We start from the raw sequence: 57,005 nt of genomic DNA, 5'->3' as shown, positions 1-57,005 counted from the left end.
CAGGCTCTCGCCGCCGCTGCCGACGGAGCGCAGGTTCAGGCCCGGATAGGGCGTCGTGCGGGTCTGGCGCATCAGCTTCATGGCGGTGGGCGGCAGGAAGACGTTCCTCACCCCCTGCTCGGCCATCAGCCGGAACGCCGCTTCCGGATCGAACTTCTTCGCCCGATGCGAGACCACCGGCACGCCGTGATGCAGGGCCGGCAGCAGCACGTCGAGGAGGCCGCCGATCCAGGCCCAGTCGGCGGGGGTCCAGTAGCGGTCGCCGGGCTGCGGCAGGAAGCGCTGGGGCATCTCGACCCCCGGCAGGTGGCCGAGCAGCACCCGATGGGCGTGGAGCGCCCCCTTCGGATCGCCGGTGGTGCCGGAGGTGTAGATGATCACCGCCGGGTCGTCGGCGGCGGTGTCGACCGGGGTGAAGGCGTCGGAGGCGCAGGCACAGAGGGCTTGGAAATCCTCCGCGCCCTCCCCCGCCCCGTCGATGCAGTAGACCCGCTCCAGGCCGGGGAGCGCGTCGCGGATGCCGGCGATGAGCGCGGCGCCGGCCCGATCGGTGACCACGGCCTTGGCGCCGCTGTTGCCGAGGCGATAGCGGAGCGCATCGGGCCCGAACAGCACGAAGAGCGGGATGCTGATCAGCCCGGCCCGGAAGCCGGTGACGTGCGCCACCGCCGTCTCGGGCGCCTGCGGCAGCAGCACGCCGATCCGGTCGCCGCGCACCAAGCCATGCGCCGTCAGCACGTTGGCGAACCGGTTCGACCAGCGACGCAGGTCGTCGAAGCCGTAGCGCCGCACGGCGCCGTCGTGGTCGAGATGGATCAGCGCGAGCGGGTTGCCCGGGGCGTGCCGGTCGCAGACGTCGGTGCCGATGTTGTAGCGGGCCGGAATCCGCCAGCGGAAGTTTTGGAGGAGGTCGGCGTAGGTGTCCGCGCGCTGCAGCATCGGCGTGTTCCACCCGTGATTCTCACGCGGACCGTTCGGCGATCCTTGGATTGAAACGATCGTTCATTCGTTTTTGGGTGTCAACATCGGTGGGAGCATGGCCGGGACTGGCTCGTGCGACGGTACGCAAGTATGCCAGCGCCGAAGCGTTCCCGGCGCGGTTGCCTCACGGTGCCGGGCCGAGCCTGTTTGATCCGCACGTCGCATACTTGGCGGGACGGATCGACGAGGGCTGCGAGAACGCCATGGCCCTGTGGCGCGAGATCCGGGAACGGGGCCACCCGGGGACGAGCCGGCAAGTGCATCGCTTCGTCGCCGAGCGCCGGATGAGACCCTCCCGATCACCGCCCCGCCCGCAACACCAGCCGCCCCCGTCACGGGGATCGTCACGCCCCCCGTCCCCGCCCCGGCCATTACCCCGACACTCGCGCCCGTCGCAGCCCCGATGGCCCCGCCGGCCGCTCCCCCCGCCACCGCGCCGGGAAGACCCTACACCACCCCGCTCGCACCGCCTGCGATCACGCCGCCGACCGAACCGCCGATCCCCTTGAACAACCCGCTCATCGATGCGGCCCACGCGCATCGCGAGCCTCGCCCATCGCCGCGATCGTCAGATCGAACAGGCGTCTCAGGTGCCCGTCGGGCGAATCGCCGTCCTGCGCCAGATACGCCCGGGTCGGCTCATGGCCGGCGATCCGGCCTTGGCTCAGCAGCATCAGCAGCGCCCAGCGGCACTGCGCCGCCTCACCCGCCAGACCGAGGTGGCGCCCGACCCGATCGCTGATCACGACGTGTTCGTGCAACGCCGTGTCCGAGGCGGTGCCGACGTCGCTGGCCGCCGCCTCGCGCAAGTAGGCCGCGATGCGCCGGTGCGACGCCGTCAGCCGTCGCGCCGCCAACGCCTCGATTTGCTCGGACCCGATCGTCAGCACGCCACCCGGATCCGGCGGAAAGGCCGGATCGGCCACCACCCGCCGCACGCCGCTTTATTCCTCGGCCAGGAAGGCGATCTCGGCCGCCGGTCCCAGGATGCGGGCGAACTGCCCAGGGTTCAGGACCGGCATCGTCGCCCCCAGAACCCGGGGGTCCCAGTGCCGGACCATCACCGCCGCCGTCGACCAGATCATCCCGGCCCGGCGCGTCCGCCGGCACCGGCAGCAGCATCGCCTGGCCCATCGGGATCGGTCTCGGCCGCGCGGGCGAGGCGTTCGCTTCCCGGCCTGGATCCGGTCAGGGTGAGCGAGGCGCAAGGCCCTTGAACGCGCGGGCACGCAGTTCGGCCGGGATCACGATCTCCGTCCAGCGCTCGCCATCGTAGCGGTGGATGCCCCGCTTGTAGTCGAAGTAGTAGAGCACGTCGTCGACCGACTGGACCTTCAGCGGCGTCGGTCGCGCGCGACCGCGCAGCCGCGGCTTGAAGGGCGTGAGGTGGTGGCCGTCGAAGAGGTGCAGGGCGTAGTCGGAGGCGACGACGTACTGGTCCTTGAAGCGCGTGATCGACATAAGGGTCTCGGTGTCGCCCGCGAAGCCGACGCTCCGGAAGCCGTCGCGTCCGTTGCCGACCAGGATGGTGCCGTGGCTGCCGACCATCCAGACCTTGTCCGGCGTTTCGACGTAGATGTCCTTGATGGTGTGCGGGCTTGAGCCGGGAATCGGGATTTCCGTCCAGCTCGTGCCGTTCCAGTGGTAGGCGCGGCCCTCGGTAACCAATCCTTTGCTCGGAGAGTTTTCTTCGGCGAGCTCGTATGCACGATTCCAATCATCCCAACTCTTGTTGCCTTCCAGGCTTTTCAAGGTTTTTTCGTCCAGCTCTATGAGCTTTGGAGACAGTGATCCTTTGATATAAAAATCATTCTTACTTGGGCCAGCAATGTCTCCAAATCTGATGACGTTGAAGCCGGGCTCAGGCTCGCTGTGAAACGGCATTTTCACCCACTGATGATCAGCAGTCCTGTGATAGATCTGAGCCCCATGCCCGACAGCCCAGAGCTGTCCCTCGATCAAGCCGAGATTGGCGAGGGCTCCTGCGCCTGTCGCATCGGGGCTCTGGATCCCGGCACCCTGGATTGTCTCGTGTACTGTCTGATCCCCGATCCAATACACATCACCCTCATTGCTCAGGGCTGCAAACCTCGCGCCTGGTTGGTCGGCGAGGGGAGCGGGCTTGATGGCATAGATTTCGCGCAACACGTCGGTCCGAGACCAGGTTTGCGGGAAAGCGTCGTCATATTCGATGATCGCCGTGAAGGGATCGTCGTACTCCAACTCACATAGAGCAATGCAGAAGCGGCCGCGGCCAGTGGCATACGCGGCATTGATCGTCGGGTTCCAATTGCCATCCTCAATGCGCATATCTGATGTCCGTAATGAAAATCCTTATCAAGGCATTTATCATAATGCACAATCCGTTGCAAATTGACGTTAGCGGATCAATAATTATAATTTTTTATTCAATTTGCTTATATCCTCCTGGATATAGTTTTGAGTTGAAATGAAATATTTGGAAAGCCTGCGATTGTGCCAAAAATGCCAAATGTACTCTTGCGTCCGTTAAAATTAAGCTGCTTTCGGAAGGCGCCTCGCCAAAAGGAAGACTAGGCGCGAAAGAAAATATTTTCCCCTCGCTCAACGGGCCAAAATTTGCATTTGCACAATCATAAAGATTATATTCGTCGTATTTTTCTTTGCTGAAAGGGAATGGAGTCATAAAAACACTCGGCAAAATCACTTTTTTAAATTATCAGGATTATTGAAAGATATGATGCGGCCGCGCTGGAACTCGAATCGAATTACACCAAGCATCTCATTCCATGCAAATACGCTTCCAAAAGCGGAAATTGCGTAGGGAACGCACTCCGATACTTTCAATAATTTTTTTCTTCAAGCGAATCTTCAATTGCTCCCCAAACCATGGCTGGATCGCATGTCCAGAAGGTTCCGCCCTCCCAGGATGAAATGCCGACTTTGGACCACATATATTTAAGATGTTCCGGAATGTCATTTTCTCCTTCATATGAAAAATTGCGGACAATAGATGGATTCCTGTCAGCTACCAATTCATCAAAATCGCTTTTGTATTTCTCTGTGGCCATAACTCTACCTCATGAGATGGATCTTACCCACCTGCGTCTCGGCGTTCCCCCACGGACAGTGACCACGGCTTGCCGACCTGCGTGGCGAAGGCCATACCCACATGCGTGACCTTGGCCGCGCCGACTTGCTCGACCAGTGCCGCCCCGACCGAGCCTTCGTCTCGGCCATCTCCACCTATCCGGCTTCTCTGTCCGCGGATCGGCGCGCATAGCCCGCATTGAACAACATGACGGGTGCCCCCCAAAAAAAAATCACGTCAACTTTCGAAACGATGAATCCATTTCAGCGTCTCGTCGAGGCTATCCTTCTCAGGTGGAACCTCGATGATTCCATATTCGTATTTTTGAAATAAAATAGGCCTTATAATACGAGCGATATCTTTATAAGCTTGAGGAACTCCACCCACACCGTTGGTATCGACAACGGGCCGCTCACCAGCACGGATCAAGTATCCGCCTTCGTAGCGTACCAAGCTTATCTCAGGCGTGATCTGCGAACGCACTGCGTCCTCGCCGCCCAATCGCTCTATATTGGAAACTCCCAAGAATGTTAGCCAATTGGATGACTTTGGCAATTCGTATCCGCCATGGCGGACTTCTGACCAATAATCTCCCATAGCATCATAATCAAGCGAAGGGTATTTGATCATGAGTGGATAATAAAAAGGGTACCACCCAGTTTCTAGTCCGGGCTGTGTAAGAACGCCAAGTCCTCCTGATCCGTGAATGCAACGAACCTTGCTAGCCCATTTTTGCATGAGATCCACAAAATTATCCGGATTTTTTAAAAAGAAGCTCGCAGGAGTATGGATCTTTAGACCCGATAATTTTCGATCTGTATCGTTTTTTTGAGAATCCGGAAGCCATGAATTGCCACAAGCCAGGATCGTCCTCATTTTTTAGATCAGCATGATGCAACGCGCAATAAAGTTCTTCCTCTTCACCTTTGTGTATCTCTTTATCAAGATAATTCAGAAATTTTTTGCGATCAAATTTTTGAAGTTGCCTTGAATTTTTTCTATGACAATGCGTAATTTCTTTTTCAAAAAAATCTATATAATCTTCAACTAAGTCCCTTATGGCCAATCGGACTTGTTTCTGCCATCCATTTAAAAAATAAATACTTGCGATTCCGCCAACGCGAGACACGACGTCCCCCCTTGATGGATCCCTGTAAATTAACTGATTATCTATCTGATCATCGCTTCTGTGATTTTGCCATAAGTTGTAATCATTTTTGGACATTCCAACGCTCCATTTAACTGCCGGCATCACAGTTGCATTCACGCTTAACATCTATACTTTTGACTTTAACACGATCCTTCGAATCCCGCCCGATACTTTGATCTCAAGCAATGTCGCGATATCGTCCACCACGTTGCGCCTCGGTTTTTCTATCAATGCTTCCTCCTGCTCGAGGAACCTTCATTTCCCAAAGTTCTGAAAGCGCCCCACCGCTCCACCAAGACACGTCCGGTCGTGGCGCATCCGGTACGACCGGAGCCGTCGAGGGCATACCGGGGGAGGTTCGGCTTTCCACTGGGGTGTATCTGTCATCCGGCCCCTTTTTGTAGCTCACCTCCGGCCGCGGTCCATCCGCGGTCGAGCTCATCGGCCGCCGTGCCCCCCGGCTGGGTGCCGACCACTTTGAGGATCGTAGTAGCGATCTCACAATTTTTCGGCGACGCACGCCTGATAGGTTGTATGTCTTCCTCGATCTTTAAGACATTCGCATGCGATCTCGCATAATTCCTTCTTATTTGCCTTCCCTGAAATTCGAACAATTTCGGAATTCGTCGACGATTTTGTCTTTTTGTTATTTTCGTCTTCCGCTTTAGATGCAGCATGAGGAGCCCCTCGCCACGAAACCACTTCAGGATCTCGTCACGGTCGACCCCCTGCGCCTCCAGCTCGCGCGCCTTGGCAAACAGCGCGCGCTCGAAGTCGTCCCGCGGCACCTCGTCAACCCACGGCATCGCCGTCGGAGACGCGTCGAAGATCGCCGACGCCGCACGCCCCACCGGGCCGCCGCCCTTGAGTAACCAACGCCCCCACCGCCCCAGCCGTGTCAGGCTCGGCGAGGACGGCACCGCCGGCGGCGGTCTGCTCCAAGTCGGTTCGGCCGTTCCGGACATCGCCCCGCTCCCTCAGGACGACCGGCGCAGGCTGCCCGGCAGCGGGTCGTCGTCCGCCGGGGCCGCACGCGCCCGCTGGTCCTTCACGTAGACCGCCTCCCCCACCGTGTTGCGCCGGTTCATCCAGAACCGGTCCACGTGCCGGGTCATCGCGAGCAGCGGCTCCATCAGGACGGCGGCTCCCGGCCCGGTGCCGCCAACCGTCAGGTTCAGCGATTCGCCGATCTCCTGAGTCTGGTCGCTGTGGAGTGCGGCGGCGTGGCCCGCCCGCGCATGGAGGGTCCGTGTCGCCGTGTCGATCGTGTCATTAGACGTCGCTTCAGATCGACTCCTCGACCCAGTTGAATTCGCCCGATCCCGCGAAATCAGTTCAATGTGCGCAGGCCGGCAGATCCCTACTCTATTCTCTCGAAGCCCCCCGGATAGCGCTCGCTGTCGAAGTGGAGAATGTCGAACTCCTGCGATTGCGCCAGGAGCGCTAGATGAGCTCTGACATCTGTCACGATGAGGTTGCTATGCTCGGGTTGACCGCCCAGAGCGAAAATCGGTGCAAACGAGAAGATCTGATTCTCGCTTAAGGGCCCAAATTTTTTCACAGCAGCATCATATAGCCCATACTCATCATAGGTGTCTTTCTCAGCAATAAACGGTGCCAAGAACGATCCTTCATTATTGACGTGATTTTCAACATTTGGATCTTCGAAGCATGTAATACGCCCCCTCTGAAAGTCAAATTTAATTGCTCCAAGGACAGCATTCCACGCATAGACAACACCAAATGCTGAAATTAAGTAAGGCACACAATCACTAGGCCGCAAAAGATTTTTTCCTTCAAGGGCGTCATCCAATGATGGCCAAATCAATTCTGGATCGCATGTTCTGAAAATTCCGTCTAACCAGCTAGACACGCCAATTTTTGATAACATATATATTACCATCTCAGGTAATTTTTTTCGGAGCGACTATGATCAAAACGACGCAATATCTCAGGATTATACATACCAATCACTTCATCAAAATCTTTTTTAAATTTTTCTTTTAACATCACAACTGCTCCTTTTTGCTATATTTATTTGATTCGCCGCAAGCGTCTTGGCCTTTGACTGTAGCACAGAGTTCTATGCTCATTTTCTCGTCCGGCTTCAGACTTTTTGCATGCCGTTCAAATTCGGCTATTCGGCTCGGCCACCCCCCTCCGATGATACTATTGACCAAGCGGTCGCCCATTCGAGTGATAGTGGACAAATTTCCTCCAATAACCTGATCTGGAACGTGAAGCGGTGCGAGATTTTCTATTTCGTTATTCGCCCGAATCCTTGCCTCTGCAGGCGACATATTATTTTTTGGATATAATTTTTGATCAATCTTTGCCTTTCATTATTTATATAATCTATTTCAGAACCGTCCCTTTTTTATTTTTAAAGTGCTGACGTGCATTTTCCCATTCTTCCCGCGTCATTTTATTGACCGCGGCCTCTTGTTCTCGCAATTGGCGACAGAACTCCTTGATAAACACCTCATCCTTCTTCTTGTCGCCCGTCAGATGCTTATCAAGTTTATAGCACCGGATCCGTGTCTGCGTAACCCGAACCGTACCCGATCGCCGACTCGCCTGCGTTTTGGCCTGGGCGTCCGAATCCGACTTCGCCTTTGTTTTGGCATGTGCCACCCCCTCGCCACGAAACCACTTCAGGATCTCGTCACGGTCGACCCCCTGCGCCTCCAGCTCGCGCGCCTTGGCAAACAGCGCGCGCTCGAAGTCGTCCCGCGGCACCTCGTCGACCCACGGCATCGCCGTCGGCGACGCATCGAAGATCGCCGACGCCGCACGCCCCACCGGGCCGCCGCCCTTGAGCAACCAACGCCCCCACCGCCCCAGCCGCGTCAGGCTCGGCGAGGACGGCACCGCCGGCGGCGGGCGTGACCAGGTCGGCTCGGCCGTTCCGGACATCGCCCCGCTCCCTCAGGACGACCGGCGCAGGCTGCCCGGCAGCGGGTCGTCGTCCGCCGGTGCCGCACGCGCCCGCTGGTCCTTCACGTAGACCGCCTCCCCCACCGTGTTGCGCCGGTTCATCCAGAACCGGTCCAGGTGCCGGATCACCGAAGACCCCTCCGCCCGCACCTGCGGCGCGTGGCCGATCGGCTCCGTCACGTCGCCATGCGTCCCCGACTTCACGCCCCCGCCCGTCCCCGCCTCGTCCCCGTGCACGTGCGTCGTGCGCGAGCGCAGAACCATCGCCTTCTGACCCGTGAACCGCACCGTGTGCGCGTAGGCCTCGAAGTGGTCGGCGTAGTCGACGATCGGGTAGGGCACCGGCACCAGCGCCGAGCCCCGCGGCGTCAGGCACACATCCGGCGACAGGCTCACCACCCGCGCCTCGTGCGTCTCCCGCAGGCCCTCCAGCGGGCGTTGCGTCGTCCACGGATCGGGGCGCGGCGGCTCCCCGGCATAGTCGTCCCCGGCCTCGCTCGCCTCGTCCGATCCGCTCATGCGACGCTCTCCGTGTCGGGAAGGGACCGGCGCAGCCGGGCGCGCTCGGCCAGGACGATCTCCGCCGTCTCCGCCTCGGGCAGCGGGAACCGGCAGCGCCAGGTCAGCAGCACCCGCTCGATCCCGGGCCGCAGGTCGAACTGCACGCCGTCGAGGGCCAGCGGGTGCTTGCGCGTCCCGCCCTCGTCCGTGACCGTCGCGCCGAGCATGATGCCGGGCAGGAGGCCGGTCAGCCGCGGGTGGTCCGGGTGCAGGTTGTCGAGGGTGAAGGCCTCGGTACCGGCGAGCCAGGGCGTCGCGACGAGGCCGGGCGGGGCGCAATGCCAGAAACGCTCGTCGAAGTCGCGCGGCAGCAACGGGTGGCGCTCCGCGAGCCACGCCTCGTCGTAGGTGCCAGCATGCTGCTGGCGTGGGCGCCACCAGGGCGGGACAGGACCGAACCCGGCGGGTGGCGGCAGCACGTCGAAGCGCGCGACCGGCGCGTCGGCGGCCTCGATCGTCGGCGCCGGGTAAGTGCGGCGGTGATCGCAATGGTTGCGGTCGACGAGGCCGGTCCCGAGGGGATTATCGGGATGCACCTCGCCCGCTCCACCGGGCAGCGGGCCGCCGAGCGCCGCCTGCCAAGTGAGCGGGACCCGCGCCACCGGCTCCGGCTCGCCGAGGTCCCATCCCTCCAGGATCGGCTGCGGGTCGCGCTGCAGCAGCCCGCGCCAGGTTCGCCGCGTGCGGGCGATCCAGTACCGGGTGCCCATGACGCGCAGGCTGGCATCGATCCGCTCTCCGATCCGGATGCGGCAGAGGAAAGGGCTGCCGTCGGCGTTCGGGTTCACCGCATCTCCCAACACCGTGACGTCGGTGCCGGGCTTGAATGGAACGAGATCGCTCTGCCGCAGGAGCGGGCGTTGCTGTGGATCGCCGTCGTAGACGTCCTCCCACTGGAAGGCCTCCTGATCGTCGGCCGTCGCGAGGGCCAGGCCGGGCTCGACGCGGAACGTGCCCCGCACCGACACAACGCCGTCGAGTGCGCCCTCCCGATCGAACTGACGAAAAGCGAACGCGGGGAACATCGTCCGATTGACGAGTTGCATGATGACGCCCATCCGTTCAATTGAGATCGATAGGGGCGCCCCGTATCTGTACGTGATCGTCGGCGATGAAGTTGAATTTCTTGCCAAGTATGAGAACCGTGCCGTCTTTTTTCATTACTAACTTCGATGCGCTGACCTCGATGACGAACTCATCCCCGACTGCGACCTTGTAGTAGGTGCCGACCTGGGTCAGGAAGGTTGCGCCGACATGCGTGACCTTGCTCGAGCCGACCTGCTCGATCCTGGCCATTCCGATCGAATCGATCTTCATCGACCCGACCAGCGTGTTCATCATCCCCGGCAGCGAGAACAGTCCGCCCGCGGCCTGACCCAAGCCTCCTCCGGCCTTGCTGAGCGCCGTACCGGCATCGGCTCGCGGGTTCGGCCCGCTCACGACGCCCGAACGCGCCTCCAGGCCGGCATTGCCGAGCATTCCCAGCGCCGAGCCGGCGAGACCGGATGCCATCAGGCCGAGAGCGTCGCCTGCCGGCCCGCCGAGGCCCGCCACCTGCGCGGCTTGGGCCATCAAACCGGCCGTGTGTCCCACCATGCCGGCGAGCGGCGCCATCAGAGCGGCCGCTCCCGGCCCCGTTCCGCCGACCGTCAGGTTCATCGAGCCGCCAATCTCGTGCGTCTGGTTCTGCGCCACCTCGACGGAGCGGTTCGCTCCTACGCTCGCCACCTGGTTGGCGTCCGTGCGGCTGGTCTGGTTGTTGAGGATCCGTGTGGCGTGATCCTTCTGCGCATGAACAAAGAGGTTCTCCGCACCCGTCGCATCCTCGAAGGTCATCTCGTTGAAGCCCTTCGACTTGTACGAATTCGAGCGCATCACCATCCGGGTCTTGTGGGCCGGTATTTGTATCCATCCGATTTTATAGGGGGACAGTTCCCGGTTGAGATCGTAAAGATAAAAAAATTTATTCAAACTATATAAAATTATATTGATTTTATTTGCACAATCATTCCGACATTCTCGAATTGACCGATTTCATGATTAATTTCTCCCACCGCGTATTATATTTAAAGCCTTTTCTTTGTATAAATCAGTATCGGAATTTGTGAGTTTTTCATACCGAAGCTTAGGAGAAAGCTCGCGATAATTGCTTGTGAGCGCGGAGATAAGCGCGTCATGTGCAGCGTCCTGAAGCGATTTACGATCATGCTCAAGAAACTTGAGAATTAACTCTAGTATATGTAGATTTTTACTGCTTCGATATGCATCACCGGAGACACTAAGGGCGGCAAGTTGCAGCGTATATAGTGCATATTGATCATCTTCAAGATTCAATAATTTTATCACATGGTCTTGATATTTATTGCCCAAATCTAGATCTCGCACCAAAAACGCAACACTTCTGATTGCAAGATAGGATTATTGATAGATAATTCACGACTCACGATTTGTTCCCGCGCCGGCGATGCCTCTTTTCTTATTATTATAATGCATTTTGTCTTAATATCTTCGTCGCATGTATTTGTAAAAATCTCACACACTTCGTCGTATTCTTTTTTAGAGAGTCCGACTTGACGTTCTTTTTCGATAAGATAGCTAAGTCTGTTCATAAAAATTACCTTAGGAAAGAAATCAGCGGGTCTTATCGAGAATTTCTCTAGCTTCTAGCAATATATATTTTGTATTATCCACTTCGCTAAGCACCCGCTCCGGATATTAAGGTCGGTTTTTATGAGATTTTGTGATATGAAGCAGCCCATTTTAATTATAAATTATTTCCTCTTGATGATTCTAAGTTTCAGTATACGAATAATTTTAAATTTGTGCTATTTAATTATAGTGATTCGGGGCATAGCGCGGACGACTTCTAATTAATGATAATATTAACATGTCGTTAAGTATGAATTTTTATCGCCCTAATGTAAAATATTTTTCGATCGACTCGGATATATATTTTTTGTCCATCGCTGTAAAATAAGGCTCCCTGGAAAATGAAGTCGCCACTTGTCGCAGTTTATTTATGTTTATTGCTCTATTTTTTTTTAAAAACGTTTTACGCGCAAAAACTATATAAAATTTATGCTCTGATGGTAGCCACATTACGGCATTTTCATATTGAAATATTATATTTACGAAGACTTCTTCATAGCTATGATCAAAAAATCCTTGAAATAAGTCATCCCTGTTATCGATTTGACTGTATGAAAGATCGCCATCAAACTGGCAGTGCGCTAATTCAAAGCCCATTGGCTTTTCACAAAAACTATTGACAATTTCATCGAATTCTTCCTTTCCAGGTGATTCGATCAATAAAACCCCGTCAAAATCGTTCGCTGATATCCACTCCATTTTTGGCGACATATCCTCGTCGAGATTGGATTTTTGAATGAATTTTTTCATGGCCCAAACCTGATTTCTGTATTCCGTCCGTTCGATCTTTGTATGTCCAGACTGGGCTCTTTAGGATTGCCGCTATTCCCCGGTCTAACGACCACCCTGTCCTGTCCAGCTCCAGAGCTGCTATCTATAAGTCCGGTTCTCCCAGGTCCATATTGCGTATTTATTGGTTTTACATCCCTTGGTTTCAGTTGGTCAAATTCTCTATCTGCATCTGTCATTGTTCCAGGCAGGCGACCATGTTTTGTCTTACCTTTTGTCTCCTGTTTGACTTTGACTTTTTTCTCAAGATCATCGGAAGCTTCGCTCGCCAAGCATTGACCGCTGCAAAGCGCCTGATCATCTCCAATCCCTTTGTCTGCCTCATCTTGGCCCTTGACCATGGCGTTCAGCTTCTTGCCGAACCAGGTGTCATCCACCGCTCGGCCGTAGCCACCGCCAATCGCCGATCCAGGACCGTATCCGTCACGGTAGCCCTGGGAGAAGCCCGGTGCAAAGCCGGCACCCGCCCCCACCGCGCTCCCGATCACCGCCCCGCCCGCAAGACCGCCCGCTCCCGTCACGGGGATCGTCACGCCCCCCGTCCCCGCCCCGGCCAGGACTCCGACGCTCGCGCCCGCTGCTGCCCCGATCGCCCCGCCGGCCGCTCCCCCTGCCATCGCGCCGGGCAGCCCCTGCACCACGCCGCTCGTGCCGCCCGCGATCACGCCGCCGACCGATCCGCCGATCCCCTCGAACAGCCCGCTCATCGACGAGGCCCCCGCGCATCGCGAGCCTCGCCCATCGCCGCGATCGTCAGATCGAACAGGCGTCTCAGGTGCCCGTCGGGCGAATCGCCGTCCTGCGCCAGATACGCCCGGGTCGGCTCATGGCTGGCGATCCGGCCTTGGCTCAGCAGCATGAGCAGCGCCCACCGGCACTGCGCCGCCTCACCGGCCAGCCCGAGGCTGCGCCCGACCCGGTCGCTGATCACGACGTGCTCGTGCAACGCCGTGTCCGAGGCGGTGCCGACTTCGCTGGCTGCCACCTCGCGCAAGTAGGCCGCGATGCGCCGGTGCGACGCCGTCAGCCGTCGCTCCGTCAACGCTTCGATCTGCTCGGACCCGATCGTGAGCACGCCACCCGGATCCGGCGGAAAGGCCGGATCGGCCACCACCCGCCGCACGCCGCCGTAATCCTCGGCCAGGAAGGCGGTCTCGGCCGCCGGTCCCAGGATCCGCACGAACTGCCCAGGATTCAGGACCGGCATCATCGCCCCCAGAACCCGGGGGTCCCAGTGCCGGAACATCACCGCCGCCGGCTCCTGTTCAGAACCGTCCGACGGCGGGGCTTCGCCGCCATCCACCGCCCATCGGGGAATGCGCACCATGTTCAAGGTGCGGAGATGGCGATGAAGGACCGCCTCACCCGACGCGCAACTCCAGTAGACCGCCGCTGGTTTCTCCGCTGTGAGGGCGAACACGCGCTCCAGGGCATCCGGTGACTGCGCCAGTGACACCAGCCAGGGCCCGGCGCGCTCCACCTCGGCATCGGGATGGTCGAGGAACAGGGAGCGCACCAGGAGCTGCTCGCGGCGGCAGACATCCGGGAGGTCGTCGAATTGCCCGCCATCCACGACCGCGAAGGCTTGGCCGGTAAACGCTTCGACGACACCCCTCAGCTTCGCGAGAGGATCGATCGACGGAGTATCGTTCGTCACGGTATCAGCTCCGCACGAAGGGTGTGCCGGCCTGGGACATCCGACGCAGACACTGCCCCGACGACGACCCGCCCCCACCCTTGACCAGATCCGGCGTGTACAGAACCGGACCGGGACCCACCGTCAGCACCGCACCGCCGCCCTTCACCAGCGTGGTCTTCGGCGCCTCGATCGTCACCGTGCCGGACTTGTCCATCACGAACCGGCACGCACCGACCGTGATCGCGAACCGCTCGCCGACCTGGATCTCGAACATCCGACCCACGTCGATCATCTTGGTCTGCCCCACCTGCTCCTCGGACGCCTCGCCCACCAGCACCTGCTGGGTCCGGCCGACCTGCGTCTTGGCGCTCTCCCCCACGGACAGCGACCACGCCTTGCCGACCTGCGTGGCGAAGGCCGCGCCGACATGCGTCACCTTGGCCGAGCCGACCTGCTCGACCCGGGCGACCCCGATCGAGTCGGTCTTCAGGCTGCCCACCAGGGTGTTCATCATCCCCGGCAGCGAGAACAGACCGCCCGCCGCCTGGCCGAACCCGGCCCCCGCCGCCGCCAGGGCCACGCCCGCATCCGAACGCGGCGAGGGGCCGTTCCACACCCCCTGCTGCGCCTGCTGGCCGTCCTGCCCCAGCATCCCGATCACCGAGGCGGCGAGCTGCGGCGCCATCGCGGCAAGCCCCGCGAGGCCGCCGCCCTGGTCCATCGCCTGGCCCAGCAACCCCGCGGTCTGCCCGGCCATCCCCAGCAGCGGCCCCATCAGGGCGGCGGCCCCCGCCCCGGTGCCGCCGACCGTCAGATGCAGCGAGCCGCCGATCTCCTGGGTCTGGTTGACGCCGACCGTCAGTGCCTGGTTGCGGCCCACCACGTTGGCGTGATCGGCCCCCACCGAGTGAGTCTGGTTGTTCTCGATCTTGGTGGTGTGGTCCTTCTGCGCGTGGAAGAACATGTTCTCCGCACCCGTCGCATCCTCGAAGGTCATCTCGTTGAAGCCCTTCGACTTATACGAGTTCGAGCGCATCACCATACGGGTCTTGTGAGCCGGGAGGTCGTAGGGCACCGGGTTGTTCGGGTTGGGTGCGATCCCGATCACGATCGGCCGGTCGGGATCGCCCTCCTGGTAGGCCACCAGCGCCTCCATCCCGACCCGCGGGATCACCTGATGGCCCCAGGTCCGGCCGCCCCAGGACTGCGTCACCCGCACCCAGCCGGTATCCGTCCCGTCGCCCCGGGCCCGTCGATCCCACGGGAATTGCAGCTTGATTCTTCCGAACGCGTCGGTGTGGATCTCCTCGCCGGGAGGCCCCGCGATCAGGGCGATCTGCAAGCCGTCGATGCGGGGACGCGGCACCGTGCGGTGCGGCGTCGCCGGGCGGTTGGCCGGCAGCGTCGTGAAGGCGTTCTCGTAATGCGGTGTGCCCGCGCCCGACTCGTAGGTCGGATCCTCGGCCCGGTGCAGGATCTGCGTCACCACCTGCGCCGGGTAGACGTGGCGCGGATGCGCCACCTCGTAGGGGGTGAAGCGCGATCCCGCCGCGAGCGTGCGCACGCTGGAGCGGCCCTCGACGCGGTCGAAGCCGGTCTCGGTCGCCTGCATCCGCAGCCGCGTCGCCCGCTCGCCCGCTTCGCGGGTCAGCGCCCTTGCCGGATACTCGTAGAGTTCGTAAGCCGTATTCTCGGGAACGCGGTCGATCGACGGCGTATCGGAAGCAAGATCGAGATTTGGCGTCAAGAACTCGTAATCGTTTCCAGATCGTTTTCCCGGCGTAAACGAGAGTTGCCGGCGCCAATCGTGGATGTGCTCGGCATCCGACGAGCCGAAGGCCAGACGAATGCGGGTGTCTTGGCTTCCATCATAGGCCGAGGGATGGTCGCCGACGGCGAGCGTATGCTTGCCGCGCTCATGGCGAAACCAGTAGAACAGCCCTTCTTCTTGGAGACGACGCAGCAGGTACGCGAGATCGGTCTCGTTCCACTGCACGACGTAGTCGCGCTTCGGCGGCGGGCGGGTGATCCCGGCGAGAGTGTAGTTGCGGATGCGGTGCTCGGCGCAGAGCGTCTCCAGCACCTCCAGCGTCGACTGGGTGAGGAAGATGCGGCAGTCGCTGCGCTGGCTCATCAGCCACAGCCGCGGGCGCAAGGTCAGCGCGTACTGACGCGCGCCCCTGGTGACGATCGGCCCCTCGTGCAGCTCGGTGACGAGCCCGTTCCAGACCCGTTGCGAGCGGTCGGCCAGCGTGAGGCTGAGATCGGCGGTGGTGCCGACAATCTCGTCGGGGCGGATCTCCTCGCGTTACGCCCGGACGCGGGCCTGGAGGGTGAAGAGGCGGTTAAGGCCCTCCTCGACCTCGAGGCGCTCGAGCAGGAGAACGTCCTCGCCGAGGACGGTGTCGATTGCCATCAGGCGCCCGGTTTGGGTGTACATCATCGTAAGGCGCTCCCCTGATCGCTCCCTCGACGGCCCTCTCGCCCTCGCCCGCCCGCTCAGCCGCCGATCTGGACCGGCGTCCACGACGAGGCCGTCGCCGCGATCGGATCGATCTCGTGCCCGCCTTGCGCCGCCAGGGTCGTGGCCGCGTCGGCGAGCCCGTTGCCCGCCGTCACCGCCGTCTCGGACAGGGTCGCGCCGAGGATCGCCACCGAGGGGTCCGGCACGCCGTCGAGCCAGAGCCAGCCGTCCTGCCCGTCGGTGGCGGCGCCCTGCTCGCCCGCGAGGGCGACCTGCGCCACCACGCCGTGCGTCAGGTAGGCGTGGCCGGCGATGCGGCCGGCGAGATCGGGCAGCGCGAGCCGCGCGGTCCAGGCCGGCGCCCCCCGGCCGGTCGTGCCGCGGGCGAGCGCGCCCTCCGGCGGCGGCGCGCCGGCATTGAGCGCCAGAGGCGTCTGCAGGCGCAGGCGCGCACGGCCCGGATTCCAGCCGAGCCGGGTCTGCGGCGCGGCCAGCAGCCGGCCGAGCAGCATCGCCGACAGGCTGCGCGCCTGGCCCTCGGCGCTGCGGTTGCTGTAGCGCAGGAGCGGCACCCGGCCGGTCTTCTGCAGCAGGACGAGGCCCGAGAGCGTGAGCGTCGCGGTGCCGGACGCGCCCCGCAGCGCCAGCCGGACGCCGTCGAGGTCGAAGGCGTGGGCGAAGTCGTTGACGAAGGTCTCGGCGGCCGGGTTCGGCGCGAGGCCGCCGGTCGTCAGCGTCGCGCCCGCATGGGCGCCGCGGATGCCGCCGGTGAGCCCGCCGCCGCCGAGGCCAGAGGCCGGGGCCCCGCCCTTGGTCGCCGCGCTCGCCGGCGCCCGGCGCTGGGTCGCGCGCGCCTCGGCCGGCGGCAGGAAGATCGCCTGCCCGGGGCTGAGCCGCCCCGGATCGGTGATCGGCCGCTCGGTCAGGGCGACGATGTCGGGCCGGTTGTTGTAGGCGTAGAGATCGGGCCAGCGCACCGGATCGCCGTAATGCGCTTCGGCGACGCTCCAGAGCGTGTCGCCGGCCTTGAGCACGTAGCGGACGGGCTTCATCGATTCCTCCGGACAGGCGGGCGCGCCCGCCGGGCGGCGCGGCCGCGGTGAGGGCGGGAGGCGCGCGCCGCGCCTCCCGCTTGCCGTTCTTGAGAGGATGTCGGCGTCAGGACGCCCGGGCCGTCGCCAGGTCGTAGGAGGCGATCATCGGCGACTGCGATGCGTTCTGGTTGTCGGACGGCGTGTACTTCACATCCATCTTGGTGAAGTTCAGCGTCACCGTCTCGAGCGGCCGGTCGCCGGTGGTGCCGATCGTGTAGCCGGCGATCAGGGTGTTGTGCAGGGTGAACTCGATGTAGGTGTCGCCCGGATTGCCGGTGGTGACGAGGTGGATCACCGCCGTCTTGCCGTTGCGGCCCGAGCAGGCCTCCTGGAACAGCTTGGTGGTCGAGGAATCGCTGACCTTGGTCAGCGTGACCTCGCTCACCGTCGGCTCGGAGGCCTCGCGGTTGGCGGCCGAGCCCGCGAAGGTGTTCATGTTGCGGGTGACGTTCCAGTGCAGGGACTCGATGTCCATCCAGCGCCGGTGCGACTCGTGAGTGGCGTCACCCTGGATTCCGTCGATCTGCAGGTAAATCGGCATGGCGGTGTGATCCCTGTCGTCTCGTGTGGTGGATGCGGGCGGCCTCCGGCCCGTGCGAGATCGCCGGATGCGCCTCAGGAGGCGTCCGGCGGGGGTGCGACCGGGGGCGACGCGGCCCCGGCGGTTGCTTCGGCGGCGGGTGCGGCCGCGAAGCGGCCGTCCCGCGTGACGGTGAAGGCGACCGGCGGCACCGCAGCCCCGTCGAGGGCGCGGGCCAGGACCAGGTCGGAAAGGGCGGGCAGCACCTCGCGGGTCAGCGTCCCGTCGATCGCCCGCGCACCGATATCGGCGGCGAGGCAGCGGGCGACGAGAGCGTCCTCGACCGCCGGGTCCCAGGTGAGGTCGGCCCCGTGGGCCGCGTCCATGCGCGCGCGCACCCGCTCGAGCTGGAGCCGGGCGATGCGGGCCAGGACCTCGGGCGAGAGCGGCCGGTAGGGCACGATCGTCACCCGGCCGAGGAAGGCCGGCTTGAAGTGGCGCAGGAGTTCCGGACGGATCGCCTCGACCAGGGCCTCGCCCTCCGGCATCGTCTCCGGGTCGGCACCGAGCGCCGCCAGGGTGTCGGAGCCGGCATTGGCGGTGAGCAGGATCGTGGTGTTGCGAAAGTCGACGTCCCGGCCCTCGCCGTCGCGCAAGCTGCCCTTGTCGAAGACTTGGTAGAAGACGTCCTGGACGCTCGGATGCGCCTTCTCGACCTCGTCGAGGAGCAGGATGCCGTAGGGTCGTCGCCGCACCGCCTCGGTCAGCACGCCGCCCTCGCCGAAGCCGACATAGCCCGGGGGAGCGCCGACGAGGGAGGAGACTTTGTGCTCCTCCTTGAACTCCGACATGTTGACGACCGTCAGGCTCGCCTCGCCGCCGTGCAGCGCTTCGGCCAGCGCCAGGGCGGTCTCGGTCTTGCCGACCCCCGAGGTCCCGACCATCAGGAAGACGCCCGGGGGCTTGCGCGGGTCGGCGAGGCCGGCGCCCGCGGTGCGGATCGCCGCCGCGATCGTGGCGAGGGCCTCGTCCTGCCCGGTGACCCTCGTGCGCAGACGTTCCTCGAGGTCACGCGCCGCCCGGGCGGTGTCGCGGACCAGGCGCCCGACCGGGATGCCGGTCCAGCGGGCGATCACCGCGGCGACCGCCGCGCGGTCGACCTCCGGGTGGACGAGCGCCGCCTCGCCCTGGAGCCGTGCGAGTTCGCCCCGCAGGACCGCCAGCCGCTCGCGGGCCTCCGGCCGCGCCGGCTCCCCGGACGAGGCGAGGGCATCGATCTCGGCGATCAGCCCCCGCTCGTGGCCGAGCCGGTCGCGCAGGGCCGACAGGCGCTCCTCCGTCGCGGCGAGCCGCGCGTCGAGATCGGCGAGGCGGCCCGGATCGGTCCCCGCCTCGCGGGCGAGGGCGGCGCGCTCCGCCGCGAGACCGGCAGCCTCCGCCCGCAGATCCTCGACGGCGGCCGGCTCGGCCTGGCGACCGATGGCGACGGCGGCCGCCGCGGTGTCGAGGACGCTCACCGCCTTGTCGGGCAATTGCCGGGCCGGCAGGTAGCGGGCCGAGAGCCGTACCGCCTCGACCACCGCCTCGTCGCGGATGACGACGCCGTGATGGGCCTCGAGCGCCGGGACCAGCCCGCGCAGCATCCGGGCGCCCGTCGCCTCGTCGGGCTCGGCCACCGTCACGACCTGGAAGCGGCGGGTGAGCGCCGGGTCGCGCTCGATGTGGCGCTTGTACTCGGACCAGGTGGTGGCGGCGATCGCCCGCAGCTCGCCCCGGGCCAGGGCCGGCTTGAGGAGGTTGGCCGCGTCGCTCCCCCCGGCCTGGTTGCCGGCGCCGATCAGGGTATGGGCCTCGTCGATGAACAGGATCACCGGCACCGAGGCCGTGCGGCAGGCGGCGATCACCGCGGTCAGCCGCCGTTCGAACTCCCCCTTCACCCCGGCGCCGGCCTGGAGCAGGCCGAGGTCGAGGGCGCGCAGGGTGGCGTTGCGCAGGGGCTCGGGCACGCGGCCCTCGGCGATGCGCAGGGCCAGGGCCTCGACCACCGCGGTCTTGCCGACCCCGGCCTCGCCGGTGAGGATCGGGTTGTTCTGGCGCCGGCGCAGCAGGACATCGATCACCTGGCGCAGCTCGGTCTCGCGGCCGATGACGGGATCGATCCGTCCGGCCCGCGCCTCGGCGGTCAGGTCGCGGGTGTAGCGCTCGACCTCCGGGTCGGGGGCGCCCCCCGGTACCGCGGCCTCGCCCGGGGCGGCAGGGGCCGGCGCCGGCACCTCGGCCGCCTGGACCGCGAGCGCGGCGGGATCGAGGCGCAGCGACGGGGCGGCCTCGCGCAGGGCCGCCCGCAAGGCCGTCGACGAGGTGAGCGCGAGGGCGAGGTCGACGGCGGCGACGGCGTCGCGGCCGAACCGGAGCGAGGCGGTGAGCCACGCCTCCTCGATCCAGCCCAGGGTACCGCGCGACAGGGAGGGCGCCGCGGCCGCGCCGGTCCGCATCCGGTCGAGGGCGCCGGTCAGTTCGGCCCGGACGCTCTCCGGCGGGCTGCCGGCCGACCGCAGGAGGGCGCCGAGCGGCTCCCCCTCCTCGGTCAGGGCGAGCAGCCAGTGCTCGACCTCGACGGTGCCGTGCTCGCGGGCGACCGCGAGGCCCACGGCCCGCTCGAGTGCCCGGCGCAGGCCCGGATCGAGACGGCCCACGACCACGTGCAGGTCGAAGGTCGGCATGCGCGGTGTCCCTCCATGAGACAGGCCCCTGAGACGAGGCGTCATCGATACGGTGCGGGTGACGCTGATGTTATATGCATACGATCGGGCGTGAAAACCCCATCGCGAGAAATTCATGCGTTTAGGCGGCTTCTCTCTGGCAGCGCTCTCACCTTTCCGGAATAGTTAGTTCTTATGGACTTTGGAACGGCTCGCGGTTTTCCGCGATATGGAAGGATGGCCAAAAAAATCGGATCGACGTCTTCACCATGCAGGACAGCCGCACTAGCTTCCCCGGCGAAACGCTTCGGACGGACCGCCTATGCCGCTCGATCTCGACGACATGCTGAAGCGCGTCCGGGATGACGATCCCGTCGGGCCCGATATGCGGTCCGACATCTCGGGCAGCTCGACGTATCTGCAGCTGAAGGACGCCCGCTCGCAGGCCCGCGCCGCCGAGCGCGCCGCCGAAGCGGCCGGCGAGCCGACGGCGGTGCCGGCGGCCTGGGCCACCGTGCGCGACCTCGCCGGGGAGCTGCTCGCCCGCAGCAAGGACCTGGAGGTCGCCGCCTGGCTGATCGAGGCTCTGGCGCGGCTCGACGGCTTTGCCGGGCTCGCCTTCGGCTTCGCGCTGGTCGACGGCCTGATCGACCGCTACTGGCCCGATCTCCACTCGGTCGACGAGGACGACGCCGAGGGCCGGCTCACCCCGCTCGCCGGCCTCAACGGGATCGGCGGCGACGGCGTGCTGATCCAGCCGATCCGGATGATCCCGCTGGTGCCGGGCCACCCCTACGGCACCCACGCGCTCTGGCACGCGCGGAGCGGCGGACGCGGCGCCGGCCAGTACGGCCAGGACTTCATGGAGGCGCGGGCGGCGACGGCCTCGGACGTCCTGCGGGCCCATGCCGAGACGGCGCGGACGGCGCACGCGGCGTTCCTGCGGATGAGTGCGACGCTCGACGCATTCTGCGGCACCGATGCGCCGCCGCTCGCCAACATCCGGGCGGTGCTCGAGGAGGTGCTGGACGTCTATCGCGGCCTGCTCGGCACGGCCTGGGCCCAGCCTCCGGGTCACCCAGCGCCGCAGCCGGGCCCGGCCACCGACGCCCCCTCCCCCCTGCCGGCCCCGGCCGGATCGAGGCAGGCCGTGCCCATCGGGCCCCGCGCCATCGCGAGCCGCGACCAGGCTTTCGACGAACTCCTGACGATCGCCGCCTACTTCCGGCAGACCGAGCCCCACTCGCCGATTTCCTACGCCCTGGAGACGGTCGTCCGGCGCGGCCGGATGACCCTGCTGGACCTCCTCGGCGAGCTGATCCCCGAGGCCGAGGGGCGCGAGCGCTTCCTGCGTCAGGCCGGGATCGAGGCGGGCGGCGAGGGCCGCGCGCCGTGACCGCCCGGCCCGTGACCGCCGCCGGAACCCGGCTCCGACATCCCGTCCAACCCTGCTGAGGTGCCACCATGGCCAGCATTCACGAGAAGCTCGAGCGGGTGCGCAAGCCCCGGGTCCATATCAAGTACGAGGTCGAGACCGAGGGCGCCCTGATCGAGAAGGAGCTGCCCTTCGTGGTCGGCGTGCTCGGCGACTTCACCGGCGATCCGAGCCGGCCGCTCAAGCCGTTCCGGGAGCGCAAGTTCATCCAGATCGACCGGGACAACTTCGACGAGGTGATGGCCCGGATGGCGCCCGGCCTGAACCTCGTCGTCGACAACACCCTGGCCGACGACGGCACGCAGATGCCGGTGCGCCTGCATTTCGACCGCCTCGACGACTTCGAGCCGGCCGCGATCGTCCGGCAGGTGCCGGCGCTCGCCACGCTGCTCGAGACCCGCGATGCGCTGCGCGACCTGATGACCAAGGCCGACCGCTCGGAGGATCTCGAGCTCCTGCTCGAGCGGATCCTGCAGGACAACGGCCAGCTCCGCCGCCTCGTCGACGAACTCGAGAGGACGGCCGCGGCCGGCCCGATCCCGCCCACCAAGCCCGCCCCGACCTCCGACGGAGCCGCCTGAGATGTCGACACCCATGGACACCGCACGCCCGGAGACGGCGCATCCCGCCGCGGCCACGACCGTCGCGCCCGGCCCCAGCCTGCTCGATTCCGCCATCGCGGCGACGAAGCAGACCGCCCCCGACCGCACCGAGGCGCTGCTGCGGACCCTGACGCAGAGCGCGCTGGAAGGCACCGTCAGCTTCGAGCGCAACCTCACGGTGACGATCAACCGGGCGATCGCCGAGATCGACGCCCGGATCTCGCGCCAGCTCGCCGCGATCATGCACCGGCCCGAATTCCTGAAGCTCGAAGGCTCGTGGCGCGGCCTCAACTACCTCGTCCACAACAGCGAGACCTCGGTCAACCTGAAGATCCGGGTGCTCAACGTCTCGAAGCGCGAGCTGGCCAAGGACCTGCTCAAGGCGGCCGAGTTCGACCAGAGCCAGATCTTCAAGTCGATCTACGAGAGCGAGTTCGGCACGCCGGGCGGCGAGCCCTACGGGGCGCTGATCGGCGACTACGAGTTCTCGAACCACTTCGAGGACGTGGAGATGCTGCAGGGGCTGTCGGGGGTGGCGAGCGCCGCCTTCGCGCCGCTCATCGCCGCGGCGAGCCCGCAACTCTTCGGGTTCGAGGATTTCCGCGATCTCGCCCGGCCGCGCGACCTGGAGAAGATCTTCGACACGGTCGAGTACGCCAAGTGGCGGGCTTTTCGCGAGTCGCCGGATTCGCGCTTCGTCACCCTGACGATGCCGCGGGTGCTCGCCCGCCTGCCCTACGGCCGCGACACCCGGATGGTCGACGAGTTCGACTTCCAGGAGGCGCCGGGCGGGCCCGGCGATCGCCTCGCCATGGATCACGGCCATTACTGCTGGTCGAACGCCGCCTACGTGCTCGGCGCCCGTCTCACCGACGCCTTCGCCAAGACCAACTGGGCCACGGCGATCCGCGGCGCCGAGAGCGGCGGCAAGGTCGAGGCCCTGCCGATGCACGTCTTCCAGAGCGACGACGGCGACCTCGACCTGAAATGCCCGACCGAGGTCGGCATCACCGACCGGCGCGATTCGGAGCTCGGCAAGCTCGGCTTCCTGCCGCTCTGCCACTACAAGAACACCGACTACGCGGTGTTCTTCGGTGCGCAGACCACCCACAAGCCGGAAAAGTACGACCGGCCCGAGGCGACCTCGAACGCCGCGATCTCCTCGCGTCTGCCCTACATCATGGCGACCGCCCGCTTCGCGCATTACCTGAAGGTGATCGGCCGCGACAAGATCGGCTCCTTCATGGAGGCCGATGATTGCGAGAAATGGCTGAACCGCTGGATCGGCAACTACGTCAATGCCAACGACGAGGCCGGAGCGGAGATGAAGGCGCGCTATCCCCTGCGCGAGGCACGGGTCGAGGTGCAGGAGATCCCGGGCCGGCCGGGCTCCTACAACGCGGTGGCCTGGATGCGGCCCTGGCTGCAGATGGAGGAGCTGACCACCTCGCTGCGCATGGTCGCCCGCATCCCGCGCCAGGGCTGACCCGGGATGGCCCCGGCAGAATGCGCGGCGGACCAGGCCAGCGCCGCCGCGCGGCGGCGCGCCGACCGGCTGATCGCCCTCATCGACCGGAGCCTCAACCGGGCGGTCAACGCGATCCTGCACCATCCGGGCTTCCAGGCCCTGGAGGCACGCTGGCGGGGCCTGTCCTACCTCGTCGGCGCGGCGCAGGGCGGCGGCCGGGCAGGCGCGCAGGGGAGCGGGCCGCTCATAGTCAAGGTGCTGGCGGTGTCCTGGCGCGAGCTCGCCCGCGACTTCGAGCGGGCGGTCGATTTCGACCAGAGCCACCTGTTCGAGCTGGTCTATGCCCGGGAATTCGGCATGCCGGGCGGCGAGCCGTTCGGGCTCCTGCTCGGCGATTACGCGGTCGGCCACCGGGTCGACCCGGCGGCGCGCACCGACGACGTGGCCACCCTCCAGGGCGTCGCCGGGGTGGCGGCGGCGGCCTTCGCGCCGTTCCTCGCGGGCCTCAAGCCCGCCGCCCTCGCCCTCGACGGCTTCGCCGACCTCGACGGCCTGCCGAACCTCGCGGCGGTCTTCGACGGGCCGGATTTCGTGCGCTGGAAGAGCCTGCGCGAGACCGAGGATTGCCGCTTCGTCGGCCTTCTCGCCCCGCGGGTGCTGATGCGCACGCCCCACCGGGCTCATCACCGCCCCCGGGTCGACGGCTTCCCGTTCGAGGAGGAGGTGCGGGCGGACGGGGCGGCCCTGCTCTGGGGAAGCCCGGTCTACGCCTTCGCCCGGGTGGTGTTGCGGGCCTTCGAGGCCTCGGGCTGGTTCGCCGACCTGCGCGGCGTGCCCCAGGACCAGGAGGGCGGCGGCCTCGTGGCCGACCTGCCGACCCTGAGCTTCTCGACCGACCGGCCGGGCCTGGCGGCGCAGCCCCCGGTCGAGATCCGCCTCACCGCGGCGCAGGAGCGGCAGCTCGCCGACCACGGCATCATCCCGGTCGGCCACGTGCCGTTCACGGCGGCTTTGGTCTTCAACGCCAACCCCTCGCTGCACCGGCCGGCCCGCGCCGCGGGGCTCGCCGCGGAGGAGAACGCCCGGCTCGCCGCGATGCTGCAATACGTGCTCTGCGCCTCGCGCTTCGCCCACACCCTGAAGGTGATGATGCGCGACCAGGTCGGCCGCCTCGGCGGCGCGCCGGCGGTGGAGCGGCTGATCGTCGACTGGCTTGCCCGCTACCGCCTCGGCAGCGACAGCGCCGAGGCCGAGCTGAAGGCCCGCTACCCCCTGCGCGACGGCGGCGTCGAGGTCCGCGAGATCCCCGGGCGCCCCGGCGTGCTCGGCTGCACCCTGCGCCTCCAGCCGCATTTCCAGCTCGACGACGTGGCGGCGAGCTTCCAGCTCGTCGCCGAGGTCACCACCACCCAGGGCGCCGCCTGAGGCGGCACCTGCCTGCATCCGGAGGTCAGCATGACGGTCCTCGACACCCCCGCCCTCGCCGACCTCCTGGCGGAGGGCCGCCTCGACGAGGCGGTGGCGGCCGCCGGCCGGGGCGTGAAGGCGCGGCCGGGCGACGCCGCCGCCCGGGTGACGCTGGCCGAGCTGCTGATCCTCCAGGGCGCCCTCGACCGGGCCGAGGCGCAGCTGCAGGTCGCCGCCGAGCAGGCGCCCGCGGAGGCGCCGGCCCTCGCGATCCTGCGCCACCTGCTGCGCGGGGCGGTCGCCCGCGTCGCCTGGTACGAGACCGGAGCGGTGCCGGACTTCGTCGACGGGCCGACCCCGCGCCAGGCGGAGGCGATGCGCCTCGCCCTCGCGGTACGGGCCGGCGACGCCGAGGCGGCGGGGACCGCCCGCGCGGCCCTCGAGGCGATGCCGCCGGTCCGCGCGCGGGTCGACGACGGGGCGGCGCAGGAGGTGCGGGATGCCTGCGACCTGTCCCAGGCCGGGTTCGAGGCGCTGACGCTCGCCGGGCGCTATCTCTGGCTCGCGCCGGAGCGGATCGAGAGCCTCGCCTTCTCAGCCCCGAAGCGCCCGCGCGACCTGCTGTGGCGCCGCGCCGAGGCGCGGCTGCGCGACGGGCGCGAGGCGACCTTCCTGGTGCTTGCCCAGTACCACGACCCGGCGGCGAGCGAAGCCGAGCGGCTCGCCCGCGAGACCGCCTGGATCGCCGCGCCCGGCGGGGTGGTGCGCGGGCGCGGCCAGCGGGTCTGGCTCGTCGGCGACGAGGCGCGCGACCTGCTGACGATCGCGCGCATCGCCGTCGAGGCGTGAGGCGATGCGCCTCCAGCCCTCCCTCCTCGACCGCCTGATCGACGACGAACCGCAGCGCGTCGTCGACCCGCCGCGCTCCCGCGCGGACGAGCTGCGCCGGGTGCGCGAAGGCTTCCGCCGCGACCTCGAAGCCCTGCTCAACACCCGCCGCCTGCCGACCAGCCCGCCGGCCGGCCTCGACTTGGTGCGCGCGGCGCTGCCGCATTACGGCGTCGAGGATTTCGTCGGCGCGCCCCTCGCCACGCCCGAGCAGCGCGCCGACCTCGCCCAGGCCCTCGAGACCACGATCCAGGCCTTCGAGCCGCGCTTCCGCGCCGTGACGGTGACGGTGCTCAAGGGCCGCGACCCGCTGGAACGCCTCCTGCGCATCCGCATCGAGGCGGCGGTTCACCTGAGCGCCGACCAAGCCCCCGAACCCGTCACCTTCGAAACCGCCCTCGACCCGGCGATCCGCAGCTTCTCGGTGGAAGCACGCGGCGATGCATGATCAGGGAGTGCCCGTGAACGACCGCCTCTACGGCTTCTACGATTCCGAGCTCGAGGCCCTGCGCGGGCTCGGCGGGCAGTTCGCCCGAGCGCATCCGAAGATCGCCGGGCGGCTGCGGCTGTCGCCGGACGCGGTCGACGATCCGCACGTCGCGCGGCTGATCGAGAGCGTCGCCTTCATCGCCGCGCGGCTGCGGCTCAAGCTCGACGACGACTTTCCCGAGATCGCCGAGTCGCTGCTCGAATTCCTCTATCCGCACTACCTCGCGCCGATCCCCGCGCTCGCGGTCGCGCAGGTCGATTTCCCGCCCGACCTCAAGCAGGCGATCGTCCTGCCGCGGGGCACGAACGTCGAGACCGACCCGGTCGAGGGCGACATCTGCCGCTTCCGCACCACCCAGGAGGTCTCGCTGTGGCCGGTGCGGGTCACCGCCGCCGCGCTCACCGGGCGGCCGCTCGTCGCGCCGCCCTGCCCGCATGTCGAGGCGCCGGCGAGCATGCGCCTCGTCCTCGAGACCCTCGACCCGGGCGTCACCTTCACGGATCTCGGCCTCGATTCCCTGCGGTTCTACCTGCGCGCGCCCTGGCGCCAGGCGGTGGCGCTCTACCGGCTCCTCCTCACCGAATGCCTGGAGGTCGCCATCGCCGACCACCCGGAGGACCGCTCCGCCACCTTCCTCGGCCGCGACGCGATCCGGGCCGTGGGCTTCTCGCCCGAGGAGGCGGTGCTGCCGCCCGCACCCCGGGCGCACCCGGCCTACCGGCTCCTCACCGAGTTCTTCGCCTATCCCCAAAAGTTCCTGTTTCTCGACCTGACGCGGATCTCCGCCCGCACGCTGCGGCAGGCGGGCAACCGGCTCGAGATCTTCGTCTATCTCTCGCGCCACCCCGCGGAGCTGGAGCGGGCCTGCGCGCCGGGCACCTTCGCGCTCGCCTGCACGCCGCTCGTCAACCTGTTCTCCCAGCCCGCCGAGCCGCTGACCCTGACCCACGCGGCGCGGGAATACCCGATCGTGCCGGATTCGCGCCGCCACGCCACCCGGGAGGTCTACGCGGTCGAGCGGGTCACCCTGACCGACCGGGGCGGCCAGAGCCGGGACGCCGTGCCGCTCTTCGGCCGCGCGCTCACCGGGGCCGACGAGGCGGGCGCGCTGTTCTGGCAGCTGCGCCGGCGCCACCTGCCCGAGGGCGGCGAGGGGACGGATGCGCGCCTCGCCCTCGTCGACGCCGAGGCCTCGCCCGCCTCGCCGACCGACGCGGTGCTGTCCATCGACACCACCTGTCTCAACCGCGACCTGCCGGCCCGCCTGCCCTATGGCGGCGACCAGCCGGTGCTGAAGGTCCTGCGCGGCCCGGGCGAGGTCGGTCGGCTGCGGGCGCTCACGCCCTTCACCCCGACGCTGCGGCTCGAACCCGGCGACGGACTGCTGTGGCGGCTCGTCTCCCACCTCACCCTCAACCACCTGTCGCTGTCGAACACCGAGGGCGGGCCCGAGGCGCTGCGCGAAATCCTGCGGCTCTACGATTACCGCGACGCGCCCGAGACCCGCAGCCTGATCGACGCGATCGTCTCGGTCACCCACCGGCGCGCCACCGCCCGGGTGGCGGAGGGCGGCCTCGCCCGCGGGCTCGACATCGAGGTCGAGATCGACCGCCGCTTCGCCGATCCCGGCGCCGCCTTCCTGCTCGGCCAGGTGCTCGACCGGTTCTTCGGCCTCTACGTCAACCTCAACAGCTTCACCCGGCTCACCCTGCGCGAGCGCGGGGCGGCGGTGCCGATCAAGACCTGGGCGCCGCGCTCGGGCGGAAGGCCGCTCGCATGAGCGCCGCCGGCGAGACGCGGACCCTCGGCGAGCGGCTGGACGCCGAGATCGACCGGTTCGACCCGTTCGTGGCCCTGCGCCTGATCGAGGCGTTCCGCCCGCCGGCGACGGGGCGCGACGGCGGGACCGGCGAGGAGACGGAGTCCGAGACCGCGCTCGCGGTCGGGGCGGTGACGAACCGCCACGTCGCCACCCCGCTCGCCGCTCCGGGCACCTTCGGGCTCGACCGGCGCGGCCTGCCCGAGGCCGCCTTCGTGGGGCTCGTCGGGCCGCTCGGGCCGCTGCCGCCGGTCTATACCGAGGTGGCCCTGCGCGAGCGGCGCGCCCGCAGCCCGGGACTGTCGGCCTTCCTCGACCTGGTCCTCGCCCGGGCGAGCGCGGCCTTCCTCGACGCCGACGAGAAGTATCGGCTGCCGGCCCGGATCGCCCGGCACGGGGTGGATGGCGGCGACCGGATCACCGAGGTCCTGCGCGGCCTCGCCGGGCTGATGCTGCCGGCCCACCGCGACCGCCTCGCCACGCCGGATTCCGAGCTCCTGCCCTATGCCGGGCTCCTCGGCCGCGCGGTGCGCTCCGCCGCCGGGCTCGAGGTGCTGCTCGCCGACCGGCTCGGCCTCGCGGTGCGGGTCGAGCCGTTCCGGGTCCGGCGCCTGCCGATCGCGCCCGAGGAGCAGACGCGGCTTGCGGGGCCCGCCCCGGCCTATGGCCGCCTCGGGGTCGATGCGGTGGCGGGCGCGGGCGTCCTCGACGCGACGAGCACCTTCCGGGTGGTGATCGGCCCGGTCGACGCCGCGGCCTTCGCCGCCCTCGCGCCGGGCGGCGTCCGGATGGCCGAACTCGTCGAGTTGGTGCGTCTCTACATGGATCCCGGCCTCGACTTCGACGTGCAGGTGATCCTGCGCAAGGAGGACGTGCCGGAAGCCCAGCTCGGCACCCGCGCGCCGGCCCTCGGCTGGAACGCCTGGCTGCGCCAGCTGCCGGCGGAGCGCGACGCCGACCAGTCGGTCTTCGATCCCATGCGGGGCGCGCCCTGAGGCCGCGCGACCGCGCTCGCTTGAAATGGAGGATGCATGATCGTCGGTATCGATTTGGGAACCACCAACAGCCTCGTGGGCGTCTGGACCGAGGGCGAGGCGCGGCTGATCCCGAACGTCTATGGCGAGGTCCTGACCCCCTCGGCGGTCTGCCTCGACCGGGACGGGAGCGTCGCGGTCGGCCGCCCGGCCCTCGACCGGGTGGTGGCCCAGCCCGGGCTCGCCGCGGCGGCGTTCAAGCGCTTCATGGGCAGCCGCCACGAGGTGCGGCTCGGGAGCCGCAGCTTCCGCCCGGAGGAGCTCTCGGCCTTCATCCTGCGCCAGCTCAAGTCCGATGCCGAGGCGGCGCTCGGCCGCGAGGTCACGGAGGCGGTGATCACCGTGCCGGCCTTCTTCAACGACGTGCAGCGCCGGGCGGTGCGCGCCGCCGGCCAGCTCGCCGACCTCACGGTCGAGCGCATCCTCAACGAGCCGACCGCCGCCGCCCTCGCCTACGGCCTCCAGGCCCGCCACGCCGAGGGCGGCAAGATCCTGGTCTTCGATCTGGGCGGCGGCACCTTCGACGTCTCGGTGCTGGAGATGTTCGACGGCGTCATGGAGGTGCGCGCCACCGCGGGCGACGCCTTCCTGGGCGGCGAGGACTTCGTCGACGCGATCGTGGCCTGGTTCGAGGCGACGACCGGGCTCACCGGGGCGGATCCCGGCGTCAAGGCGCGCCTGCGGCGCCAGGCGGAGCTCGCCAAACGCGCCCTCGATCGGGAGCCCGAGGTCGAGATCCGGGTCGAGGGCGGCGACGGCCATCCGGGCGGCCGGGCGCACCGCGCCGTCCTCACCGCCGAGCGCTTCGCCGAACTCGCCGAGCCGCTGCTCGCGCGCCTGCGCCGCCCGGTCGAGCGGGCGATGAGCGATGCCCGGCTCGACCTCTCCGACCTCTCCGACGTGGTGCTGGCCGGCGGCGCCACCCGGGCGCCGATCGTGCGCCGGCTCGCCGCCCGGCTGTTCGGCCGCCTGCCGCTGTCGAGCCTCGACCCGGACGAGGTCGTGGCCCGGGGCGCCGCGGTCCAGGCCGGGCTCAAGGCCGGCGACGCGGCGCTCGAGGAGACCGTGCTCACCGACGTGGCGCCCTTCACCCTCGGGGTCGAGGTTTCCGAGCCCGACGCCTCCGGCCGGCTGCGTCCGGGCATCTACATGCCGGTGATCGAGCGCAACACCCTGATCCCGGTGAGCCGGACGAAGACCGTGCATCCCTGCGCGGACGACCAGCGCCAGGTGACCTGCGCGGTGTTCCAGGGCGAGAGCCGGCTGACGAAGGACAACATCCCGCTCGGCGAGTTCACCCTGACGCTGCAGCCGCGGCCGATCGACCGGCAGGCGCTGGAACTGCGCTTCACCTACGACGTCAACGGCGTGCTCGAGGTCTCGGCTACCAGCACCGTCGACGGGCGCAGCGAGCGCCTGGTGATCCGGAACTCGCCCACCCCCCTCGACCCGGCGGAAATCGAGGTGCGGCTCGCCGCCCTCGCCGACCTGAAGATCGCGCCGCGCGACACCGAGGCCTACCGCGCCCTCCTGGCCCGTGGCGAGCGTCTCTTCGCCGAGGCCCTCGGCGCCCCGCGCGAGGCGGTGGGGCGGGCGATCGCCGCCTTCGAGCGAGCCCTGGAGGCCGGCGAGGCCGAGGCGATCACCCGGGCCGCGGAAGAGCTGCGCGCGGTGATCCGGGCCCTGGGGGCCGTGCCGTGACCGGGCCGTCCAGCCCCGCGCCGGAGGAGACGTCCGCGACGCGCGCGGCAGCGCTCGCCCTCCTCGGCCTCGCACCCGGGGCGGACGAGCGGGCGCTGAAGAGCGCCTATGCCCGCCGGCTGAAGACCGTGCGGCCGGACGTCGATCCGGAGGGGTTCCAGGCCCTGCGCGCGGCCTACGAGTCCGTGCGCGGCACGCTCGCGGCTCCGGAACCCGAGACGGAGGCACGCCCGGCCCCCGCCATCGATCCGGCGGCCCGCGACGACCTCCTGCACCGCCTCGACGCGCGCCGGCGCCGGGGCGACGCGGCGGGCGCCCTGGCGGTCGTCGACGCGGCGCTCTCCGGCGGCCTCGACCTCGCTTGGCGCGAGAGCGTCGAGGACGGCCTGTTCGACCACCTGGCCCGGGACCCGTCGGTGCGGCCCGAGCTGCTGCGGGGGATGTCGGAGCGCTTCGCCTGGGGCGAGGCGACGACGCGCCAGGGCGCGCGGGACGCGGAAGGGCTGGCGCTGCTGCGGCAGCGGATCGAGGGCGCGGACATCGCCGATGCCCTGCGCGCCCGCGCCGAGGCGGTCCTCAAGGGCGAGGGGGCGCCGGGCGACACGGTGCTGCCGCGCCTGCTCGGCCCCTACCGGGTCGGGCTGTTCGACCGCGGCCTCGACGACGCCGAGCGCGAGGTCGCGGTCGAGGTGCTGAACGCCGTGCTCGGGCCGCTCGCCGAGGTCGACGGGCTGATCGACGCCCGCATTCTCGCGGCCCTGCGCGGCGCCCTCGGGGCGGCCCCGCTCGCCGCCGCGCCGCCCGCGGCCGTCGCGCCCCCGGCCGAGGCCGCCGAGGCCGCGAGCCGGGCGCCGATCAACCCGCCGAGCAAGTGGAACTGGTCGTCGGCGGGCGTGATCTGGCTCGCCATCGTCGTCCTGGGCAACATCGCCAGCCACTGGCCGGGCGGGTCGGAGCCGCCGGCCCGCGCGCCCGTTTCCACGCCCTCGCCCTCTCCGTCGCCCTGGCCCGAACGGGAATGGGCGATGCGCCAGCCTCCGGTCGAGATGAACTTTCCGGTGCACACGCGACAGGCTGACGGACGGCTCGGGCTCGACCTCTCGAAGCTCCTGTCCCCGGAGGTCCGTAGGGCCCTGAAGGCGGTGCGCATCGGCCCCCCGGACCGGAAGCCCGCCAGGCTGGACCTCGCGGCGATCGAGCGGGAGCCGATCCGCTTCGCGCCGCCCGGCGGCACGACGCTGCGGGTGCAGCTGGTGTTCGACGACGGGTCCGTCACGGACTTCTACGACTTCGATCTCGCCGAAGCCGTGCGGGAGGCCGCCTCGGGTTCGGAGACGGCCGAGGCCGAGGACGACCCGGCCCCGCAGCCCTCCGCGTCGGAGGTCCGGTTCCAGCCGAAGCTGACCGTCCGGGACGGCACCCTGTATCTCGACCTGTCGGATATCCTGCGGCCCGCCAATCGGGAGGGCCTGCGCGAGGTCCGGCTGCGGCCGGCGCCCGGAGCCCCCGAGCGGGTGCTCGACTGGGCCGCGATCGCGGCGGCGCCGCTCCAGCCGATCCCGACGACCTCCGAGCGGATGACGCTGCGCGTCGTCACCAGCAGCGGGGAGAGCAGTTCGGAGCAGGTCTACGACCCGCGCGCGCTCCTGGCCGCGCGGAACCAAAAGAGCGGGCGAGCCGCGTCCCCCAGCCCCGAGCCGTCCCGATGAGCGAGCCGCCCTTCCTCTACCTCGACGACGCCGGATACCGGAGCGAGCCCCTGCGCTGGGCCTACGCGCTGGGCGCCTGCTACAACCTCTACCACGAATACCCGGTCGACCTGCCGGTCGATCCAGAGACCGCCGGTCGGCGGTTCCGCGGGCAGCGCGACCGGGCGGAGGGGTGGTTGCGGCGCGACTGGTCGATCGAGGACCGGGCCGGCCTCGTCGCGGCGATGGGCTGGCTCGGCCGGGACGGCCATCGCCGCGACCACCGCGCCCTGGTGCGGCGCTACTGCGCCCTGCCGGGCCGGGGCTGGCACGAGCGGGAAGCGATGCTCGCCGAGCATGCCCGGGAGGGCAACGAGGCGGCGCAAGCCCAGCTGTGGCGGATGGGGGCGGTCGGCCGCGACCTCCTGGGCTGCCGCGCCGCCAACTTCCTCGCCTTCGATGCGGCGCGGGCCGCGCAGCTCGCCCGCAACGGCTACGTCCTCGGCTTCCTGTCCCTCGACGAGGTCAGGGCCTACCTGTTCGACCTCGCCCGCGAGGTCTCGGCCAGCTTCGCGAGCTGGCAGGATTACGGCCGCGACTTCGTCGTCGGGCGGGCATTCTGGGCCGGCGCGCACGAGGCCGAGCCGTGGGAGCCGCTGATGCGGCGCCTCGACACCGAGATCGACAGCCCCTGGCGGCGGATCCTGTTCGGCTTTCCGGAGGACGAGACCAGCCGGGGCGTCACCTCGGCCGACACCCGCGACGGGCCGTGCTGGACGCTGGAGACCGCGCCCGTCGCCGCCCGGGCGGACGCGTGAGAGCGAGGGAGGGACACTGCCGATGCTGAGCCTCGACGCATGGCGCAATCGGATCCGCGACGGCCGCGCCGCACGGCAGCGCCGCGCGGCGCTGAAGCGGCACGACCTCACCGTCCTGCCGCTCCGCCGGGACATGCCGGAGGCGGAGGACGACCTCGCGGCGCTCGACCGCCTGTGGGAGACGGGCGAGCTCGAGCGCTTCGACGCGCTCTACGCCGCGGCCGAGCGGCGCGACCTGATGATGGGCAACGCGCTGAAGCTGCATGTCGTGCTCTGGACCGAGCTCCTGGCCCGCGCCGAGGGCGCCGGCGACGGGCCGGCGCTCGACCGGCTCTGCGAGCCCTTCGCGCGGTGGTGGGAGCGCAGCGGCACGCCGATGGCCGGGGCAGCCTACGCTTCGGCGCTCCTCTCCGCGGCCTTCGCGCATCGCGGCGGCGGCTACGCCGACACGGTGTCGGAGGCGCAGTGGGCGGCGTTCCACGCCCGCCTGGAGACCGGCCGGGCCGCCCTCGACGCTTGCGCGACATCGGGCGCCGGCAGCCTGCCCTGGGCCTGGACGCATTACGATTACGGCCTGCACGGCAACGACGGCTTCGAGGATTTCCAAGGCCGCTTCATGCGCGCCTGGTCCCTCGACACCGCGAACTGGCAGCTCTGCGTCGCCCACGGCGTGCGCCTGCTGCCGCGCTGGTTCGGCGACGACATGGGCGACCTCGACGGCTTCGCCCGCCACGCCGCGAGCGTCGGCCAGGACCGCTTCGGTGCCGGCCTCTACGCGCTGATCTACGGCCGCGGCTACGGGCTCGGCGACCACGACGTGCGCGACACGCTCTGCGACGTCGACCTCCTGATGCGCGGCTACGAGGACCTCGCCGCGCGCTATCCCTGCCAGAGCCTCTACAACCGCTGGGCGGCCGGTCTGTACTTCGCGCGCCAGTACGGGGCATGCGCAGAGGTGTTCCGCACCCGGATCACCGCGATCGTGCCCGAGATCTGGCTCGGCGACAGCCAGGAGGAGCAGGTGGACGATGCACTCGACACGATCCGGAGGGTCGGTGAGTAGGAGTCCGTCCGCCGCCCGGGCACGCGGCGGAAGCCGCATCCGCGCGGCGCTCCCGACCCTCGTCCGTCCGGCTCTCGTCCTCGGCGTCCTCGCGGGGACCGCCTCGGCGCAGGCGCCGTCCCGGGACGCCGCGCCGCTCCTCACCCCCAAGCCGGTCTTCGTGCCGGGCCTCTACGAGACCGAGAGCCGCAACAGCCGGTTCCGGAACCAGGGCGTGACGAGCCGGACCTGCTTTCCCTCGGCCGACTACGAGGCGTTCCGGCGCGAGACGCTCGCCCAGTACGAGACCAACCCCGAATTCCTGGAGGGATGCCGGCTCGGCGACAGCCGCGAGATACCGGACGGCTTCGCCTTCGCGATGGACTGCAAGGGATCCAAGGTCGTCCTGACCTTCCATTTCGGAAAAGATTCGGTCTCCTCCACCACTCATACGCTGATCACGGACCGGCCGGAATACTCCTCCGAGATCCTGACCCTGTCGCGCCGGGTCGGCGACTGCCCGGGCCAGGCGCCGGGCAGGGGGACCTGAGACGGGGTCTTCAGATGGAGCACATGAGACGCGGGAGCCCAGTGCCGGCGTCCCGTCATCCGATTGATGAGAGCTTGTTCGATTGCTCCCGCTGACCCTGCCGGATCGTGTCCGGACTGCGAAAAATCGGCGTCGGTCAGCGTGTCTGCATCAACGCCGAGGATCACATCGGCGCCGCGCCCCCCCCGGGCGGCGCAAATCGCGCACATCGTCGGGGGCGTGCCGTGTCTCGGAGCGCGGTTGACCGATGAGCCCCCCACGGCCACGCGGCTCATCCCGGAGCGAAGCGAGCCCGCGCCCGGACGGATGAGCCAGTCGATCATCGCCTTGACGGTCCTTGTCCTCGTCCGTGCCACGGAGAAGGGCGCGGGTCTGGCCCGCTCTGCTGTCCGGCGATGTCACAGTTCATAGATGTCGCGACCCGGTCCGTCCAATTCCAGGTTAGAGATCAACCGAGCATAAGCTGCTTCCGACCAAACGCTCACGCCTTTATCCGAACGATCTGACGACATAAAATCATGTAAAATTAAATTTAGAGAATTAAAACATAGATCATAATCTCCATAATCTGTATAAAATCCGCCATTTTTTTTCATTATATCACGGACAATATCCGACGCTGAGCTTTTATAAATTTTCTCCCCGAATATTTTGATATCGTTTTCTAGGCATGGAAGCACAATAGCCGACAGATTTTCTTTCGTATATTGTAGGATAAGATCATATTTCGAGTCATCTGACTGTCTATACTCCCTAATATCTCCGCCGTAAATTTCATTTTGATCGATTGGCTCACCAATAATACTTGATATCGTACTCTTATCCATCGAGAAATTAATTGGACCCGCCCCAATCTTAGGATGTATTTCCCAATCTAATTTGCTCATTTCTTATCTACCTGTCTTACCAGGTGTGATGCCATGTTTATCAAGGCACTCTTTATATTTTATCATCTCCTTGATCGCTTCATCGTAGCGAGTGGGATCACCAGCATTTTTGGCCACTTCCCTCACATTTGCAATATCACTGGCAAAAAATTCATCAAATTTTCCCGCATTCAATAATCTTGCTTGGTTTCTAACAAAATTTTTTTATTTAAATAAACACTGGCATTTGCATGATCTCGTTGCAACATTTGTATTGCGGGATCGTCTTCAGCACTCAAATCTAGATCTTTGTAAGACCCCTTGGATGGAATATGATGAAAGTCGAGTTCGTCCCCCACCGGTGAATTCGTGCCAGTGCCCTGCTTCGGACTACCATGCCCACCCCCACGATAAGGGCCCTCCCCATTCCCCCTCTTGAGAGGCTCGCACGGGTTTTTCGGCTTGCAATCCGCACAATCCGTATCCGCGTCCGTCTTCGGCTTGGCCTTCGCCTTCTTTTGCGCGCCCTCGATCTTCTCGCTCAGCCAGCGGCCCCACTCGCGGCCGTCCTCCACGCCTTGCCGGACCCCCGTCACCGCCCCGTAGGCCCCGCCCACGGCCGCGCCGCCGAGACCGCCCACCACCGCGCCGGCCCCCGCGCCGGACAGGATCGCGATCACCGAACCCGGCCCGGTCGGCGCACCGATCACGGCGCCGGCCAGGCGGAAGACGTGATCCGCGGCGTCTGGGGCCTGCGCGAGGGTGACCAGCCAGGGACCGGCCCGCTCCAGCTCCGCGTCGCCCTGGTCGAGGAACAGCGAGCGGCCGAGCAGACCGGCCTGCCGCAGGGCGGCGGGCAGGTCGTCGAACTATGCCCCGTCGAGGACGGCGAAGCCGGCGACGCCGAACCCGGCGACGAGTCCGACGAGCCGCTGCGCCGCGACGGAGGGGGCTTCCCCAGATGCGGTCATCGGACCGGCCCCCCCGGGGACGGCACCCGCGTCGGGCTCGGGCGGGACACAGGCACGAGGATCGATGCTCATCCTTCCGTCTCCGGATGGGGATACGCGCCGCGCGGCGCGGTCAGGCGGGCGGCGAGGCGTGAGAGTCGCGTCCCGGACAGACGCTGCATCACCGCCTCGGCGTCGGGCCGCGCGCCCGGGTCCTGCCGGAGGAGGTCGCGCACGACCTTGCCCAACCGCCCGTCGATCCTCGGATCCGGCAGGCTCGCCCGGGCGGCGAGCGCGCTCTCGCGGTCGCGGCCGAGCCCGACCCGCTCGCCGCGGGACGCGGCGGCGAGCAAGAGGCCGAGGGCGTAGAGGTCGGCCGGGGGGCCGCCGGGCCGGCCGGCGAGCTGCTCGGGGGCGGCGACCGACCACTTGCCGGCGAACTCGACGTCGGGCAGCGCCTCGCCGGCCCGGCGCACCACCCCGAAATCGATCAACGTGGCGCCCTCCGCCCCGCCGCACAGCATCACGTTCTCGGGCGACACGTCGCCGTGGACGAGGCCGGCGGCGTGGACCGCGGCGAGCGCTCCGGCGAGCCGCCGGGCGAGCGCCGCGACGCCGTCCGGCGGCAGGGGGCCGTGGGTGCGCAGGGTCTCCGCCAGGGTCTCGCCGCGCAGCAGGTCCATCACGATCACCGCGCGGCCGTCGCCGTGGCGCAGGAGGTCGCGGGCGCGGGGAATCGCCGGATGCGACAGGCCCATCAGGGCGCGGGCCTCGCTGACGTGGAGGCGCGCCAGAACGGGATCGAGGGCGCGGTCGGGCCGCAGAATCTTGGCGGCGTGGTCGCCGCGCAGGTCGCGGTGGCGCACCCGGTAGATCTCGGCGAGGCCGCCGCGGCCGATCCGCTCGCGCACCGCGTAGGTGTTGGCGATGATCGTCTCGGGCAGGAGCGTCGCGTCCGCCGCGCCGGGCGGCGCGGCCGGCAGGCCCGGATCGGCCAGGCGGTCGAGGGCGGAGCGGGCGGCGTCGAGGACGAGGCGGCGCTCGGGCTCCGGGCGCGGCCGCCCGTCGCCGTCCTGCCCGATCGCCGCCACCAGGGCGTCGAGCCGGACCTGGACCCGCAGGGTCTCGCGGCGCGCCGCCTCGTCCGCCCGGCTCATCGCGCCTCGCTCCCCGCCCCCGCGACGTCGACCACCACCACCGAGACGTTGTCGCGGGCGCCCGCGATCAGGGCGTCGTCGATGGCGCTCGCCACCGCCTCGGCGGGCGTGCCGTGGCCGGCGACCAGGGCGAGGCCGCGCTCGCCCAGCGCCCCGACGAGGCCGTCGCTGCACAGGACGAACCGGTCGCCGGCCCGCACCGCGCCATCGACCCAGTCGAGGGCGAAGGCGTCCTCGGCCCCGACCGCCCGGGTGACGACCTTGCGGCCCTCGCGGGTGGCGTGGTCGCGGGTGAGCGGGAGAAGGCCGCGCCCGCGCAGCAGGTAGGCGCGGGCATCTCCCGCCCAGGCGACGGCGTAGCGTCCGGCGCGCACCATCAGCACCACGACGACCGCGGCCACCACCGCATCGGGACCGAGCCGGCGGGCGCGGGCCCTCAAGGCCTCGTTCGCCTGGGCGAGTAGCGCCTCGATCGCGCCGCGGCCGGGCGCCTCCGGGCCGGCCGGGAGCCCGGCCAGACGCTCGGCCACGGCGGCGGCGGCGACATCCGCGGCGGCGTGGCCGCCGGCCCCGTCGGCCACCGCCCACAGGCCGAGATCGGGCCGGTCCACCACCGCGTCGTCGTTGCGCCGCCGCCGCGTGCCCCGATGGGTACGCGCCGCCGAGACGAGCCGCACCGGCTCGGGCGCAGCCGCGGGCGCGAGCGGCGCGTCGGCCGGGGGAAGGACCGGCGCGCGGGCCTCCCGGTCCGCCTGGCCCGGCCCCGGCCCGTCCTGCCGGGCCCAGTCCTGCCAGCCCCAGACGTCCCAGCGCCCGTCGAGGAAGGCGGCGAACTGCTCGGGGGCCGGCGCGCCGCCATGCATCAGCAGCGAAGGCGCCACCGCCTCGGATCCCGTGGTCCACCACAGGGTGAAGCTGCGGCGCGAGCCCGCCATCGCCGCCTCGAGGACGTCGGCATAGGCCCGGATCGCCTCCGCCTCGCCGCCGAGACCGTAGCGGCGCGGCGCCTCCGCGCCGTCGGGCACCGGCCGGTGCGGCGGCTCCGGCAGGCCGAGGGCGGTCAGCCCCGCCTCGAAGGCGTCGAAGTCGAAATCGTCGGCGAGGCAGGCGCGCGCCCGGGCCTCGGCGGCGTCGAACCAGGTTCCGGCACGGCGGAACAGCCGCCAGGGATCGGCGAGGCCCGGCATCTCGGCGGCGAGCACCAGCGGGAAGTAGCGCCCGACCCGGTCGACGGAGGGCATCAGCACGCCGGCGACCGCGTGCGGGCCCATCGTGTCGCGCCCGAGCACGAAGCGCCAGACCGGGGCGACGAGATAGGCCGGCAGCCAGGCCTCGCCGAGCTGCCGGCGGCTCGCCACGATCGCCCGCGACAGCCACTGGTCGAGGGCGCCGTGCAGCGCCCCGCCGAGGCGGCGGCTGACGAAGTCGCCCCGGCTCGGCACCTTGCCGAAGAGTCCGGGCACGGCGGGCTCCGGCGCGGCGGCCGGGCGCCGTCCGGTCATCGGAACCTCGGGCAGCGGAAGGAGCGGAGCACCGCGAGCGCGAAGGGGTTCGGCCGGGTCGGGCTGCGCAATTCGAAGCTCGCCTCGTGCCCGCCCGCATCGTAGGCGAGCCGCAGGCGGTCGGGCCCGGCGGGCTCGGGCCGTCCGGCCTCGACCAGGCGGAACAGCGCCCAGGGCCCGGTGAACGCGGCGGCTTCGGGCGGGCCGGGCTGCACCACCACGCGGGCGGCCTGGCTCACCGCCCGCTCGCCCGGCCAGGTCAGCGTCAGCGGCCGCGCGCTGCCGCGCGTATAGGTGACTTCCTGACCGTCGGCGATGAGGGAGGCGGTGGTGGCCTCGGGGTCGAGGCGCAGGGGCGTGACCTCGAAGCCGACCACGGGCCGGTCGGCCCCGGTCTGGAAGAACGCCCGGCGGATCTCGTCCGCCGTCTCGAAGCTGCGCAGGACCGCCTCGTCGCCCGCCTCGTTGCCCGTCGCCTGGCCGCGCCAGCGCCACGGCCGGGTTCCGGTATCGACCGCATCGGCGAGGTCGGTGCGCAGGAAGCGGGCGAACAGGCCGCCCGGCCCGAACAGCGCCGAGAACTCGGGCAGCCCGACCTCCGCGGCGGCGTTCCGGTCGAACGGGTAGCGGCGCTCGGTCGCCGTCCGGCAGGCCCGCTCGCCGCCGGCCCGCATCCAGCGCCCGGCGAGATCCTGCACCTTCGCCCGGTCGCCGGCGCGCGCCAGGAGACCCTCGTCGAGGGCGATCGGGATCAGGGGGCGCGAGAGCAGGGCCGCGACATGGCCGTCGAGGCTCGCCCGCAGGGGGGCCTGGCGCTCTTCCGGGTAGAGGCGGGCGAACAGGCCCGAGAGGCGCTGCGTCGCGAGGGCCCGGTCGAGACTCTCCTCGCCGCCGAGCATCCGGTAGAGGCGCAGGGCCTCGGCGAGGTCCGGCGCGGCCGGCGGCGCGGCCTCGGCGCCACCCGGCTTGCGCGCGGGCCGCCCGGGTGCCGGCTCGGCCCTGGCCTTGAGCGCCCGCGCGACGACCTCCGTCCCGGGGGATCCGGGCGGGCCTGCGTCGGGCCTGCCGGACGCGGACTTGTCGACGGAGGAGTTGTCGGCAGAGGACTTGTCGACAGAGGACTTGTCGACAGAGGACTTGCCGGCCTCCGGCGCGCCGTCGCCCGCCCGCAGGAGTGTGGCGAGCGCGACGAGCAGGCGCGGCTGGAGGTAGCCCGTCAGCGCGCGCTCGTAGAGGTTGGCCTGGCCCGCCTCGACCTTCGCCCGCTGGTCGAAGGTGTCGAGGAGGCGCGGCGGGCGGTCCTGCCCGTAGGGCGCGGCGGCGTCGCGGGCCCCGGACAGGACCGCGTCGGCACGCACGAAGTCGGCATCGGCGACCTCCTCGACCGGCAGCGTTGCGGCGGCCGCGGTGTAGCGGGCGAGCCGCATGTCCGTCGCGGCGAGCAGATCGTCCTGGCGCAGGTAGGCGGCGAGCCAGACCAGCGCCAGGCCGAGCGACAGGGCGGCGGCGAGGCCCCCGGCGGCGAGGCGCAGGAAGCGGCGGCGGCGCTCGGCGGCGGGGTTGGTCGCGACGAGGTTCGCCTCGTTGAAGATCACGTCCCGGAACAACCGGGCGAGGAAGTAGCTGCGATGGCCGCCAGCGCTCGCCGCCGCGAAGCGCGGCAGGTCGAGGCCGAAGTGGCGGCTCGCGTTGCGGCCGACGAGGTCGACGACCTGCCCGTCCTGCTCGGCGGAGGCGAGGTAGAGCCCGCGCAGGCGCGGCGGCGGGTCGAACCGCGACGAGGCGGTGATCTCGCCCAGCACCTCGTGCAGCGGCTCGGCCACGAGCGCGAGCTGGCTCGGGAAGGCGAAGATCCGGGCGCGCCGCTCGGGGTCGATCTCGTCCTGCAGGCGTCCGAGCAGGAGGCCGTTGAGCCGCGCGATCAGGTCGTCGAAGGCGCGCCCGAGCCGGTCGGCGAGGTCGCGCCCTTCGATCCCGGCCTTGGGCAGGGCCAGGGTCGTGCCCCAGACCTGCTCGCGCTCGCTCTTCGGCATGGCCTCGAAGAAGGCCTCGAAGCCGGCGAGCCGGTCGACCTTGGTCAGCACGACGTAGACCGGGACGCGCAGGCCGAAGGATTCGTCGAGCTCGCGCAGGCGCTTGCGGATCGTGCGGGCGTGATGCAGCCGCTCGGGGGCCGTGGCCTGGACCAGCGTATCGACGCCCAGCATCACGACGGCGCCGTTGAGGGGCTGGCGCCGGCGGTGCTTGCGCAGGAGCCTCAGGAAACCCCGCCAGCCGGCGGCGTCCGCCTCGCCGTCGCCCTCCTGGGCGGTGTAGCGGCCGGCGGTGTCGATCAGGATGGCGTCGTCGGTGAACCACCAGTCGCAGGAGCGGGTGCCGCCCACCCCCTCGACGGATTCGCCGATGCTGTCGGCGAGCGGGAAGCGCAGACCCGAGTTGCGCAGCGCGGTGGTCTTGCCCGAGCCCGGCGGTCCGATCAGCGCGTACCAGGGCAGCGCATAGACCGACCGCCGGCCCATCGTGCGGCGCAGGAGCCGCAGGGCGTCGCGCAGGCGCGCCTGCAGCTCGGCCACGTCGCCCTGCGCGGCCCGGGCCGGATCGGTCCCGGAGACCGCGTCGATCAGCGCCTCGTCGCGGCGCAGCCCGCGGACGAGATGGTAGATGCAGTAGGCCAAATAGGCCGCCGCGATGGCCGCCACGGCGTAGATCCGGGTCTGGATCGCCGCGAAGGGCCGCCAGGTCCCGAACGAGACCGCCTCGCCGTAGAAGAACACCACGCAGGCCGCGACGAGCGCCCAGATCAGCGCGACGAGCCACCAGGCCTTGACCCGGGTCGTATAGGCGGTGGCGTAGGAGCGGATCTCGTAGATCCAGTTGAGGATGTTCACGGCCGGACTTCCCCGCTTTCTCGCCCGCTTTCTCGCCCGCTCTCCTGCCCGGCCTCGTGCCCGCTCTCGGGGTCGGACCCGTCGGGCGGCGTCGGCGAACCGTTGCGGCGGATCACCAGTTCGGTGCGCCGGTTCTGCGCCCGGCCCTCGGGGCTGTTGTTGAAGGCGATGTTGGCGGGGCTGTCGTTCGGGCGCACCGGCTGGGCCTCGCCGCGCCCCTCGGCGCGGATCGCGTCGGTGCCGATCGAGCGCGCCAGGATCGCCGCCACCGCCTGCGCCCGGGCGACCGACAATTCGTAGTTCGAGGGGAAGCGCACGGTGCGGATCGGCACGTTGTCGGTGTGGCCGATGACCTGCACCGAGACGTCCTCGCCCCGGACCGCCTGCCCGATCCGCTCGAACAGCGCGGTGTAGGCCGGTGCGACCTCGGCGCTGCCGCTCTGGAACAGGCCGGCATTGCGGATGCGCAGGGTGGCGCCGTTGCCGTTCGGCACGACGTCGAGGGTTCCGTCGTCGATCTCCCGCTTGAGCGTCCGGCGCAGGCTGTCGACCAGGCGGCTCTGCGCCTTGGCGGCGACCGGGGCCGTGGCCGGGCCCGGCGGGCCGCCGCGCAGGCTCGGCGGCGTGTTCGGGGGCGCCGCGATGAAAGCCGCGAACGTCGCATCGGAGCGCCGGTTCACCGCCGATTGCAGCAGCAGGAACAGGCCCGCCAACACCAGGACCGCGAGGCCCGCCCCCGCCCAGAGCAGGTGGCGGGCGCCGGAGGTGCTCAAGCGCGCATCGACCCCGCGCCAGGCCGGCGACAGCTCGCGCTCGGCCTCCCCCCGCAGCGTCCGGTACAGGCCCTCGCGGATGCGCCCGATCTCCAGGTGCCCCTGCGGGTGGACCCGCATCCGCCCCTCGAAGCCGAGGGAGAGGCAGTGATACATCAGCAGCAGGACGTCGCGGTTCGAGCCCGGATCCTTGTGCAGGTGGGCGAGGAGGTCGAAGAAGCGCTCGCCCCCGGTGACGTCGGTGTGGAAGGTCGAGACCATGCCCTGGCGGGCCCAGAGGCTGTAGGCGCCCCAGGACGAGTTCAGGATCACGTCGTCGATCGTCGCGCACAGGGCGTAGTGGGCGGCCTGGGCGCGCTCGCGGGTCACCGCGACGCCGAGGATCGCCGCCTCGAACGCCTTGACGGCGGCGACGACCCGCAGGCGCAGGGCTTCCAGGTCGGGCGTGCCCGACAGGGTGCGCAGCCGCGCGATCAGGCTGAGGAGCGGCAGGGCCGCCTCGACCATCGGGGGCATCCCGGCCCGGGCGAAGTCGCCGGGCACGGGCTCCTGCGCCGGCGGGGGAACCCGCGGACCGGCCTCCCTGGGATCGACGTCCCTGGGATCGACGTCGCGAGGACCGGCTCCTCGAGGATCGACGTGAAGCACCGTCGGGGCGCGCACGCCGCCGGGCGTCGGCTTCACCACCGTCGATTCCGAATCGTAGCCGCGCGGATCCGCCTCCATCACCGCTCCCCGACCGGAAATCTCGTCATCGCGGGCGCTCGCCTTGCGTCATCCCGGGATGGACAATGCGCGAAACGCGCGATCGTCGCATACGCCACGAACAAATATCCGAATTGTCAGATCCTGCGACACGTCTTCCCTAGGGAAGCATCAGACTACGAAAAAATACCGTGCATGATCGTCTTGCGATCGACCCAGGGGGCGCCCTTCCGCGGCCCCGACGTCGCGCGGCGACGCGATCCGGGCCTGGACGAGCCCCGATCCTCGGTCACGGCCGCAGCCCCGAACCGGCATCGCGCCTCCAATGCCCGTGTCCGAGCACCCGGCACGCGGACACTGCCCCCGAGCGTTCATTCGAGGGCATGATCGACGACGAACCGGTACCGGATTCGTCCAGGGCGCCCTATCCCTTGATCGCCCACAGCTCGAGGTCGAGGTCCGGGAAGTTGCCCGCGACGTGGATCGCCACCGCGCTCGACTGTTCGAGGTCGCGCCAGAGCGGGTTGGTGGTGTCGAGCTCGAAATAGACCGTGCCGCCGCGATAGGGCAGCTGGCGCGGCGCGACCGCGAGCGGCCGCACGGCGATGCCCGGCAGGGCCACGTTGACGAGCTGGGCGATCTGCTCGACGGGGCCGATCTTGATCTGGTTCGGCAGCGAGCGCCGCAGGGTCTCGGGCGGCAGCGAGGCGCGCACCGCCAGCACGAACCCGGCCCCGCGCAGGAGGGTGCGGTCGTTGATGGCACCGACGCGCACGCCGTGGCGGCGCTCCTGCAGGTCGATCGGCACCGCGACCTGTTCGAGCAGCGCCGAGAGGCCGGCGCGCAGCTCCGCGAACACCGCCGCGAAGGTCGCCGCGAGGTCGTCGTGCCGGTAGTCCGGCAGGTGCGGCGCCCGCCGCGACGGAGCCGTGAAGGTCGCGATCTCGCCGGCGAGCGCGAGGCAGAGGCCGTAGAACGCCTCCGGGTGCAGCCGCCCGGCCTGGGCGCCGGCATGGCGCAGCAGCGGCTCGGCGCGGTTGAGGACCTGCAGCAGCAGGAAGTCGGCGATCTCGCCGGCCCCGCGGGTCGTCGGATCGGCGATGCGGGCCGCCAGCGCCTCGGCCCGGTGCGAGACCAGGCCCTGCAGCTCGGAGACGAGGGCGGCGAGCGGGCCCTCGGCGGCGCAGGTGAGGCAGGGCGCGACGAATTTTTCGTCGAGCACCACCGCCAGGTCCGAGCGGATCTCGACCACCCGGGCGACGGCGAGCCGCTCGGTGCCGGCGAGCGGCCCGTTCGAGGGGGCGTAGGACAGGCGCAGCCGCCCGACCTCGAGACCGGCGCTGGCATAGCCGTCGCCGTTGGCGTCCGGTACGTCGCAGGCGGTGCGCCGCAGCCGCGTCGCCGCGTCCTCGCGCCGGTCGGCGCCGACCTCGGGGCTGCCGGGCTGGCGCATCGGCACCGCGAGGTGGATCGTGACGTCGCGGGTGCCGGGCAGGAGTTCGAGGGGCGGCGGCAGGTCGGCGTCGCCCGGCGCCTCGAACGGGGTCCCGTCCGGGAAGATGCCGCGGGCATGCGACAGGGCGAAGCGCCCGACGCCGAGGAGCTCGCGGTTGATGCCGATCTCGGAGAAGCCCCACGGATAGGGCGAGAGGTCGCGGGTCAGCCCGCGTACGAAGCGCTCGGTCCAGCGGTCGGCCTGCTGGAAATGCTGCACGCGGAGGAACATCCCCTCCGACCAGACCACGCGGTTCTCGCTCAGCATCGGCTCTCGTGGCTCCAGGATCGGCGGGCGTCAGATCTTGCGGGCGTAGCTTGCGCGCAGCGGCGCCAGGACGGCCTCCGCGGCGGCGGCGCCCTCGCCCCCCGCGAGGGTGCCGTGCAAGGTCGCGTAGCGCTCCCAGGCCGCGGCCTTGAGCAGCGGGCCGACGGCGAGCCGCGTGCCCTCGCGGGCGGCGTCCTCGATCGCGTCCGGCAGGATCTGCGCGCCGACCGTGTCGGCGGTCTCGGCGACCGCGAGGCCGAGCGCACGGGCGTCGCGCGCGACCCCGGCGAGGCGCGCGACCAGCCGGTCGCCCGCATCCTCGGTCCCCGCCGTCAGGAGGTCGGCCACGAGGCCCGGCAGGTCTCCCGGCGCGTCACCGCCGGCCGGGGCGCGGTCCGGCGGGACCAGGCCGAGATCCCGCTCGGTCTTGCGCTGGACCGCCTCGACCGTCGCCAGGACGTCCACGAGGCGGCGCAGGAGCTGGCCGGCCCGCACCAGGGCGGCGCGGTCGCCGGGGGCGGGCCCGGCCGCGAGGCCGCCCAGCCCGGTCCCCTCGACCAGGGCGGCACAGGCCCCGCTCCAGTCGGGTGTCGCCGCGCCGCCCCCGGCCGGAGTCGGCTCCGCCGCGTCGCCGAGATGCCAGTCGACGGGCAGCAGGGTGCGGGCCGGCGCGAGTTGCAGCGCCTCGTCGATCGGGGCGACGTGCTCGCTGCGACTCGCGAAATCGCTGAAGGGCTCGTCGGCCTCCGGCAGGTCGGTGAGGGTCGTGGCGGGCGGGTCCCGCCAGCCGTAGGGCTGCACCACTTGCGCATCGGCGGCACCGCCCGGCACCGCCGCGAGCCAGTCGTCCGCCGACCCGCCGAGGCCGCGCGCGGCCCGGGGCTCGCTCGCGTCGCTCGTGCCGGCGAGGATCGCCGAGACGCCGCCCGGGTGGGGCGAGCCGGGCCCGGGCCCGTCCTGCGGCTCCGGCTCGCGGCCGACCCCGATGCGGTAATCGCCGATTCGGAAGCTGTCGCCGGCATCGAGCGCCCGGCGGTTGCCGCGGCCCACCGGCCGCCCCTCCGCGGCGAAGTAGACGCCGTTGCTCGACAGGTCGACGAGGTAGAACCCGTCCGCCCCGGCCTCGATCCGGCAATGCAGCTTGGAGACGTGCCGCTCGGGGTCCGGCAGCACCCAGTCGTTGTCCGGGCCGCGGCCGATCGAGACCGGGCCTGCGCCGGGATCGAGGCGGCGCGCGCCGATCTCCGGCGCGCCGTCCGGCGCCTGCAGGATTCGCAGCGTGAGCGTCATCGCCCCCTCGGCCCTTCTCGCGTCGCCCGCACCCCGCCGCCGCCGTCAGTTCAGTCGCGAGAGGCCGAGCGGGGGACGGGCGCCGGCCGCCCCCATCCGGACCGCGTCCCGCGGCAGGGCCGGCGGCTCCAGGAAGACGACGCCGATCGGGAGGCCGGGCACGCCCGCGATCGTGGCCGGCGTGTTGAAGGCCTGGGCGCCGATGGCGGTCGCGGTCTGGCCGAGGGGCAGGAGGGCACCGAGCGCCGCCTGGGTGCGCTGGCCGCCGCCGGGCGTGGAGAGCGCGAAGCCGGTCACCGGGTCGATCGCCACGTTGCGGTTCGTCTGCAGCAGGAGCTGCCCGACCTGGCCGGCCCCCTGGACGAGGGCGGCCGCGAACAGCCCGGCGTAGCGCTCGAAGGCGTGGTCGTCGACGTCGCGCGAGATGCCGGTGCGGGCGTCCCGCGGCGAGATCGCGTAGGCCTTGAGCGGGTACTGGCGGCCGTCGAGAAGGACGAGCTGGGTGAACTGGATCGCGGCCTGGTTCGTGCTGTAGACGATCTGTCCGATCAGCCGGACGCCGTGCAGGGGCCCGGCGCGCTGCGCGCCGTCGACGTCGTAGATCGTGGCGAAGATCGGGGCCTGGGGATCGTCCGAGTTGAAGCCCTGGTCGAGGGAGGCGTAGACGGTGTCGCCCGCCCGCGCCACGGCGTAGAGCCGCTCGCGGGGACGCGCCGGCTGGCCGCCATAGGCGCCCGGCATGCCACCGACCCCGCCGCCGAACCCGCCCCCCTGGCCCGGCTGGCCGACATTCGCCTGTCCGGGCGCTCCGCCGTACCCGCCTGATCCGTAGCCTCCGGGCCCGGCGCCCGCCTGGCCGACGCCGGCTTGTCCGACATTGCCCTGACCGAATCCGGTCTGGCCCTGGCTGCCCGGGAACTGGCCGCCCGGGAATCCCCCGCCGTAGCCGCCCGGCTGCGGATAGGCCGCCTGCTGCAGCGCGGATCCGGGGCGCGCGCCGTTCCCGCCGGATCCGGCATTCGCCGCGGCCGCGGGCTCGGGCCGGGCGTAGCGCTGCACCGTGAAGCCGCCGCTCGGCGGGGTCATCAGCGCCTCGATCTGCGCGTTAATCCGGGCCTCGATCGCCGGGTCCGACAGGACCTGGCCCGGGGGCCCCTGATAGACCACGCTCGGCGTCGCCGGGGCCTGGCCCGGCAGCGGAGGCTGGACGAACGGCATCGTCGCCTGCGGCGTCGGCTGGACCGGCGCCTGCGCGGCGGTCTCCTGCCCGTTCCCCTGCCCCGCCGCCTGGATCCGGACGAGAGGGGTGCCGGCCAGCGTGGCGGCGAGGATCAATGCGGTGATCGGCATGGCCATCCTCCCCCGGCTGCAACGTGAGCATCCCCGGCCGGCGCACCGGCGGCCGTCCCGGCAGCGGGTCCGGGCCGGCTCCATGGGCGGGAGCGCCCCTCACGCGCCTGCGCGGCGGCCATCGCGCGCTCAATCATCGATCGTGACGGCGCGCTCGCGCCCGTCCGCGTCGGTGACGAGGAGGCGCGGCACCGGCCGGTCGAACCGCCAGACCCGTACGCCGTCGGGCGTCTGGGCCATCGCGTCCTGGACCGGGTTCACCACCACCACCGGCCCGCGCACGTAGAGCCGCCCGCCGAACATCCAGGCCGACACCGCCGGGTCGTCGACCCGCAGCCGCGCCGCGCCGCGCGGCGGCGTGCCGAGGCCGAACTCGTCCATCAGGCGATCCGGCAGATCGCCCGGCGCATGGGCGGCACGCCCCCGCCCGCTCCGCGCGGCGATCGTGCGCACCGCCCCGTCGGGGGCGGCCGCCAGGGCGGTGTGGCGGCCCGGCGGGACCGGGATCGCGTCCGGCGGGCGCATCGCCGCCGCGGCGGGGTTCGCCGGGGCGACCGGCTCGGCGGAGCGGGCGGTGAGGGGCGCGGCGCGCCCGCGCACCTCGATCGTCACCGGCAGGTCCACCGCCTCGCCCCCGCGGCCGCCGCTCCTCACGATCAGGACGATCGGCAGCGGGTAGTTCTCGAGGGTGATCGAGATGTTGCCGTAGGTGGAGACCCGGCAGGGCATGATGTGGATCGTGGTCGGCCGCTCGGCCGGCGCCGAGGCCTGCCCGCCGCAGCCGCCGCCATCCACGGCAAAGCTGCGCGGGTCGTAGGCGGACGCGGCGATCGGCCAGGGCCGGCCGCCGGCATCGAGGATCGTGATCGGCGTCACCATCCCGAAGGCGAGGTGCACGGTCTGGGGCGCGGCCATGTCGACCTGCGGCTGCACGCTCATCAGCCGCGGCCGGATCCTCGGCGGGCCCTCATCCGCGTAGGCGGGGGTCGTGGCCGCCCGCTGCGCGTCGATCACCCGGTTGCGGATCGCCCCGACATTGCCGGGAGTCAGGATCGCGCTGCCGGACCGGTCGGTCATCACGCTCTGGAGCGCCGAGATCTCGGCCGGGGTCAGTTCGCGCGCCGGCGGCGGCGAGGCCCGCGGGACCTCGGCCGGAGCCGGAACCGACGGCTGGGCAGCCGCCTGCGGCGGGGACACCGGGGGTGGGGCCGCCGGAGACGCAGACGGAGACGGAGACGGAGACGAGGAAGAGGGAGCCGGGGCGGGCGACGGCGCCTGTGCGGCCGGGGCCGGCACGGCGGCGCCGGTCGCCTGGGATACGCGCCACGGTTGCGCAGGCGCATCCCCGGCACCGCAGGTTACCGCCGCGGCGAGGGCGGCGAGTCCCACCACACGGATCCGTCCCGCCATCCTGCCGGCCCCGTCTGTCCCGAGAACGCATCTTACAGTCCAGCAATATGACGCAAGGTACGGCGACAAGGCAATGGTCGGCATGCGAGGAAAATCGACGCCTTCCAGCAAAAACCGGCCGGCCTGTGGCGTCGTCCGGCGATGATGCGACGCGCGCTGCGTTCAATGGCAGGTCCTGTGCCCGCGATGCCACACATCATGGCCCTATCTGCGGGTCTCGCCGTGGGCAATTGACGATCCAGGGTGGAAAGATCATGACGGATGCGGTGGCGTGCGGACGATCGGACATGAAGTTGTTATGGCTTCTTATCGTTCTTTCTTGTGCCGCGTGCCTTCAGGCCTGCTCCCTCACGGGAAGCCGGCCCGGATCCCCGGAGAGCACGCGGACCTTCCTCAAGGAGGAGATGGGACGGCGCGGGCTGTGAGGCTGGCGATCCTTGCCGCGGCCCTCGCAACCCTCACGGGTGGGCCGGTCCTCGCCCAGCTGAATCCGATCGTGGCGGCGACTCAGGTCCCCGGCGTCCCGGTCGCCCCCTACGGCGTGCCGTACGGCGCTCCTCCCTACGGCTATGGCGGCGTCTATCCGCCCTACCAGACCCAGAATCCGGGCCTCAATGCGCTGACCCAGGGCCAGGCCAACCCCAACATCGCGACCCGCGCCGGCGCGACGCCGATGCAGGGCCTGCTCGGTGGGGGCATGAGCGGTGCAGGCCTGGGCGGCGGGGGCGGACAGGGGGCCGGACAAGGCGGCGGCGCGCCGGGGGGCGGGAGCGCCGCGCTGCCGACGCCCGATCCCGCCACGAGCTACGAATTGCTGCAGGATCCGGGCTCGCCGGTCTTCGGGCGCTACGGCGCGCTGCAATCCAAGAACGGCGACCTGCGCCAGCAGATTCTGGCCCAGGCGGCCCGGGGCGTCGGCATCCGGCAGGGCTTCGCCGAGGAGACGGCGCGGCTCAACGCCGAGCTCGACGGGGTCTACGGGGCGGAGCTCGACCGGCGCTACGACTTCGGACCGCTGATGATCGAGCGCCTCGTGGTGCCGCCGGTGATCACCGAGCTCCAGCGGCTCGGGGAGCGCGTCGGCGACCGCACGCTCTACCTGACGCTCGGCGCCTTCGAGATCGTCCGCCCGGCCCGCCTCGCGCTGCGGCCGCCGGACTGGCGCGACTACCTCTACAACACCGGCGTGCCGCCCGCCCCGCCGGGGCCGGCGGCGGCGGTGCGGCCGGAGGATTCCACCGAGGAGGGCGTCTGGTCGGTCGCGCTCGAGGCCGGCCTCGCGGTCGGCATCGCCGAGGCGCGGGCGAGCTTCGCGGCGAATTTCAACCGCCTCGACCGGGACTATACCGGGATGGGCCGCTACCACGACCTCGCCCGCAGCGGCGCGGTGAGCCTGCCGTCGGTCGATCGAACGAGCCATCCGGTCAGGATCGCGGCGGGCGGCGCCCGGGCCTTCGTCGGCGAGCGGATCATCCATCTGACGGTCAGCCCGAAGTTCCGGGCGGCCACGCCGGCCGCCTTCCGGTGACGGGCCTCACCCGCCGCGCCCTCGTCGGCGGCGCCGGTCCTGCGGCCAGTCTTGCCGTGGGGCTCGATGCGGGCCTGTCGTCGGCGGTGGCGGGCGCGGCCGATTCGGTGCGGGACGCCCCCACCGGCCGCGACCGGCTCTGGCTGACGCGGCCGGACGGGTCCGAGCTGCGCAGCCGCTTCCGCACCGGGGCCGGCCACGACCGGGCCCAGATCCTGCTCCTGTCCTGGTTCATGCGCGACATCCGCGACGAGGGCCGGGCGGTCTGGATGGAGCCGAGCCTGTTCGACCTCCTGGCGGGCGTGCAGGCCAGCATGTCGGCGGTGCACGGGAGCCCCCTCCCCGTGATGGTGACGAGCGGCTACCGCACGCCCGAGCACAATGCCGCTTTGGAGAACGCCGCGCGCAACTCGATGCACCTCTACGGCTTCGCCGCCGACATCCAGGTGCGCGGCTATCCGCCCCGCGCCGTGGCCCTCGCCGCCTCGTTCTTCTCCGGGGGCGGGATCGGCCTCTACGACAGCTTCACCCATCTCGACGTCTGGCGGCGCCGGACCTGGATCGGCCGCCCGGCGGCGGGCTGACGGCCCGCCGCCGCTCAGACGCGCCGGTGCCAGGCAAAATGACGGTGCCAGCTGTAGCGATAGTGAGAGCGCCAGCGGTACCCGACCCATCGGTGGCCGCCGAATCGACGATAGGCCGGCGCAGAGGCGTAGGGACGGACGAGATACGGCCGGTAGACGAGGTTCGGCCGGCACCAGCCGTAGAGGCCGCGGTGGAAGCCGGGACCGCACCCGTCACGGGCCTCGGCGCTCGAACCGGCGAGGAGAAGCCCTCCGACGAGGGCGATCGGGATGGCGAATCGGCGGATCATGTCCAAGAGGAGGTTCGCCCGCGCGCTCTGCCCGGATGTGACGGGTGCGCGCCGGATCGTAACGTCGTGTAACGGCCGCGTCGCGGAGGGGTGCGGAGCCCGGGAAAGATCCGGTCCGTTGCATCGCGCCGTGGATTCCGGCGCCACACGGGTCGGTGGTCCGGGTTCGGGACGCAGCCGTCCGGAGTCCGGATCAGGCCAGGGCCGGCAGCGTCACGACGATCCGGGCCCCGCCCGACGCGGCGGCCTCCGCCACGATCGAGCCGCCATGCGCCTCCGCGATCTGCCGCGCGATGGCGAGGCCGAGGCCGCTCCCGCCGGTCTGGCGGCTGCGCGACCGCTCGACCCGGTAGTAGGGGCTGAACACGGCGGCGCGCTCGGCCTCCGGGATGCCCGGCCCGTCATCCTCGACCACGATCTGGCAGGCCGCCCCCGTGCGGCGCACCGCGACGGCGACCGAGGAGCGGCCGTACTCGACCGCGTTGCCGACGAGGTTGGCGACCACCCGGCGCAGGGCGACCGCGTCGCCCGCCACGGTGGCGTTTCGCACCTCCTCGCCCGTCAGGCTGACCGGCGCCCCTTGCGCCGCATGCTCGGCGACCTCGACCGCCACGATGTCGGCAAGGTCCACCGGCGACCGGCCGATCTCGGCGGCGGTGCCGCGGGCGAAGCTAAGGGAGGTCTCGATCAGGGCGGTCATCGCGTCGAGATCCTCGACAAGCCGCTCCCGGCGCCCAGCCTCGGCGACGCCCTCGGCCCGCAGACGCATGCGGGTCAGATAGGTCTTGAGATCGTGCGAGATGGCGCCGATCAGGAGCGAGCGCTCACCCATCAGGCCGGCGATCCGCTCCTGCATCGCCTGGATCGCCTGGGCGAGGCGCCGGATCTCCGGCGCACCCTGATGGGCGGCCCGGCTCGGGGTGGGCGCGCGCCCGTCGAAACGGGCGACCGCCTCGGTGAGGCGCCGCAGTGGCGCGAGCTCGTGGCGCGCCCCGAGGGTGACGAGGCCGGCGACCGCGACGCCGAGGACGGCCACCCACAGGCTCAGGGGTTGCCCGAGCAGCCATGGCATGTGCGAGCGATGCCCCTCGATCACCGTGACCACGAGGGTCTGCCCGTCGGGCAACCGGTAGGTCGCCGCCGCCAGGCGTCCCACGGGCCCGCGGCGCGCCGCCGCCGGCTCGGCCGGATCGACGCCCCGGTGCAGCATGGCGGCGTCGGTGAAGGCCCGGATGCGGCCGGCGGGCTCCCCGGCGATGCCGAGCAGGCGAGCCTCGAGGCGCGGCTCGCGGATCAGGCCGGCCTCGTCGGGAGGTGCGGCGACGATCTCTGCCTTCAGGGCCTCGCCGCTCACCGCCTTCAGGATCGCGGGCCGCTGCGCCGGATCGGCATCGCGCAGCAGGGAGACGATGTGCGCCGCCTGGTCGACCCGGGGGAAGCGGGAGGGATAGGGCGAGCGCTCGTGGTTCCTCTGCCACCGGTCGATGCCGAAGGTGGCGATGACGAGGAGCGAGAGCGCGCCGAGCAGGACCAGCATGATCCGGCCGAGGAGGCCGACCCGCCCCATCAGGCCTCCCCCGGCCCCTTGGCCGGCGTCGTCTGCGGCCTGACGGGGACCGTCTGCGGCCCGACAGGGGCCGCCAGGATGTAGCCGGCGTTGCGCACGGTCTTGATCAGGGCCGCCGCCGCGCTGCCGGCCCCGTCGAGCCTGTGCCGCAGCCGGCTGACCTGGACGTCGATGGTGCGGTCGAAGGCATCCGCCGTGCGTCCGCGCGTCCAGTCGAGCAGCTGGTCGCGGGAGAGAACCCGCTGCGGACGGGTGACGAAGCAATGCAGCAGGTCGTACTCGGCACTCGTGAGGGGGATCTCGACGGCGCTCGCGGCGAGCGTCGCGGTCCGCGCCGCGAGGTCCACGACGAGATCGGCCACGCAGAGCCGCTCCGGGGCGGCCTCGCCCGTCGCAGCGGCGGCTCCGGCGGCGCGACGCAGGACGGCGCGGATGCGGGCGAGCAGAACGCGCGGGTTGAACGGCTTCGAGACGTAGTCGTCGGCTCCCATCTCCAGGCCGAGCACCCGGTCGATGTCTTCGTCCTTGGCGGTCAGCATCACGATGGGCGGTCCGCCCGCGTCGCGCAGGCGCCGGCAGATCGACAGCCCGTCCTCTCCCGGGAGCATCCAGTCGAGCACGATCAGGTCCGGGGCCGGCCCGGCCCTCATCCGCCGGTCGAGATCGGCGCCGCCGGTACAGCGCGCGACGCGGAACCCCTCGCCCTCCAGATACTCGGCGAGCTGGGTGCGGATGTCGTCGTCGTCCTCGACGATGGCGATGGTGGGACCGTCGATCATGCCCCGCGAGGATAGTCGGGACGGGCTGCCCGGCAACGCCGAAACGGGCGTTGTCACAAAACGTTACAAGCCGCCCGACCGTCCGTCACATCCGCGCGCGGTCCGACCGCGATAGTCCGGCCGAACCCGATGGCGGTCCGGCCACCGATGCGCGGCGGCCGCCGACGAACACGGAAGGCTCCGGGATCATGACACTCCCCTACCCCGCATCGCCGGCCCGGCTCACCGCGGCAGCGCTCGCCGTCCTGACAACGGCCTTCGCACCGAGGGCCTTGGCGGTGCCGGCCGTGCAAGGCTCGCCCCATCGACCCCTCGGACACGCGGCCTCCCGGCAAGCCGCCCCCGCCCTACGCTCCGGCGACGGGTCCGAGACCTATCGCGGCTACCGGATCGAGATGGGCCGCGACGTCCCCAACGCCGAGATCGCCGCGTTGCAGCGGGCGGCGGAGCATCAGGTCGATCTCGTCGAGGCGACGGTTCTCGACCGCCGCACCAAAGCATTCCTGCGCCGCGTGCCGGTGGTGGTGGAAACGGGGTCCGGGGCCGGCAGCCATTACGATGGCGGCGACCGGGTGACCATCGCCGTCGCGGACCCGAACGACGTCCGCCCGATCCTGCTGCATGAATACATGCACGTCTATCATCTCAGGATCCTGCCCGGCGGCGTGACCAACCCGGACATCCTGGCCTTCTACGGGCGGGCCCGCGCGGGTGGGTTCTACCCGGCAGGTTCCTACGTGCTCGCCAACCCGAAAGAGTTCTTCGCCATGACCGCGAGCGTCTACCTGCACGGCCGGCTGGCCCGCGAGCCCTTCACCCGGGAGGAGCTGCGACGGACCCAACCGCTGTACTATCGATATCTCACCCGGCTGTTCGGCCCGGTCGGTGCGTGATCGGCAGCCGAACGGGCGTCGGGCCGGTCGCCCGCCATCGCGGGGACGGTGACGCGATCCCGCTCCGCGATCGCGGCCAGGTGGAACCGCATGGCCTCGACCAAGACGCCCCGTGCCGTCGGGGTCGCCGGCCATGTTCGACCGTGACCGCTTCGGCCGACCGCAACCAAGCGATATCTTGATTATTGTATTATTATATACCTGCGACGACCTCACCGTCGTCGAATAATCTGGCGTATCGATACGATTCATTTTAGAATCTGCGTCGATGCTACGGGCAGACCGTACCCCGCGCGTCCGGATGGGCCGGATCGCGGCAGCCGATTTCTGGAAAGCCCTCGTCATGGTTGCAAGCATGCGGCGCAGATCTCGCGTCGCGAATGCAGCGGCATCGGTAATGGTCCTGGCTGCGCCCGCTTTCGGCCAGACGATCGAGGATGGGTCGGGGGCCAGGATCGGACCGACGGACACCGCGCTCGTCCTGGAGCTGGTCCAGCGAAACCTGACCGGTCCGGACGCCAAGGTCTCGGCTCTGCGGCGGAGCGGCGCCTCGCATATCTGCGGGTCGGTGAACGTCAAGAACCGCGATGGCCTCTATACGGGCGAGCGGGGATTCCTCGTCGATGTCCAAGCGCGGACCTTCGGTCGCGTCCCGGACGGGCCCGAACTCCTCGACCCGCGAGCCACGGGCTTTCGCGAGAAGGAGGCCATCCGTGAGAGCTACTTCCGGCTCTGCCTGGACGAGTGATCCTGCTCCATAAAAGTCTTGCGACCGTATCCGCGAGCTGACGCTGCGTTCGATGAGAGCCGATCGGCACCTCGCATATCGTCCGTCGGAACGTGTCCAGGCTCGGCGCACGGAGCCGGCAGCCTCATCGCCCGGCGCAATTCGGCGGGAAGAGCCGCATCACGCACGCCATCGCGGCGTCATCCGCCGCACGGGCCGGGTTGCGCAGCTCCGGGCCCGGAAGGCGCCGAAGTCGGCGGTGTCCGGGGCGAAAACGAACGGACGCGAGCCCGTATGGGCGCCCAAGCGGTCGGGCACCTCGCCTGCACCACCGATGGTCCTTGCCACTCTCCAGTCCCATCGTCCGCCGCACGGGCGCGATCGGCTACTCGTCGTGAGACGCCGCGCCAGCCTGCAGCGCAACGCAGGTGCGCACCATGTCGCTCAACGTCAGTTCCTTGGTGTTGCCGATGTTGGCGGTCTCCT

55 protein-coding genes (2 of these 55 only partly in view) are annotated in these 57,005 nt (G+C 69.5%); 18 read left to right on the top strand and 37 right to left on the bottom strand.

What is annotated here, in order from left to right; all coding sequences use genetic code 11:
• The 20 genes from miv_RS27555 to miv_RS27465 all read right to left on the bottom strand — a co-directional run.
• A protein-coding gene (locus tag miv_RS27555) for an acyl-CoA synthetase (protein WP_207180105.1) crosses the window boundary here: on the bottom strand, positions 1-939 show its 5' portion. Its footprint begins 675 nt before the window's first position; only the first 939 of its 1,614 coding nucleotides appear in the window; its start codon is at positions 937-939; its stop codon lies beyond the left edge, outside the window.
• Between the two features lie 560 nt (positions 940-1,499).
• Positions 1,500-1,919, bottom strand: a complete 420-nt coding sequence (locus tag miv_RS27550; protein ID WP_207180103.1) for a hypothetical protein — start codon at positions 1,917-1,919, stop codon at positions 1,500-1,502.
• 6 nt (positions 1,920-1,925) lie between these two features.
• The gene (locus miv_RS27545; protein WP_207180101.1) at positions 1,926-2,066 is read right to left on the bottom strand and encodes a hypothetical protein; all 141 of its coding nucleotides are present in this window, start codon (positions 2,064-2,066) and stop codon (positions 1,926-1,928) included.
• 103 nt (positions 2,067-2,169) lie between these two features.
• Positions 2,170-3,291, bottom strand: a complete 1,122-nt coding sequence (locus miv_RS33540; protein ID WP_244748740.1) for a WD40/YVTN/BNR-like repeat-containing protein — start codon at positions 3,289-3,291, stop codon at positions 2,170-2,172.
• Between the two features lie 94 nt (positions 3,292-3,385).
• Positions 3,386-3,646, bottom strand: a complete 261-nt coding sequence (locus tag miv_RS33950; protein WP_207180099.1) for a T6SS immunity protein Tdi1 domain-containing protein — start codon at positions 3,644-3,646, stop codon at positions 3,386-3,388.
• A gap of 157 nt (positions 3,647-3,803) precedes the next feature.
• Positions 3,804-4,031: a GAD-like domain-containing protein gene (locus miv_RS27530; RefSeq protein ID WP_207180097.1), complete on the bottom strand. Its 228-nt coding sequence runs from the start codon at positions 4,029-4,031 to the stop codon at positions 3,804-3,806.
• Between the two features lie 257 nt (positions 4,032-4,288).
• The gene (locus tag miv_RS27525) at positions 4,289-4,843 is read right to left on the bottom strand and encodes a type VI immunity family protein (protein WP_244749096.1); all 555 of its coding nucleotides are present in this window, start codon (positions 4,841-4,843) and stop codon (positions 4,289-4,291) included.
• The gene (locus tag miv_RS33535; RefSeq protein WP_244749111.1) at positions 4,803-5,327 is read right to left on the bottom strand and encodes a hypothetical protein; all 525 of its coding nucleotides are present in this window, start codon (positions 5,325-5,327) and stop codon (positions 4,803-4,805) included. The genes miv_RS27525 and miv_RS33535 overlap by 41 nt, the downstream gene beginning before the upstream one ends.
• 257 nt (positions 5,328-5,584) lie before the next feature.
• Entirely contained in the window at positions 5,585-6,166 is a 582-nt protein-coding gene (locus tag miv_RS27520; RefSeq protein ID WP_207180095.1) for a hypothetical protein, read from the bottom strand.
• Positions 6,167-6,178: 12 nt separating this feature from the next.
• Entirely contained in the window at positions 6,179-6,334 is a 156-nt protein-coding gene (locus miv_RS27515) for a hypothetical protein (protein WP_207180094.1), read from the bottom strand.
• A 227-nt stretch (positions 6,335-6,561) separates the two neighbouring features.
• Complete coding sequence (locus tag miv_RS27510; protein WP_207180093.1) at positions 6,562-7,092, bottom strand: T6SS immunity protein Tdi1 domain-containing protein; 531 nt, start codon at positions 7,090-7,092, stop codon at positions 6,562-6,564.
• A gap of 118 nt (positions 7,093-7,210) precedes the next feature.
• Complete coding sequence (locus miv_RS33945; protein ID WP_207180092.1) at positions 7,211-7,501, bottom strand: polymorphic toxin type 15 domain-containing protein; 291 nt, start codon at positions 7,499-7,501, stop codon at positions 7,211-7,213.
• A 55-nt stretch (positions 7,502-7,556) separates the two neighbouring features.
• On the bottom strand, positions 7,557-8,117 hold the full coding sequence (locus miv_RS33790) for a polymorphic toxin type 15 domain-containing protein (RefSeq protein WP_207180091.1): 561 nt from the start codon (positions 8,115-8,117) through the stop codon (positions 7,557-7,559).
• Between the two features lie 12 nt (positions 8,118-8,129).
• Entirely contained in the window at positions 8,130-8,657 is a 528-nt protein-coding gene (locus miv_RS27495) for a DUF4150 domain-containing protein (protein WP_091890279.1), read from the bottom strand.
• Complete coding sequence (locus tag miv_RS27490) at positions 8,654-9,661, bottom strand: DUF2169 family type VI secretion system accessory protein (protein ID WP_207180090.1); 1,008 nt, start codon at positions 9,659-9,661, stop codon at positions 8,654-8,656. Before miv_RS27490 ends, miv_RS27495 begins: the two co-directional genes overlap by 4 nt.
• Positions 9,662-9,761: 100 nt before the next feature.
• Complete coding sequence (locus miv_RS27485) at positions 9,762-10,580, bottom strand: bacteriophage T4 gp5 trimerisation domain-containing protein (RefSeq protein ID WP_207180088.1); 819 nt, start codon at positions 10,578-10,580, stop codon at positions 9,762-9,764.
• A 1,026-nt stretch (positions 10,581-11,606) separates the two neighbouring features.
• On the bottom strand, positions 11,607-12,098 hold the full coding sequence (locus miv_RS27480; protein WP_207180086.1) for a hypothetical protein: 492 nt from the start codon (positions 12,096-12,098) through the stop codon (positions 11,607-11,609).
• Positions 12,095-12,844, bottom strand: a complete 750-nt coding sequence (locus tag miv_RS27475) for a hypothetical protein (RefSeq protein WP_207180084.1) — start codon at positions 12,842-12,844, stop codon at positions 12,095-12,097. Before miv_RS27475 ends, miv_RS27480 begins: the two co-directional genes overlap by 4 nt.
• Positions 12,841-13,794 carry a DUF4123 domain-containing protein gene (locus miv_RS27470; RefSeq protein WP_207180082.1) on the bottom strand — a complete coding sequence of 318 codons (954 nt, stop codon included), beginning with the start codon at positions 13,792-13,794 and terminating at the stop codon, positions 12,841-12,843. Before miv_RS27470 ends, miv_RS27475 begins: the two co-directional genes overlap by 4 nt.
• 4 nt (positions 13,795-13,798) lie before the next feature.
• On the bottom strand, positions 13,799-16,027 hold the full coding sequence (locus tag miv_RS27465; RefSeq protein WP_244749094.1) for a type VI secretion system Vgr family protein: 2,229 nt from the start codon (positions 16,025-16,027) through the stop codon (positions 13,799-13,801).
• Here miv_RS27465 and miv_RS33530 point away from each other — a divergent pair.
• Positions 15,977-16,237, top strand: coding sequence for a hypothetical protein (locus tag miv_RS33530; RefSeq protein WP_244748739.1), 261 nt, complete (start codon positions 15,977-15,979; stop codon positions 16,235-16,237). The two genes, miv_RS27465 and miv_RS33530, sit on opposite strands and share 51 nt — an antisense overlap.
• 38 nt (positions 16,238-16,275) lie before the next feature.
• On the opposite strand, the gene miv_RS27460 is transcribed toward miv_RS33530, so the two are convergent.
• The 3 genes from miv_RS27460 to tssH all read right to left on the bottom strand — a co-directional run bounded on the left by miv_RS27460 (position 16,276) and on the right by tssH (position 20,577).
• Positions 16,276-17,292 carry a LysM peptidoglycan-binding domain-containing protein gene (locus miv_RS27460; RefSeq protein WP_207180079.1) on the bottom strand — a complete coding sequence of 339 codons (1,017 nt, stop codon included), beginning with the start codon at positions 17,290-17,292 and terminating at the stop codon, positions 16,276-16,278.
• 106 nt (positions 17,293-17,398) lie between these two features.
• Entirely contained in the window at positions 17,399-17,875 is a 477-nt protein-coding gene (locus miv_RS27455; RefSeq protein WP_048428117.1) for an Hcp family type VI secretion system effector, read from the bottom strand.
• A 74-nt stretch (positions 17,876-17,949) separates the two neighbouring features.
• The gene (gene tssH, locus miv_RS27450; RefSeq protein ID WP_207180077.1) at positions 17,950-20,577 is read right to left on the bottom strand and encodes a type VI secretion system ATPase TssH; all 2,628 of its coding nucleotides are present in this window, start codon (positions 20,575-20,577) and stop codon (positions 17,950-17,952) included.
• Between the two features lie 301 nt (positions 20,578-20,878).
• Between tssH and tssA the strand changes: the two genes are divergently transcribed.
• The 13 genes from tssA (at position 20,879) to miv_RS27385 (ending at position 35,498) form a co-directional block, all read left to right on the top strand.
• A complete protein-coding gene (gene tssA / locus miv_RS27445; protein ID WP_207180075.1) occupies positions 20,879-21,952 on the top strand; it encodes a type VI secretion system protein TssA in 1,074 nt (357 codons plus the stop codon).
• A 68-nt stretch (positions 21,953-22,020) separates the two neighbouring features.
• On the top strand, positions 22,021-22,572 hold the full coding sequence (gene tssB / locus miv_RS27440) for a type VI secretion system contractile sheath small subunit (RefSeq protein ID WP_207180066.1): 552 nt from the start codon (positions 22,021-22,023) through the stop codon (positions 22,570-22,572).
• 13 nt (positions 22,573-22,585) lie between these two features.
• Positions 22,586-24,079, top strand: a complete 1,494-nt coding sequence (gene tssC / locus miv_RS27435) for a type VI secretion system contractile sheath large subunit (protein ID WP_207183653.1) — start codon at positions 22,586-22,588, stop codon at positions 24,077-24,079.
• 6 nt (positions 24,080-24,085) lie between these two features.
• Positions 24,086-25,486: a type VI secretion system contractile sheath large subunit gene (gene tssC, locus miv_RS27430; protein ID WP_207180065.1), complete on the top strand. Its 1,401-nt coding sequence runs from the start codon at positions 24,086-24,088 to the stop codon at positions 25,484-25,486.
• Between the two features lie 30 nt (positions 25,487-25,516).
• A complete protein-coding gene (locus miv_RS27425) occupies positions 25,517-26,317 on the top strand; it encodes a type VI secretion system accessory protein TagJ (protein WP_207180060.1) in 801 nt (266 codons plus the stop codon).
• Positions 26,318-26,321: 4 nt separating this feature from the next.
• Complete coding sequence (gene tssE, locus miv_RS27420) at positions 26,322-26,804, top strand: type VI secretion system baseplate subunit TssE (protein ID WP_207180058.1); 483 nt, start codon at positions 26,322-26,324, stop codon at positions 26,802-26,804.
• Between the two features lie 13 nt (positions 26,805-26,817).
• Positions 26,818-28,626, top strand: coding sequence for a type VI secretion system baseplate subunit TssF (tssF, locus tag miv_RS27415; protein ID WP_207180055.1), 1,809 nt, complete (start codon positions 26,818-26,820; stop codon positions 28,624-28,626).
• On the top strand, positions 28,623-29,660 hold the full coding sequence (gene tssG, locus miv_RS27410) for a type VI secretion system baseplate subunit TssG (RefSeq protein ID WP_207180053.1): 1,038 nt from the start codon (positions 28,623-28,625) through the stop codon (positions 29,658-29,660). Before tssF ends, tssG begins: the two co-directional genes overlap by 4 nt.
• Before the next feature lie 36 nt (positions 29,661-29,696).
• Positions 29,697-31,400 (top strand): Hsp70 family protein, encoded by a 1,704-nt coding sequence (locus miv_RS27405; protein WP_207180051.1) that lies wholly within the window; start codon positions 29,697-29,699, stop codon positions 31,398-31,400.
• Positions 31,397-33,109, top strand: coding sequence for a hypothetical protein (locus tag miv_RS27400; protein WP_207180049.1), 1,713 nt, complete (start codon positions 31,397-31,399; stop codon positions 33,107-33,109). Before miv_RS27405 ends, miv_RS27400 begins: the two co-directional genes overlap by 4 nt.
• Positions 33,106-33,906 (top strand): DUF1266 domain-containing protein, encoded by an 801-nt coding sequence (locus tag miv_RS27395; RefSeq protein ID WP_207180047.1) that lies wholly within the window; start codon positions 33,106-33,108, stop codon positions 33,904-33,906. The genes miv_RS27400 and miv_RS27395 overlap by 4 nt, the downstream gene beginning before the upstream one ends.
• Before the next feature lie 22 nt (positions 33,907-33,928).
• A complete protein-coding gene (locus tag miv_RS27390) occupies positions 33,929-34,969 on the top strand; it encodes a hypothetical protein (protein WP_207180045.1) in 1,041 nt (346 codons plus the stop codon).
• Entirely contained in the window at positions 34,962-35,498 is a 537-nt protein-coding gene (locus tag miv_RS27385; RefSeq protein WP_207180043.1) for a DUF3617 domain-containing protein, read from the top strand. The genes miv_RS27390 and miv_RS27385 overlap by 8 nt, the downstream gene beginning before the upstream one ends.
• Positions 35,499-35,896: 398 nt before the next feature.
• On the opposite strand, the gene miv_RS27380 is transcribed toward miv_RS27385, so the two are convergent.
• From miv_RS27380 to miv_RS27335, 10 genes are all read right to left on the bottom strand, one after another.
• Positions 35,897-36,385, bottom strand: a complete 489-nt coding sequence (locus miv_RS27380) for a hypothetical protein (protein WP_207180041.1) — start codon at positions 36,383-36,385, stop codon at positions 35,897-35,899.
• A 170-nt stretch (positions 36,386-36,555) separates the two neighbouring features.
• On the bottom strand, positions 36,556-37,044 hold the full coding sequence (locus miv_RS27375; RefSeq protein WP_207180039.1) for a hypothetical protein: 489 nt from the start codon (positions 37,042-37,044) through the stop codon (positions 36,556-36,558).
• 359 nt (positions 37,045-37,403) lie between these two features.
• Positions 37,404-38,471: a protein kinase domain-containing protein gene (locus miv_RS27370; protein WP_207180037.1), complete on the bottom strand. Its 1,068-nt coding sequence runs from the start codon at positions 38,469-38,471 to the stop codon at positions 37,404-37,406.
• Entirely contained in the window at positions 38,468-39,973 is a 1,506-nt protein-coding gene (gene tagF, locus miv_RS27365) for a type VI secretion system-associated protein TagF (protein WP_207180035.1), read from the bottom strand. The genes miv_RS27370 and tagF overlap by 4 nt, the downstream gene beginning before the upstream one ends.
• Positions 39,970-42,861, bottom strand: a complete 2,892-nt coding sequence (gene tssM / locus miv_RS27360) for a type VI secretion system membrane subunit TssM (RefSeq protein ID WP_207180033.1) — start codon at positions 42,859-42,861, stop codon at positions 39,970-39,972. The genes tagF and tssM overlap by 4 nt, the downstream gene beginning before the upstream one ends.
• The gene (gene icmH, locus miv_RS27355) at positions 42,858-44,360 is read right to left on the bottom strand and encodes a type IVB secretion system protein IcmH/DotU (RefSeq protein WP_207180025.1); all 1,503 of its coding nucleotides are present in this window, start codon (positions 44,358-44,360) and stop codon (positions 42,858-42,860) included. Before icmH ends, tssM begins: the two co-directional genes overlap by 4 nt.
• 403 nt (positions 44,361-44,763) lie before the next feature.
• Positions 44,764-46,101, bottom strand: a complete 1,338-nt coding sequence (tssK, locus tag miv_RS27350) for a type VI secretion system baseplate subunit TssK (protein WP_207180016.1) — start codon at positions 46,099-46,101, stop codon at positions 44,764-44,766.
• Between the two features lie 30 nt (positions 46,102-46,131).
• On the bottom strand, positions 46,132-47,391 hold the full coding sequence (locus miv_RS27345; RefSeq protein ID WP_207180012.1) for a type VI secretion system-associated FHA domain protein: 1,260 nt from the start codon (positions 47,389-47,391) through the stop codon (positions 46,132-46,134).
• Between the two features lie 45 nt (positions 47,392-47,436).
• On the bottom strand, positions 47,437-48,741 hold the full coding sequence (locus miv_RS33785) for a DotG/IcmE/VirB10 family type IV secretion system protein (RefSeq protein ID WP_058620822.1): 1,305 nt from the start codon (positions 48,739-48,741) through the stop codon (positions 47,437-47,439).
• A gap of 129 nt (positions 48,742-48,870) precedes the next feature.
• On the bottom strand, positions 48,871-49,938 hold the full coding sequence (locus tag miv_RS27335; protein WP_207180011.1) for a DotH/IcmK family type IV secretion protein: 1,068 nt from the start codon (positions 49,936-49,938) through the stop codon (positions 48,871-48,873).
• A 634-nt stretch (positions 49,939-50,572) separates the two neighbouring features.
• Here miv_RS27335 and miv_RS27330 point away from each other — a divergent pair.
• Together miv_RS27330 and miv_RS27325 are read left to right on the top strand one after the other, a co-directional pair.
• Positions 50,573-51,679 (top strand): type IV secretory system conjugative DNA transfer family protein, encoded by a 1,107-nt coding sequence (locus miv_RS27330; RefSeq protein ID WP_207180010.1) that lies wholly within the window; start codon positions 50,573-50,575, stop codon positions 51,677-51,679.
• Positions 51,676-52,263, top strand: a complete 588-nt coding sequence (locus tag miv_RS27325) for a YcbK family protein (RefSeq protein WP_207180009.1) — start codon at positions 51,676-51,678, stop codon at positions 52,261-52,263. The genes miv_RS27330 and miv_RS27325 overlap by 4 nt, the downstream gene beginning before the upstream one ends.
• Before the next feature lie 14 nt (positions 52,264-52,277).
• Here miv_RS27325 and miv_RS27320 read toward each other — a convergent pair whose 3' ends face one another.
• From miv_RS27320 to miv_RS27310, 3 genes are all read right to left on the bottom strand, one after another.
• The gene (locus tag miv_RS27320) at positions 52,278-52,553 is read right to left on the bottom strand and encodes a GCG_CRPN prefix-to-repeats domain-containing protein (RefSeq protein ID WP_244748738.1); all 276 of its coding nucleotides are present in this window, start codon (positions 52,551-52,553) and stop codon (positions 52,278-52,280) included.
• A gap of 193 nt (positions 52,554-52,746) precedes the next feature.
• Positions 52,747-54,120, bottom strand: a complete 1,374-nt coding sequence (locus miv_RS27315; protein WP_207180007.1) for a sensor histidine kinase — start codon at positions 54,118-54,120, stop codon at positions 52,747-52,749.
• Positions 54,120-54,899, bottom strand: coding sequence for a response regulator (locus tag miv_RS27310; protein ID WP_058619207.1), 780 nt, complete (start codon positions 54,897-54,899; stop codon positions 54,120-54,122). Before miv_RS27310 ends, miv_RS27315 begins: the two co-directional genes overlap by 1 nt.
• Positions 54,900-55,087: 188 nt before the next feature.
• Between miv_RS27310 and miv_RS27305 the strand changes: the two genes are divergently transcribed.
• Both miv_RS27305 and miv_RS27300 read left to right on the top strand, forming a co-directional pair.
• Positions 55,088-55,792, top strand: coding sequence for a hypothetical protein (locus miv_RS27305; RefSeq protein WP_131800201.1), 705 nt, complete (start codon positions 55,088-55,090; stop codon positions 55,790-55,792).
• Between the two features lie 301 nt (positions 55,793-56,093).
• Positions 56,094-56,540 (top strand): hypothetical protein, encoded by a 447-nt coding sequence (locus miv_RS27300; RefSeq protein ID WP_244748737.1) that lies wholly within the window; start codon positions 56,094-56,096, stop codon positions 56,538-56,540.
• A 364-nt stretch (positions 56,541-56,904) separates the two neighbouring features.
• On the opposite strand, the gene miv_RS27295 is transcribed toward miv_RS27300, so the two are convergent.
• Positions 56,905-57,005, bottom strand: partial view of a hypothetical protein gene (locus miv_RS27295; RefSeq protein ID WP_244748736.1) — the 3' portion only. It continues 94 nt past the right edge of the window; 101 of the gene's 195 nt are visible here — the last part of the coding sequence; the start codon falls outside the window, past its right edge; it ends in the stop codon at positions 56,905-56,907.

The organism is Methylobacterium indicum (genome assembly GCF_017347565.1).
GTDB classification, from domain to species: Bacteria; Pseudomonadota; Alphaproteobacteria; order Rhizobiales; family Beijerinckiaceae; genus Methylobacterium; species Methylobacterium indicum.
This window is presented reverse-complemented; position numbering and strand designations above follow the sequence as displayed.

What these genes read in the sequence shown, in the direction of transcription:
- miv_RS33945 (WP_207180092.1), bottom strand. Translation starts at nt 7,501, where the DNA reads ATGTCGCCTGCAGAGGCAAGGATTCGGGCGAATAACGAAATAGAAAAT.
- miv_RS27495 (WP_091890279.1), bottom strand. Translation starts at nt 8,657, where the DNA reads ATGAGCGGATCGGACGAGGCGAGCGAGGCCGGGGACGACTATGCCGGG.
- miv_RS27300 (WP_244748737.1), top strand. Translation starts at nt 56,094, where the DNA reads ATGGGCCGGATCGCGGCAGCCGATTTCTGGAAAGCCCTCGTCATGGTT.
- miv_RS33950 (WP_207180099.1), bottom strand. Translation starts at nt 3,646, where the DNA reads ATGACTCCATTCCCTTTCAGCAAAGAAAAATACGACGAATATAATCTT.
- miv_RS33535 (WP_244749111.1), bottom strand. Translation starts at nt 5,327, where the DNA reads ATGTTAAGCGTGAATGCAACTGTGATGCCGGCAGTTAAATGGAGCGTT.
- icmH (WP_207180025.1), bottom strand. Translation starts at nt 44,360, where the DNA reads ATGGAGGCGGATCCGCGCGGCTACGATTCGGAATCGACGGTGGTGAAG.
- tagF (WP_207180035.1), bottom strand. Translation starts at nt 39,973, where the DNA reads ATGACCGGACGGCGCCCGGCCGCCGCGCCGGAGCCCGCCGTGCCCGGA.
- miv_RS27395 (WP_207180047.1), top strand. Translation starts at nt 33,106, where the DNA reads ATGAGCGAGCCGCCCTTCCTCTACCTCGACGACGCCGGATACCGGAGC.
- tssK (WP_207180016.1), bottom strand. Translation starts at nt 46,101, where the DNA reads ATGCTGAGCGAGAACCGCGTGGTCTGGTCGGAGGGGATGTTCCTCCGC.
- miv_RS27370 (WP_207180037.1), bottom strand. Translation starts at nt 38,471, where the DNA reads ATGAGCCGGGCGGACGAGGCGGCGCGCCGCGAGACCCTGCGGGTCCAG.
- tssC (WP_207183653.1), top strand. Translation starts at nt 22,586, where the DNA reads ATGGACACCGCACGCCCGGAGACGGCGCATCCCGCCGCGGCCACGACC.
- miv_RS27545 (WP_207180101.1), bottom strand. Translation starts at nt 2,066, where the DNA reads ATGATCTGGTCGACGGCGGCGGTGATGGTCCGGCACTGGGACCCCCGG.
- miv_RS27425 (WP_207180060.1), top strand. Translation starts at nt 25,517, where the DNA reads ATGACGGTCCTCGACACCCCCGCCCTCGCCGACCTCCTGGCGGAGGGC.
- miv_RS27320 (WP_244748738.1), bottom strand. Translation starts at nt 52,553, where the DNA reads ATGATCCGCCGATTCGCCATCCCGATCGCCCTCGTCGGAGGGCTTCTC.
- miv_RS27460 (WP_207180079.1), bottom strand. Translation starts at nt 17,292, where the DNA reads ATGAAGCCCGTCCGCTACGTGCTCAAGGCCGGCGACACGCTCTGGAGC.
- miv_RS27310 (WP_058619207.1), bottom strand. Translation starts at nt 54,899, where the DNA reads ATGATCGACGGTCCCACCATCGCCATCGTCGAGGACGACGACGACATC.
- miv_RS27480 (WP_207180086.1), bottom strand. Translation starts at nt 12,098, where the DNA reads ATGAAAAAATTCATTCAAAAATCCAATCTCGACGAGGATATGTCGCCA.
- tssA (WP_207180075.1), top strand. Translation starts at nt 20,879, where the DNA reads ATGCCGCTCGATCTCGACGACATGCTGAAGCGCGTCCGGGATGACGAT.
- miv_RS27530 (WP_207180097.1), bottom strand. Translation starts at nt 4,031, where the DNA reads ATGGCCACAGAGAAATACAAAAGCGATTTTGATGAATTGGTAGCTGAC.
- miv_RS27520 (WP_207180095.1), bottom strand. Translation starts at nt 6,166, where the DNA reads ATGTCCGGAACGGCCGAACCGACTTGGAGCAGACCGCCGCCGGCGGTG.
- miv_RS27485 (WP_207180088.1), bottom strand. Translation starts at nt 10,580, where the DNA reads ATGGTGATGCGCTCGAATTCGTACAAGTCGAAGGGCTTCAACGAGATG.
- tssB (WP_207180066.1), top strand. Translation starts at nt 22,021, where the DNA reads ATGGCCAGCATTCACGAGAAGCTCGAGCGGGTGCGCAAGCCCCGGGTC.
- tssG (WP_207180053.1), top strand. Translation starts at nt 28,623, where the DNA reads ATGAGCGCCGCCGGCGAGACGCGGACCCTCGGCGAGCGGCTGGACGCC.
- miv_RS27455 (WP_048428117.1), bottom strand. Translation starts at nt 17,875, where the DNA reads ATGCCGATTTACCTGCAGATCGACGGAATCCAGGGTGACGCCACTCAC.
- miv_RS27380 (WP_207180041.1), bottom strand. Translation starts at nt 36,385, where the DNA reads ATGAGCAAATTAGATTGGGAAATACATCCTAAGATTGGGGCGGGTCCA.
- miv_RS27315 (WP_207180007.1), bottom strand. Translation starts at nt 54,120, where the DNA reads ATGGGGCGGGTCGGCCTCCTCGGCCGGATCATGCTGGTCCTGCTCGGC.
- miv_RS27475 (WP_207180084.1), bottom strand. Translation starts at nt 12,844, where the DNA reads ATGAGCGGGCTGTTCGAGGGGATCGGCGGATCGGTCGGCGGCGTGATC.
- miv_RS27345 (WP_207180012.1), bottom strand. Translation starts at nt 47,391, where the DNA reads ATGACGCTCACGCTGCGAATCCTGCAGGCGCCGGACGGCGCGCCGGAG.
- miv_RS33540 (WP_244748740.1), bottom strand. Translation starts at nt 3,291, where the DNA reads ATGCGCATTGAGGATGGCAATTGGAACCCGACGATCAATGCCGCGTAT.
- tssE (WP_207180058.1), top strand. Translation starts at nt 26,322, where the DNA reads ATGCGCCTCCAGCCCTCCCTCCTCGACCGCCTGATCGACGACGAACCG.
- miv_RS33785 (WP_058620822.1), bottom strand. Translation starts at nt 48,741, where the DNA reads ATGCCGATCACCGCATTGATCCTCGCCGCCACGCTGGCCGGCACCCCT.
- miv_RS27510 (WP_207180093.1), bottom strand. Translation starts at nt 7,092, where the DNA reads ATGTTATCAAAAATTGGCGTGTCTAGCTGGTTAGACGGAATTTTCAGA.
- miv_RS27305 (WP_131800201.1), top strand. Translation starts at nt 55,088, where the DNA reads ATGACACTCCCCTACCCCGCATCGCCGGCCCGGCTCACCGCGGCAGCG.
- miv_RS27405 (WP_207180051.1), top strand. Translation starts at nt 29,697, where the DNA reads ATGATCGTCGGTATCGATTTGGGAACCACCAACAGCCTCGTGGGCGTC.
- miv_RS27390 (WP_207180045.1), top strand. Translation starts at nt 33,929, where the DNA reads ATGCTGAGCCTCGACGCATGGCGCAATCGGATCCGCGACGGCCGCGCC.
- tssH (WP_207180077.1), bottom strand. Translation starts at nt 20,577, where the DNA reads ATGCCGACCTTCGACCTGCACGTGGTCGTGGGCCGTCTCGATCCGGGC.
- miv_RS27515 (WP_207180094.1), bottom strand. Translation starts at nt 6,334, where the DNA reads ATGGAGCCGCTGCTCGCGATGACCCGGCACGTGGACCGGTTCTGGATG.
- tssC (WP_207180065.1), top strand. Translation starts at nt 24,086, where the DNA reads ATGGCCCCGGCAGAATGCGCGGCGGACCAGGCCAGCGCCGCCGCGCGG.
- miv_RS33790 (WP_207180091.1), bottom strand. Translation starts at nt 8,117, where the DNA reads ATGTCCGGAACGGCCGAGCCGACCTGGTCACGCCCGCCGCCGGCGGTG.